At 64.9% G+C, this 57227-nt stretch carries 49 protein-coding genes and 1 tRNA gene (2 of these 50 cut by a window edge); 25 read left to right on the top strand and 25 right to left on the bottom strand.

The genetic code is table 11. The annotated features are described in order from the left end of the window. Positions 1 to 278, bottom strand: partial view of a PspA/IM30 family protein gene (locus tag FFS37_RS23730; protein WP_137933398.1) — the 5' end (the start) only. Its footprint begins 400 nt before the window's first position; only the first 278 of its 678 coding nucleotides appear in the window; the start codon lies at positions 276 to 278; its stop codon lies off the left edge, out of view. 182 nt (positions 279 to 460) lie between these two features. Here FFS37_RS23730 and FFS37_RS23725 point away from each other — a divergent pair, with 182 nt between their 5' ends. Further along, entirely contained in the window at positions 461 to 1102 is a 642-nt protein-coding gene (locus FFS37_RS23725) for a TetR/AcrR family transcriptional regulator (protein WP_137933397.1), read from the top strand. 53 nt (positions 1103 to 1155) lie between these two features. Then, positions 1156 to 1455, top strand: a complete 300-nt coding sequence (locus FFS37_RS23720; protein WP_137933396.1) for an HlyU family transcriptional regulator — start codon at positions 1156 to 1158, stop codon at positions 1453 to 1455. Positions 1456 to 1531: 76 nt separating this feature from the next. Here FFS37_RS23720 and FFS37_RS23715 read toward each other — a convergent pair whose 3' ends face one another. Further along, a complete protein-coding gene (locus tag FFS37_RS23715) occupies positions 1532 to 2566 on the bottom strand; it encodes a class I SAM-dependent methyltransferase (RefSeq protein WP_137933395.1) in 1035 nt (344 codons plus the stop codon). A gap of 317 nt (positions 2567 to 2883) precedes the next feature. On the opposite strand from FFS37_RS23715, the gene FFS37_RS23710 reads away from it, so the two are divergent. Beyond that, a complete protein-coding gene (locus FFS37_RS23710; RefSeq protein WP_137933394.1) occupies positions 2884 to 4851 on the top strand; it encodes a putative bifunctional diguanylate cyclase/phosphodiesterase in 1968 nt (655 codons plus the stop codon). 54 nt (positions 4852 to 4905) lie between these two features. Here the strand turns inward: FFS37_RS23710 and FFS37_RS23705 are convergent, their stop codons facing one another. From FFS37_RS23705 to FFS37_RS23695, 3 genes are all read right to left on the bottom strand, one after another. After that, positions 4906 to 6108 (bottom strand): MFS transporter, encoded by a 1203-nt coding sequence (locus FFS37_RS23705; protein ID WP_137933393.1) that lies wholly within the window; start codon positions 6106 to 6108, stop codon positions 4906 to 4908. 503 nt (positions 6109 to 6611) lie between these two features. Further along, positions 6612 to 7529 carry an alpha/beta hydrolase gene (locus FFS37_RS23700; protein WP_210240471.1) on the bottom strand — a complete coding sequence of 306 codons (918 nt, stop codon included), beginning with the start codon at positions 7527 to 7529 and terminating at the stop codon, positions 6612 to 6614. Between the two features lie 14 nt (positions 7530 to 7543). After that, the gene (locus tag FFS37_RS23695; RefSeq protein ID WP_137933392.1) at positions 7544 to 8062 is read right to left on the bottom strand and encodes a cupin domain-containing protein; all 519 of its coding nucleotides are present in this window, start codon (positions 8060 to 8062) and stop codon (positions 7544 to 7546) included. 128 nt (positions 8063 to 8190) lie between these two features. Between FFS37_RS23695 and FFS37_RS23690 the strand changes: the two genes are divergently transcribed. Continuing rightward, the gene (locus tag FFS37_RS23690) at positions 8191 to 9114 is read left to right on the top strand and encodes a LysR family transcriptional regulator (protein WP_137933391.1); all 924 of its coding nucleotides are present in this window, start codon (positions 8191 to 8193) and stop codon (positions 9112 to 9114) included. A gap of 17 nt (positions 9115 to 9131) precedes the next feature. On the opposite strand, the gene FFS37_RS23685 is transcribed toward FFS37_RS23690, so the two are convergent. Next, entirely contained in the window at positions 9132 to 9590 is a 459-nt protein-coding gene (locus FFS37_RS23685) for an Lrp/AsnC family transcriptional regulator (protein ID WP_137933390.1), read from the bottom strand. 170 nt (positions 9591 to 9760) lie between these two features. On the opposite strand from FFS37_RS23685, the gene FFS37_RS23680 reads away from it, so the two are divergent. Beyond that, complete coding sequence (locus FFS37_RS23680) at positions 9761 to 10498, top strand: AzlC family ABC transporter permease (RefSeq protein WP_137933389.1); 738 nt, start codon at positions 9761 to 9763, stop codon at positions 10496 to 10498. Further along, on the top strand, positions 10495 to 10794 hold the full coding sequence (locus tag FFS37_RS23675) for an AzlD family protein (RefSeq protein ID WP_137933388.1): 300 nt from the start codon (positions 10495 to 10497) through the stop codon (positions 10792 to 10794). The genes FFS37_RS23680 and FFS37_RS23675 overlap by 4 nt, the downstream gene beginning before the upstream one ends. Positions 10795 to 10848: 54 nt before the next feature. Here FFS37_RS23675 and FFS37_RS23670 read toward each other — a convergent pair whose 3' ends face one another. Beyond that, positions 10849 to 11484 (bottom strand): FMN-dependent NADH-azoreductase, encoded by a 636-nt coding sequence (locus FFS37_RS23670; RefSeq protein ID WP_137933387.1) that lies wholly within the window; start codon positions 11482 to 11484, stop codon positions 10849 to 10851. Positions 11485 to 11591: 107 nt separating this feature from the next. Between FFS37_RS23670 and FFS37_RS23665 the strand changes: the two genes are divergently transcribed. Further along, positions 11592 to 12548 (top strand): LysR family transcriptional regulator, encoded by a 957-nt coding sequence (locus FFS37_RS23665; RefSeq protein WP_137933386.1) that lies wholly within the window; start codon positions 11592 to 11594, stop codon positions 12546 to 12548. Here the strand turns inward: FFS37_RS23665 and FFS37_RS23660 are convergent. Beyond that, positions 12481 to 13107 (bottom strand): TetR/AcrR family transcriptional regulator, encoded by a 627-nt coding sequence (locus FFS37_RS23660; RefSeq protein ID WP_137933385.1) that lies wholly within the window; start codon positions 13105 to 13107, stop codon positions 12481 to 12483. The two genes, FFS37_RS23665 and FFS37_RS23660, sit on opposite strands and share 68 nt — an antisense overlap. A 66-nt stretch (positions 13108 to 13173) precedes the next feature. On the opposite strand from FFS37_RS23660, the gene FFS37_RS23655 reads away from it, so the two are divergent. After that, the gene (locus FFS37_RS23655; RefSeq protein ID WP_137933384.1) at positions 13174 to 13599 is read left to right on the top strand and encodes a VOC family protein; all 426 of its coding nucleotides are present in this window, start codon (positions 13174 to 13176) and stop codon (positions 13597 to 13599) included. Between the two features lie 232 nt (positions 13600 to 13831). Continuing rightward, on the top strand, positions 13832 to 16672 hold the full coding sequence (locus tag FFS37_RS23650; protein ID WP_137933383.1) for a patatin-like phospholipase family protein: 2841 nt from the start codon (positions 13832 to 13834) through the stop codon (positions 16670 to 16672). Between the two features lie 29 nt (positions 16673 to 16701). On the opposite strand, the gene FFS37_RS23645 is transcribed toward FFS37_RS23650, so the two are convergent. Continuing rightward, entirely contained in the window at positions 16702 to 17649 is a 948-nt protein-coding gene (locus FFS37_RS23645; RefSeq protein ID WP_137933382.1) for a S1C family serine protease, read from the bottom strand. A gap of 168 nt (positions 17650 to 17817) precedes the next feature. On the opposite strand from FFS37_RS23645, the gene FFS37_RS23640 reads away from it, so the two are divergent. The 3 genes from FFS37_RS23640 to FFS37_RS23630 all read left to right on the top strand — a co-directional run bounded on the left by FFS37_RS23640 (position 17818) and on the right by FFS37_RS23630 (position 20309). Continuing rightward, positions 17818 to 18690, top strand: coding sequence for a S1C family serine protease (locus FFS37_RS23640; protein ID WP_137933381.1), 873 nt, complete (start codon positions 17818 to 17820; stop codon positions 18688 to 18690). Between the two features lie 8 nt (positions 18691 to 18698). Then, entirely contained in the window at positions 18699 to 19325 is a 627-nt protein-coding gene (locus FFS37_RS23635) for a helix-turn-helix transcriptional regulator (RefSeq protein WP_137933380.1), read from the top strand. Positions 19326 to 19442: 117 nt separating this feature from the next. Continuing rightward, a complete protein-coding gene (locus tag FFS37_RS23630; protein WP_137933379.1) occupies positions 19443 to 20309 on the top strand; it encodes an SDR family oxidoreductase in 867 nt (288 codons plus the stop codon). A gap of 67 nt (positions 20310 to 20376) precedes the next feature. Here FFS37_RS23630 and FFS37_RS23625 read toward each other — a convergent pair whose 3' ends face one another. Continuing rightward, complete coding sequence (locus FFS37_RS23625; RefSeq protein WP_137933378.1) at positions 20377 to 20895, bottom strand: TIGR00645 family protein; 519 nt, start codon at positions 20893 to 20895, stop codon at positions 20377 to 20379. A 323-nt stretch (positions 20896 to 21218) separates the two neighbouring features. After that, a complete protein-coding gene (locus tag FFS37_RS23620) occupies positions 21219 to 23525 on the bottom strand; it encodes an OmpA family protein (RefSeq protein ID WP_137933377.1) in 2307 nt (768 codons plus the stop codon). Positions 23526 to 23722: 197 nt separating this feature from the next. Between FFS37_RS23620 and FFS37_RS23615 the strand changes: the two genes are divergently transcribed. Together FFS37_RS23615 and FFS37_RS23610 are read left to right on the top strand one after the other, a co-directional pair. Next, positions 23723 to 24169, top strand: coding sequence for a YcgN family cysteine cluster protein (locus FFS37_RS23615; protein ID WP_137933444.1), 447 nt, complete (start codon positions 23723 to 23725; stop codon positions 24167 to 24169). A 205-nt stretch (positions 24170 to 24374) separates the two neighbouring features. Beyond that, positions 24375 to 24737, top strand: a complete 363-nt coding sequence (locus FFS37_RS23610; protein WP_137933376.1) for a hypothetical protein — start codon at positions 24375 to 24377, stop codon at positions 24735 to 24737. A 250-nt stretch (positions 24738 to 24987) separates the two neighbouring features. On the opposite strand, the gene FFS37_RS23605 is transcribed toward FFS37_RS23610, so the two are convergent. Beyond that, on the bottom strand, positions 24988 to 25701 hold the full coding sequence (locus FFS37_RS23605; protein ID WP_137933375.1) for an SIMPL domain-containing protein: 714 nt from the start codon (positions 25699 to 25701) through the stop codon (positions 24988 to 24990). Between the two features lie 135 nt (positions 25702 to 25836). Here FFS37_RS23605 and FFS37_RS23600 point away from each other — a divergent pair. Further along, positions 25837 to 25912, top strand: a tRNA-Ile gene (locus FFS37_RS23600). A gap of 122 nt (positions 25913 to 26034) precedes the next feature. On the opposite strand, the gene FFS37_RS23595 is transcribed toward FFS37_RS23600, so the two are convergent. Genes FFS37_RS23595 through FFS37_RS23575 form a run of 5 tightly spaced genes read right to left on the bottom strand, consistent with a single transcriptional unit; the run spans position 26035 to position 32509 of the window. After that, on the bottom strand, positions 26035 to 27258 hold the full coding sequence (locus FFS37_RS23595; protein WP_171026382.1) for a M24 family metallopeptidase: 1224 nt from the start codon (positions 27256 to 27258) through the stop codon (positions 26035 to 26037). Beyond that, positions 27239 to 29080: an ABC transporter ATP-binding protein gene (locus tag FFS37_RS23590; RefSeq protein ID WP_137933373.1), complete on the bottom strand. Its 1842-nt coding sequence runs from the start codon at positions 29078 to 29080 to the stop codon at positions 27239 to 27241. The genes FFS37_RS23595 and FFS37_RS23590 overlap by 20 nt, the downstream gene beginning before the upstream one ends. Further along, positions 29077 to 29910: an ABC transporter permease gene (locus FFS37_RS23585; RefSeq protein ID WP_137933372.1), complete on the bottom strand. Its 834-nt coding sequence runs from the start codon at positions 29908 to 29910 to the stop codon at positions 29077 to 29079. The genes FFS37_RS23590 and FFS37_RS23585 overlap by 4 nt, the downstream gene beginning before the upstream one ends. A gap of 2 nt (positions 29911 to 29912) precedes the next feature. Further along, positions 29913 to 30896, bottom strand: coding sequence for an ABC transporter permease (locus tag FFS37_RS23580; protein ID WP_137933371.1), 984 nt, complete (start codon positions 30894 to 30896; stop codon positions 29913 to 29915). Positions 30897 to 30925: 29 nt separating this feature from the next. Further along, positions 30926 to 32509: an ABC transporter substrate-binding protein gene (locus FFS37_RS23575; protein ID WP_137933370.1), complete on the bottom strand. Its 1584-nt coding sequence runs from the start codon at positions 32507 to 32509 to the stop codon at positions 30926 to 30928. Between the two features lie 113 nt (positions 32510 to 32622). On the opposite strand from FFS37_RS23575, the gene FFS37_RS23570 reads away from it, so the two are divergent. Continuing rightward, positions 32623 to 33222 (top strand): TetR/AcrR family transcriptional regulator, encoded by a 600-nt coding sequence (locus tag FFS37_RS23570; protein ID WP_171026381.1) that lies wholly within the window; start codon positions 32623 to 32625, stop codon positions 33220 to 33222. A gap of 230 nt (positions 33223 to 33452) precedes the next feature. Here FFS37_RS23570 and FFS37_RS23565 read toward each other — a convergent pair whose 3' ends face one another. The 6 genes from FFS37_RS23565 to FFS37_RS23540 all read right to left on the bottom strand — a co-directional run bounded on the left by FFS37_RS23565 (position 33453) and on the right by FFS37_RS23540 (position 43747). Then, entirely contained in the window at positions 33453 to 34973 is a 1521-nt protein-coding gene (locus tag FFS37_RS23565) for an ABC transporter permease (RefSeq protein WP_137933368.1), read from the bottom strand. Further along, on the bottom strand, positions 34970 to 36073 hold the full coding sequence (locus tag FFS37_RS23560) for a quaternary amine ABC transporter ATP-binding protein (RefSeq protein ID WP_232375745.1): 1104 nt from the start codon (positions 36071 to 36073) through the stop codon (positions 34970 to 34972). Before FFS37_RS23560 ends, FFS37_RS23565 begins: the two co-directional genes overlap by 4 nt. A gap of 69 nt (positions 36074 to 36142) precedes the next feature. After that, entirely contained in the window at positions 36143 to 37108 is a 966-nt protein-coding gene (locus tag FFS37_RS23555; RefSeq protein ID WP_171026380.1) for an ABC transporter substrate-binding protein, read from the bottom strand. 155 nt (positions 37109 to 37263) lie between these two features. Further along, positions 37264 to 38823 carry a trimethylamine methyltransferase family protein gene (locus FFS37_RS23550; protein ID WP_137933366.1) on the bottom strand — a complete coding sequence of 520 codons (1560 nt, stop codon included), beginning with the start codon at positions 38821 to 38823 and terminating at the stop codon, positions 37264 to 37266. 14 nt (positions 38824 to 38837) lie between these two features. Then, positions 38838 to 41303, bottom strand: a complete 2466-nt coding sequence (locus FFS37_RS23545; RefSeq protein WP_137933365.1) for a GcvT family protein — start codon at positions 41301 to 41303, stop codon at positions 38838 to 38840. Continuing rightward, entirely contained in the window at positions 41300 to 43747 is a 2448-nt protein-coding gene (locus FFS37_RS23540) for a GcvT family protein (RefSeq protein WP_210240470.1), read from the bottom strand. The genes FFS37_RS23545 and FFS37_RS23540 overlap by 4 nt, the downstream gene beginning before the upstream one ends. Before the next feature lie 120 nt (positions 43748 to 43867). On the opposite strand from FFS37_RS23540, the gene FFS37_RS23535 reads away from it, so the two are divergent. Then, a complete protein-coding gene (locus FFS37_RS23535; protein WP_137933364.1) occupies positions 43868 to 44845 on the top strand; it encodes a LysR family transcriptional regulator in 978 nt (325 codons plus the stop codon). Between the two features lie 98 nt (positions 44846 to 44943). Next, positions 44944 to 46272, top strand: coding sequence for an aspartate aminotransferase family protein (locus FFS37_RS23530; protein WP_137933363.1), 1329 nt, complete (start codon positions 44944 to 44946; stop codon positions 46270 to 46272). A gap of 171 nt (positions 46273 to 46443) precedes the next feature. Here the strand turns inward: FFS37_RS23530 and FFS37_RS23525 are convergent, their stop codons facing one another. Then, positions 46444 to 47553, bottom strand: coding sequence for an agmatine deiminase family protein (locus FFS37_RS23525; RefSeq protein WP_137933362.1), 1110 nt, complete (start codon positions 47551 to 47553; stop codon positions 46444 to 46446). Between the two features lie 358 nt (positions 47554 to 47911). On the opposite strand from FFS37_RS23525, the gene FFS37_RS23520 reads away from it, so the two are divergent. The 7 genes from FFS37_RS23520 to FFS37_RS23490 are packed head-to-tail and all read left to right on the top strand — an operon-like array spanning position 47912 to position 56032. After that, complete coding sequence (locus FFS37_RS23520) at positions 47912 to 49921, top strand: CocE/NonD family hydrolase (protein ID WP_137933361.1); 2010 nt, start codon at positions 47912 to 47914, stop codon at positions 49919 to 49921. Between the two features lie 16 nt (positions 49922 to 49937). After that, the gene (locus FFS37_RS23515) at positions 49938 to 50888 is read left to right on the top strand and encodes an ABC transporter permease (protein ID WP_137933360.1); all 951 of its coding nucleotides are present in this window, start codon (positions 49938 to 49940) and stop codon (positions 50886 to 50888) included. Then, entirely contained in the window at positions 50881 to 51759 is an 879-nt protein-coding gene (locus FFS37_RS23510; protein WP_232375744.1) for an ABC transporter permease, read from the top strand. Before FFS37_RS23515 ends, FFS37_RS23510 begins: the two co-directional genes overlap by 8 nt. Then, positions 51756 to 52721: an ABC transporter ATP-binding protein gene (locus FFS37_RS23505; protein ID WP_137933358.1), complete on the top strand. Its 966-nt coding sequence runs from the start codon at positions 51756 to 51758 to the stop codon at positions 52719 to 52721. Before FFS37_RS23510 ends, FFS37_RS23505 begins: the two co-directional genes overlap by 4 nt. Further along, complete coding sequence (locus tag FFS37_RS23500) at positions 52718 to 53746, top strand: oligopeptide/dipeptide ABC transporter ATP-binding protein (RefSeq protein WP_137933357.1); 1029 nt, start codon at positions 52718 to 52720, stop codon at positions 53744 to 53746. Before FFS37_RS23505 ends, FFS37_RS23500 begins: the two co-directional genes overlap by 4 nt. Beyond that, positions 53743 to 55305: an ABC transporter substrate-binding protein gene (locus FFS37_RS23495; protein WP_137933356.1), complete on the top strand. Its 1563-nt coding sequence runs from the start codon at positions 53743 to 53745 to the stop codon at positions 55303 to 55305. The genes FFS37_RS23500 and FFS37_RS23495 overlap by 4 nt, the downstream gene beginning before the upstream one ends. 46 nt (positions 55306 to 55351) lie before the next feature. Then, positions 55352 to 56032, top strand: a complete 681-nt coding sequence (locus FFS37_RS23490; protein WP_137933355.1) for a TetR/AcrR family transcriptional regulator — start codon at positions 55352 to 55354, stop codon at positions 56030 to 56032. A gap of 192 nt (positions 56033 to 56224) precedes the next feature. Here the strand turns inward: FFS37_RS23490 and FFS37_RS23480 are convergent, their stop codons facing one another. Beyond that, positions 56225 to 57227, bottom strand: the 3' portion of a protein-coding gene (locus FFS37_RS23480; protein WP_137933354.1) for a trimethylamine methyltransferase family protein. 536 nt of this gene lie beyond the right edge of the window; only the last 1003 of its 1539 coding nucleotides appear in the window; its start codon lies beyond the right edge, outside the window; the stop codon is at positions 56225 to 56227.

Below are 57227 nucleotides of genomic sequence, written 5' to 3'. Positions count from 1 at the left end.
GCCGCCGCACCGCTCTCGGCAAGCGCGTTGTTGCCGGCGGCGAGCGCGCTCATCGTACGGCTTTCCAGATCGGCGTGACGGCGGTCGAGCTGGTCGAGGCCGGCCTGTTCGGCGCGCTGGCGCACGATGAGGCCGGCAAGCGTCTGCTTGGCGGCGGCAAGTCCGGCCTCGGCGTCGCGGATGCGCTGCGCCAGAAGGTCGATGGCAAAGCGATCCTTGAGGCCGTCCTCGGCCCGTGCGCTGGCGCCGTCGAGCAATGTTCTGATCAGGCTAAGCATGGTCTTCTCCCTTCGAACTTTTCCTGTGAACGATGTTCACGAAGTCAACATAGCAGGAAATGAACATTGTTCAATATGGTTTTTGAACGCTGTTCACGATTTCCCGAATATGGTAAAGAAGGTGAAATCCCGTGGTTGCCGAAGCATGCCGCGGACAGCGACAGGCATTCACGGGAACAGGCATGGCACTGGACAGGGAAGAGACGAGCGAGCGGGTGCTCGCCATCGCCGAGGCGCTCATCAACGAGGGCGGCATGGACAATCTGAAAGCCCGGACCATTGCCGAGCAGGCAGGGATCTCGGTCGGCTCGATCTACAATCTGTTCGCCGACCTCGACGGTGTGCACCGCGCCGTCAACATGCGGCTGCTCGACCGGCTGGGCGCGGCGGGCGCTGCCGCCATGGCCGACCTTGCCCGTCGCGACGTCACCGATGTGCGCCAGCGCCTGCTGGCGCTGGCCGGCGCCTATATCGGCTTCGTCGAAGCTCATCCCGGCAGTTGGCCGGCGCTGCTTGCCTTCAACCGCCGCCGCCCGGTGTTGAGCGAGCCGGATGCCTATGAAGCGCGGCTCGACCAGTTGTTCGAGATCATTGCCGCCGTGCTCGCCGAAGGCGACTTCGACATTGACGAGGACACGCGCCGGACCGCCGCGCGCACCCTATGGTCAAGCGTGCACGGCATCGTCACCAGTGGTTATGCGGCCCGCTCGCTGCGTCGCCAGGCCGACGAGATCGAGCGGCAGGTCGAACTGCTGGTCGCCGTCTTCATCAGGGGGCTGGAACGCGGCGGCACATTCGCGCATGCTGAGACGACAGCGCCGTGAATCGCGCGCATCAGGCAAGCCGCGATTTCAGGGCGAACAGGGAGATTTGAGCCATGTCTTTTTTGAAACGTCTTTTCGGCGGCGGCGCTGGCGGCGGTGAAACGGCCGAACCCAAGAGCGCGGCGCCCGCCAAGCAGGTCGAGCACAAGGGGTTCACCATCAGTGCCACGCCCTACAAGGCCGACGGCCAGTACCAGACCTGCGGCATCGTCTCCAAGGAGATCGACGGCGTGGTGAAGGAACACAAATTCATCCGCGCCGATCGCTTCGCCGGGCTGGACGATGCCGTCGACATCTCGATCAAGAAGGGCATCCAACTGGTGGATGAACAAGGAGAGCGGATTTTCGGGTAAGCCGTTTCCGGCGACACCGCGAGCGCTTGGCAGCATGATGCCGCAGGCGCTCGAGGCGGTTTGGCCCTGGCGGCCGCTATCCCCGTTTTTCGATGACGGCGTAGAGCACGTTGCGGTTTTCGCCGAAATACACCTGCGCTTCGACGGTGTTGCGGTCGACGCTGGCGTTGATGATGTTCCACATGTCGACTTCCGAGCGCAGCAGCAGCACCCAGTCCATGAAGGTCTCGCGGTAGCCGGCGTCGGGATTGCCCTCGGCATAGTTGGCGAACAGGAACGTCCCGTTCGGCTTCAGCATCTGCAGGCAGGTCTTGGTGAGCTTCACGGCGACATTGTGCTGGAGATAATCGTAGAGGCCTGAGGCGTAGATCAGGTCGAACTTGCCGAGCTTGTGGCCGCGCGTGAGCACGGTGCGCACCGAGCCGTCGACGGCTTCGACCGCGGTTCCCTGGAAGTCGCGCGCGATCAGGCCGACGCTTAGCGGATCCTGGTCAAGCGCGACCCAGCGCTTGAGGCGGCCTTCGGCCAGCGCGGCCGACCGGTTGGCCTCGCGCAGATGGCCGGCGGCGATCGCCAGCACTTCGGTCTCCGCTCCGGCCTTGTCGGCGGCCTCGTCGACATAGCGGGTCAGGAGATCGCGCCGTTCCCGCGCCGCCAAGCATGACGGGACGTTTTGGGTATAGCTGTACAGCGCCTTGCCGAGGGGAGAGGCGTTTTTCACGTCTTCGGCCACATGCGGGTCGCAGTAGATGTAGTCGAGCAACTGCGCGTCGCCGGAATAACCCCTGGGCTTGGTGAAGGACCAGCGTGTCAGCGGGTCTTCCAGAAAATACTTCATGATCGGATGGTTCTGCGCCACCGGGATCAATGCCTGCCAGACGTCAGGATGAAGCCTGGCATGCATGCCTTCCAGATGCGACATCAGCCGGCGAATGATCTCGGCGGGGTCCTTTGCCTGTTCGATCTGCTGCTGGGTGGTGAGGAGAACGAGCGCCAGTTCGGCGCGGGCGGTTTCGAACACCGCGCCATGACGCTCCACGCTGCCCCGGCGCAGACCGCCGGCGAGCATTTCAGCGGTGATCAGACTCTGGCCATCAAAGACAGTTTGCACACCAAGACTCCACAGTTAACAGGCAATTAACTTATTGCGTAGAATGCTTGATTTGCCAACGTCGGTTCGGTGGCATTTTAACAATATGATTAATTTCGCTGCAACCATCTTAATTCATTAGAAACCTTGCATGCTGAATTCCGGGTTCGAGTTAACCGAAACTTGTTTTGCTCGGTCGCATTTGTATGCCCGGCGTTGCAGTCGCCGTCGCGTTCAAGGAGTCGGCCCGCGTGGGGTCAGAAGCAGGAAATGGGTTTGGAGCGCAGGATGCCCTACAGCCGGGCTTCGTGGTGAACGCACGCGTGCCGCCCGCTGACATGACCGAGCCATACGAATCCCGCCAGGAGCCGGGGGCCGACGAACTGCGCGTCCTCTACCGTACCGAAGCCCAGGCGAAGCGAAGAAAAGAAGCCAGGCCAGGGCTTTGGATAGCCGTTGCCATCTATGTCCTGTTTTCCGTTAGCGATCTGCTGCTCATTCCTGACGTGGCGGCCTATACGATCGCGGCGCGCTTCGCGGTCGGCCTGACGGCGCTGCTGACGCTGGAGGTCCAGCTTCGCCGGGGCGCTGAAACCCGATGGCTCGACGTCACCTGTGCGGCGGCCATCATCTTCGGCTATGTCGGCTGGCTGCTGCCGGCCTCCATGGGCGCCGACAGGGAAAGCGTCGCTTACTATATGGTGTTCGGCACCATATTCATGATGAGCGCCAACCTCTTTTTCACGTTCAGCTTCAGAATATCCATCGTCACGTCAACTATAATTCTGTGCATCTTGTATGTCGTAAACTACTTCGTGCCCGCCACGCTGACGTACAAAATGGTCTTTGGAACGTTCTACGTCTCGTGCTTCACCTTCACATCGTATGTGAACTGGAAACTCAACGAGGAGCGCTACAACGTTTTCCTCAACGCGCTCGAAGCCAGGATCCAGCACAAGGAGGCCACCGAGCGCGGCAAGGCCCTGCTGCGGCTGTCGCGGACCGATCCGCTGACTGGCCTGGAAAACCGGCGCGCGATCGATGAGAAGCTGCGCGAACACTGGAATGACTGGCAGAAGCTCGGCGCCGGTTTCGTTGCGATCCTCATCGACGTGGATTTCTTCAAGAAGTTCAACGACTGCTACGGCCATCAGGAAGGCGACCGGTGCCTGATCCAGGTCGGCAACGCACTCAGTGATCTGATCAGGCAGTATGACGGCTCGATCGGCCGCTATGGCGGCGAGGAATTTATTGTCCTGGCGCGCCTCGACAAGAAGGAACAGGTTGCCGATCTCGCGGAAGCCATCTGCCGCGCCGTGGAAAGCCTGGCGATCGCCCACGAACTGCGCCGCGACGGCATCTCGATCGTCACGGCGAGCGTCGGCGCCGCCTTCACCAGGAAGCAGACCGGCGCCAAGCTGGAGAAGATCATCCACGAGGCCGACCGCGCGCTCTATCTGGCAAAGGCGGGCGGCCGCAATTGCGCCCGGCTGTTCGATCCGACGGACCCGCAAAGCAGCGACGAGAGCGAGAACCTCGCGGCCCTGCTCAAGATCGCGATCGGCCAGGATCTCGTTTCGCTCGTCTACCAGCCCATCCAGGATATCGGGTCGGGCAAGGTGGAGGCGGTCGAAGCGCTGATGCGCCTCAAAATGCTCGATGGCACGCTGGTTCCACCCAGCATCTTCATCCCGGTGGCGGAGCGGACCGGTGCCATCCTGGAGCTCGGCCGCTGGGCGGTAAGGACGGTGTGCAACGAGCTCCTGGTGGATGACCACATCCGCCTTGTCAGCGTCAATGTCTCGCCGATCCAGCTCAAGACACCGGGCTTTGCCGCGTCCGTCGCGACCATCCTGGGGGAGACCGGCGTGACCGGCAACCGGCTGGCCTTCGAAATCACCGAAGGGCTGGAGATGGAGATGCATTCGGACATTCTGCGCTGCATCAGCGACCTGAAGCTCCTGGGCATCAAGATCTGGCTCGATGATTTCGGCACCGGTTTTGCAGGCCTTTCGTGGCTTCGCCTGATCGATTTCGATACGGTCAAGATCGACCGCTCGTTCCTGCATGACTGTTCCACGCCGAACGGAAAGGCCATGCTCCAGGATATCATCGCGCTGGTGCGCAATCGCGGCCACAAGATCCTGGTGGAAGGCGTGGAGACCGACGAGCAGATGGCCCTCATGCGCGAATTCGGCATCGACAAGATCCAGGGCTTCCGCGTCGGCCGTCCCGTTCCCGCCGAGATCTTCCAGGCGAAGCGGCCCGTCCAGAAGCGGCCGTTCACCGTCCTCAAATCGGCCTGACGGCGCGGGCCATGGCCCGAGCCGCCTTGCCGTGGCGGGCTTTCCGGCTGCTCGTCAGGCCGCTTGCAATTGCCGGCGCGGCAAAGGCGGAAAGGCGATCGCTATGCCGGCCGCGCCAAGGCCGATAAGGGCCGAGCCGATGAACAGCCAGTTATAGCTGGCATAGGCGTCGAAGATCATGCCGCCGGCAAGCGGCCCCAGCGCCATGCCGAGGCTGGACAGCATGGTGGCGGCGCCGAACACGGTGCCGAGGATGCGCTGGCCGAAATATTCGCGCGCCAGCACCGCATAGAGCGGCATCACGCCGCCATAGGTGGCGCCGAAAATGACGGCCAGCATATAGAACTGATCGAGCTCCTTGATCGAGAGATAGGCGGCGATGACGACCGCCTGGATGGCGAGGCCCGCGACCAGCACCGGCTTGACGCCAAGCCGGTCGGCCAGCACGCCATAGAGGAGGCGTCCACCCAGGCCGGCGAGGCCCTCGACGCTGTAGATGGTGACCGCCGCCATGGGGGCGACGCCGCACAGCATGGCGTAGCTGACCATGTGGAAGATCGGGCCGGAATGGGCCGCGCAGCAGGCGAAGAAGGTCAGCCCAAGCACGATGAATTGCGGCGAGCGCAGCGCCTGGCCGACACTCATGCCGGCACCTTCGGCGACAGGCTCGGAAGCCGCATCCGCCATGGTGGGCTTGGGCGGCTCGCGCACCAGAAGCACCGCCGGCAACAATAGAACCCAGGCCATGATGCCGATGTCGAACATGGCGGTGCGCCATTCATAGGCCGAGATCAGCCAGCGGGCGAAGGGCGAGATGGTCATCGGCGCAACGCCCATGCCGGCCGAGACCAGCGAGACGGCCAGGCCGCGATGGGTCTCGAACCAGCCCGTGGTCAGCGCGATCATCGGCGCGAAGAAGGCGCTGGCGGCGAGGCCGACGAGCACGCCATAGGTGATCTGGAAGGTCAGCAGTGAGCCGGCGCGGCTGGCCAGCACCAGGGCGAGCCCGAGCAGCACCGCGCCGATCGCCACGACGATGCGGGCGCCGAAGCGGTCGGATATCGCACCCCAGGCGAAGCCGCCCAGGCCCATGACGAGGAAGTTCAGTGTCATGGCGCTCGAAATGCCGGCGCGCGACCACTGCGTGTCGAGTGCCATCGGCTCGAGGAAGATCGCCAGCGAGAACATCGTGCCGATGGCGACACAGGACATCAGCGCACCAGCCGCGACGATGACCCAACGATAGGAAAGCTGCATGTTTCTTCTCCCTGCCGGGAGCAGGATCGATCTTTCGACGCCTCCCGGCAATCCGGTTACGTCCGAAGGACGTCCGGGCCGGGAGCAAATCGACATTTGCGGATCGAATTTTTTCAATCAGGCGACTGCCGTGAGTGGCAGGGCAGGTTTCGCTCGGCACTTTTTCCGGGTGTCGGCGCCGCCCAATGGCGATCCAGGCGCCAAGCAACCGGTCCTTGGCAATAAGCGTGCATGGCAGCTTGGTGCATTTGTTGTCCTGCGCCGAGCCGGTCGACCCCCACTCCGTCGAGCTTCGCTCGACACCTCTCCCCCGATCGACGGGGGAGAGGAAAGGCGCCAGGCTTTTTTGCCGTCAACACTCATCCAGTAAGGCTCCCTTCCTTTCCCTCCGGAGGGGGGAAAGGTGGCGCTGCGAAGCAGCGACGGATTGGGGGAACCACCTGCCAATCAGGCATCGCCTCGATAGCCTCGGACCGGAGCGATTGCCGGGATCGCCCAACGCCTCAGAGATGCTGGCGGATGAAGGCGCCGACTATGTCGATGGCCTGGCGCGCCGCCTGCAACTGCGCAAGGTTGGAGGGAAAGACATGCGTCATGCCTTCCCAGATATGCAGCGCCGCCTGGCCGCCGGCGCTCGACGCCGCCTCGACGACGCGGCGCGAATCGTCGAGCAGGATTTCGTCATCGCCGACATGCACCAGCAGCGGCGGCAGGCCGCCCAGGGGCTGATAGAGTGGCGAGGCGCGCGGGTCGGTGGGATCGGCATCCCTGAGGTACAGGTCAGCCGCCTTTTTCAACTCGGCGCGTTTCACCAGCGGATCGGCTTGCGCCCTCGTCAGCATCGAGCCGCCGGCAAGCGCAAGGTCGGTCCATGGCGACATCAGCACCGCGCAGCGCGGCATGGCGCCGGCGCCCTTTCTCGCCGTGGCCGCCGCCAGCGCCAGCAAGGACAGCGCAAGGCCGCCGCCGGCCGAGTCGCCGGCAACCGCGATGGCCTCGTAACCCATCTTGCCAAGGCCGGTGAAGACATCCAAAGCGTCGTCGACCGCGGCCGGAAAGGCGTGCTCGGGCGCCAGGCGGTAGTCGGGAATGAAGGCCGGGGCGCCGGCACGCTGCACGATCTGGCTGACGAAGTTGCGATGACCGATGGCGGAGCCCAGCACATAGGCGCCGCCATGAAAATAGAGGATCACGGCGCGCGTCGCGCCAGCCTTTGGCCGGCACCACCAGCCCGGTATCGTGCCGACCGTGCCTGCCTCGATGCTGATGCCGTCGGCGGCGGGCGTCTGTTGCATCAGCTCTTCGAAGGCCGGCCTCGCCGCCGGAGCAAATTCCAGCGGCGGCAGCGTTGCCAGCAACTCGCGCATCGCTTGCATGATCGCCCGGTCGCGCTCGTCCTCGGGATGGATTTCGACGCTCATGGCGGCTGTCCGGATTAGGGTTTGAGAAGCTCGGTGCGGAATTGCGGCGCGAGGGCCGCGGCCTTGGCGAGGAAGGCGCCGAACTCCGCCGGGCTGAGTTTCGGCGCGGCCGCGGTGCGGCTCGCGACCGGTACGCCGACACTGGCGAAGAACTCCTCCTGTCCCGCCGGCGCGCACAGGCACAGCATGCGCGCGTCCGCGCCCGAGGCATTCCTGAAGGAATGCGGCGCGTTGGCGGGGATGTTCACCGTCATGCCTGGCCTGGCCACGCTCTTCTCACCGCGGAAGGTGAATTCGATCTCGCCTTCCAGGAGATGAAACGTCTCCTCGAAGTCGTGCCGGTGAGGCCCGGGGCCGCCGCCATCGGGAACCTTCATGTCGATGAGGCAGAAGCGCCCGGCCGTCTGCGCACCGGAGAGCAGGACCGTGTAGGTGTCGCCTACCATGGCCAGGTGCCGGAGCGACGGATCGTCGGGATCGACAATCGACAACTGGCGGTTGGGATCGTCGGCGGGAATTGTGAACTCAGGCATGTCTGATCTCCAGGGGTCGGCGAGGCTCCCAGCCTTCTGTCAGTGGTAGCTGCTGGCAGGCGCCGAAGCACCAAAAAGCTCGTTCGACCGGCTGGACTCACTGTCCCACGGATGGAACAGTCGCCGGCATGATCGACCTCAACGATTTGCGCGTCTTCGAGAAGGTGGCGGCGGCCAGCAGCTTCTCGGCTGCCGGCCGCGTGCTCGGCCTGCCGAAATCGACGGTCAGCCGCAACATCGCGCGCCTGGAGCAGCAACTGGGCGCACGGCTGTTCCAGCGCAGCACCCGCGCGGTGATCCTGACCGCCGCGGGGGAGGCGCTGCGGGCGCGTTGCATCGACCTGATGTCGCGGATCGACGACACGGTGACCTATGTCGAGAGCCTTGCCGGCGAGCCGCGCGGCCTGCTGCGGATCAGCGCCGGCATCGGCTTCGGCATCAACGTGCTGTCGCGGCATCTGCCGGCATTCCTCGCCCGCTTTCCCCATGTCGACGTGGCGCTCGACCTGACCAGCCGCGATCTCGACCTTGTCGCCGAGCGGGTCGACGTGGCGATCCGCATGGGACCGCTGCCGGATTCGGCGCTGGTGGCGACGCGCCTGGGCAGCGTGCGCCGCTGCCTTGCCGCCGCGCCAGACTATCTCTCCCGGCACGGTACGCCGCTGACGCCGGCCGCATTGTCAAAGCACGAGTGCATCGAAATGCCTCGTGGCGACGGGCGCACGAGGACCTGGCATTTTTACCGGGGTGGCGAGATGGCCACGGTCGATGTGCGCAACCGGGTCAGCGTCAACGATGCGCTGACCATCCATCAGTTGGTTCGCAACGGCGCCGGCCTTGGCGTGCTTTCGACCTATCTCTGCGTCGACGACTTCGCCGAAGGCCGTCTCGTCCGGCTGCTCGGCGATTGGGAGATCGCGCCGGTCGAGGTCAACCTTTTGTTTCCGAGCAAGCGCGAGCTATCGCAAACCGTGCGCGCCTTCGTGGATTTCATGCGCGAGGTCTCGGTTCCCAACGAGCATTGGCAAGGCGGAATCCCGGCGACGGATTGAGTTCTCGACGGCGACGCTCAGATCGGCAATTCCGAGGTATGTTTGATCGTCTGGCTGGGGACATCGGTCTTGACGTTCTGCACGCCCCTGATGCGGCTCAGATGCTCGGACTGGAAGCGGCGATAGTCGTCGATGCTGGCCGCCACGACGCGCACCATGGCGTCACAGTCGCCCAGCATCAGGTAGCATTCCATGACCTGCGGCAGTTTCGCCACTTCGGTGGCGAAGTGCCCGATCGTGTCCTCGTCCTGCGTCTTCAGCCAGATGCGGGTGAAGAAGGTCAGGCCCTTGCCGATGCTGGCCGGATTGAGCACGGCGACATAGCGGTCGATGACGCCGGCCTCCTCCAGCAGTTTCACGCGCCGCAGGCAAGGCGAGGGCGACAGGCCGACTTCCGCGGCCAGCTCGTTGTTGGCCATGCGGCCGTCGCGCTGCAGGGCGCGCAGGATACGTCTGTCGATGTCATCGAGCTTCATGGTGCTGAACTCCAGCCTTCGCCTGCTTTTCGGCATCCAATGCCAAAATCATCCAATACACAACAATCTTCGCAATCAAATTGCGGGGCAATGTGGGTATGTTTGCCACCGGAATCCTGAGAGTTGAACACAGGGAAGCGGCGGCCGCGAGGCTGGGCCGACGGCAAGCCATGAGCATTTTGCAGACAGTCGAGGCGACGGGCGAAAGGTCGGGAAGCGAATTCCGGCGCGGCGTGGCGTCCTGCGCGCCGGTGCTGCTCGGCACCATTCCCTATGCGCTGGTGCTGGGCGCGCAGGCCACGCAGAAGGGCCTCAGCGTCGTGGAACTGTCGCTGATGACCGGGTTGAATTTCGCCGGTGGTTCGGAATTCGCGGCGATCCAGCTGTGGACGTCGCCGCCCCACATCGTGCTGATCGTGGCCATCACCTTCCTGGTCAACAGCCGGCATCTGCTGATGGGAGCAGCACTCGCGCCGTTCCTGCGCCACCTGCCGCGGCGCAAGGTGTTTCCGGCGCTGTTCTTCATGTGCGACGAGAGCTGGGCGCTGGGCCTCGCCGACGCCAGGCAGCGCGCCGGGGCAGGCCTCATGCCGGCCTTCAGTCCGCGCTATTACATGGGCGCGGCCTTGGCGATGTATCTGACCTGGGTAAGCTTCACCACGGTCGGCGCCTTGCTCGGCCCGATGCTCGGCGATGTCGGAACCTACGGGTTCGACATGGCGTTTCCGGCGGTCTTTCTGGTGCTGATGCGCGGCATGTGGAAAGGGATGGCGCCGGCGCTGCCCTGGCTGGTCAGCCTCGTGGTCGCGGCGCTTGTCTATCTCCTCGTGCCCGGCGCTTGGTATGTCGCGGCGGGCGCGGTGTCGGGGCTGGCTTCGGCCTGGTTGCTGTGGAGGCAAGAGCCATGATCGATGCAATGACCCTTCTCACCATCGTGCTGATGGCCGGCGTCACCTATCTCAGCCGCATCGGCGGCTATGTCGTGCTGCGCAACCGCGTGCTCAGCGCACGCGCGACCGCCGTGATGGAGGCGGCGCCCGGCTGCGTGCTGATCTCGGTCATCGCGCCGGCCTTCGTGTCGCGCAATCCGGCCGATCTCGCAGCGCTGGCCGTGACATTCGTCGCCGCGACGCGGTTTTCGATGCTGCCGACGGTGCTGATCGGCGTCGGCGCGGCCGGGATACTGAGGCACTTGATCGGCTAAAACAGAAAAGGCAGGCCTGTGCCTGCCTTTCCCGGATTGCGTTGGGCCGCCGGCTTATGCCGCGGCGGCAACGTCACGGGCCTGCGCCACCACAGCGTCGACCTTGGCGGTGGCCTTGGCCAGAGCGGCGGTCACCGCGTCCGGCCCCATGCCGACACCCTCGATGCGGATGACGTCGACATCGGTCATGCCGATGAAGCCGAGCACCGAGCGCAGATAGGGGATGGCATGATCCATCTGCACGGCAGCACCCTCGGAATAGATGCCGCCGGAGGCCAGCACGATATAGACCTTCTTGCCGGTGACGAGGCCCTTCGGGCCATTCTCGCCATAGGCGAAGCTGCGGCCGGAGCGGGCGACATGGTCGACCCAGGACTTCAGCGTCGAGGAGATGTTGAAGTTGATGAAGCCAGTGGCCAGGATCACCGTGTCGGCGGCGAAGAGTTCGTCCAGCACGACGTCGGAAACGCCGACGACTTCAGCCTGGCGCGGGGTGCGCGCTTCGGCAGGGGTATAGATACCGGTTGCATAATCGGCGTCGATATGCGGCAGCGGGTTGGCGACGAGGTCGCGCACGACGAGCGTGTTCGACGGGTCGGCCGCGACAAGCTTCTGCGCGAATTCGGTAGCGATGCGGGTCGAGTGCGAGGCGGCGCCGCGCGGGCTCGAAGTGACAAGAAGAATGGACATAGCGGGTCTCTCCAGTGGAATGAATTGTCCCGCTGCATATGGGTCTATCGATCGATCGGATAAACTGGTATATTTTATATACGATCCATCAACAATTTGGATACGCCATGCAGCCCAATCCGACCCTCGACCAGCTTCAGATCCTTGTCGCCGTTGCCGATACGGGGAGTTTCTCCGCCGCCGGCCGCAAACTCAACCGGGCCCAGTCCGTCATCAGCTACGGCATCGCCAATCTCGAGGCGCAGCTTGGGCTGAAGCTCTTCGAGCGCGAGGGCACGCGCGAGCCGCAGCTGACCGAGATCGGCAGGGCCATGCTGGAGGACGCGCGGCGCATGGTCGGGGTGCTGCAACGCATGCGCTCACGCGTCGATGGCCATCATCACGGGCTGGAGGCCGAGGTGGCGATGTCGGTCGATATGACCCTTCCTTCGCCCGTGCTGGTGCGGGTGCTGAAGGCATTCGAAGCGCAGTTTCCGACCGTGATGCTGCGTCTGCATATCGGCACGCTCGGCCTGATCCCCGACCATGTTGTCGGCGGCCAGGCCGATCTGGGCATTGGCGGCCTGCTGGGCGAGGTCGACGTGCATCTCGTGCGCATCGGCTTCATGTCGATGGTGCCCGCCGCGGCGCCCGACCACCCGCTGGCGTTGCTGCCGAAGCCGGTGAAGATCGAGGATGTGCGCGAACACACGCAGCTCGTCGTCACCGACCAGTCCGAGCGCACCAAGGGGCGCGACTATGGCGTTTTCGCCTATCGCACCTGGCGGCTGACGGACATGCACACCAAGCGTATGCTGATGCGCGAGGGGCTGGGTTGGGGCGGGCTGCCGCGTTGGCTGATATCAGACGACCTGGCCACCGGCCGCCTGGTGGAGCTTGATCTCGAACCCTTCAGGGAAGTGAGTTCGCCACTGTTTGCCATGCACCGAAACGATCGCAGCCCGAAGCCGGCGGCGGCCTGGCTGATCGACCAGTTCAAGCGCCAGCTCAGCCGTTTCAACGAGTTCGAGCCGGGGAAGGTGCCGGAGGAGGAGCCGGCGACAGGCCATCGACCAGCGCCATGAGAACGGCGCGATAGTCTTCACCCGATCCGCCGGCCTCGATGGCAAGCGCTGCCCGGTCGAAGGCGGCGGCGAGCAGGGCGGTCAGCGCGTCCGCTGGCAATCTCGTCAGCGTGTTGGCCCGCATCGCCGCGACCAGGCCCTCGCGCAGCGAGCGGTTGCCGTGGCGGTTGTCGATGGCATCCATCGCGGCGCGGCCGAGCACGGCCGGCCCGTCGAGCAGCAGCAGGCGCGTGCGGCCGGGCGCGCGCATGGCGTCGAGATAGGCGTCGGAGCCGGCAATCAGCGCATCCCGGGCCTCGAGCGAGGGCGGGGAGGCGCGGTCGATTTCCTCGGCCACCAGTTGCGCCTCCTTTTCGACCACGGCGGCGAACAGCGCCTGCTTGTCGGCGAAGTGGTGGTAGAGCGCGCCGCGTGTCACGCCGGCGGCGGCGACGATCTCGGGCGTCCCGGTCTCGGCATAGGATTTTTCCGTGAACAGTTTTCGCGCCGCCGCCATCAGATCGGCGCGGGTCGCCTCGGTGCGGTCGCGGTTGGAACGGCGCGCGGATTCCTGTTGCATACATGCAGCCTGTATGTTAGTTCGATTTACATGCAGACTGTATGTTATCTGACAGGAGAAGAAAAGATGAAGACGACGAGCTATTATCCGGTGCTGATGACCGGCGATGTCGCCGGTACGGCGGCCTTCTATGTCGAACATTTCGGCTTTAGGCCGCTGTTCGAGAGCGACTGGTACGTGCACCTGCAATCGGCGGACAACAAACGCGTCAACCTCGGTATCGTCCAGGGCGACCATGAGACGATCCCGCCGGAGGGGCGGGGGCGCACGTCGGGGCTGCTGATCAATTTCGAGGTCCGCGACCCCGACGCGGTTTATAAGCGGATCACCGCCGCCGGCCTGCCCATCCTGCGCACGCTGCGCGACGAACCCTTCGGCCAGCGCCACTTCATCACCAGGGATCCCAACGGTGTGCTGATCGACGTCATCAAGCCGATCCCGCCCAGCGAGGAATTCCTGGCGCAATATGCCGAGGGCGCCGCGGGGGTTTGAGCGTGATCCCTGGCCGCTAATCGTCGATGGTGGACGGCGAAGCCATCGCGATCCCGCATGTTCAAGCAAGGTCGCCTCATGGCTCGCCTGGCATTTGCAAAGCAAAGAGACCGGTGCCATTTGAGCCATGGGCGGAATTTCCCGAGGTTCAACTTTCCAGTAGCAATAACCCTTGCGGAAGAACTTCTTTGGCTGTTGTATTGCTCCAATAATGGTCGAGTCGGGGGAGGCTATGGCCACGGACTTCAAGACCGTTCTGCGGTCGGAGTATCGCGCAGTCATCCACCGCCGCAAAAGGCTGGGCGTGAAGGTTTCGAGCGATGCCAGCGGCGGCAAGCCCGATTCCGTCCCCAGGCACGATCCGGCCTGGCTGTTCGGTGTGGCGCTTTCGGGCGGCGGGATAAGGTCGGCTTCGTTTTGTCTTGGCGCTTTGCAAGCCCTCGACCAGTACGCGCTCACGCCCCGCATCGACTATCTGTCGACGGTATCGGGCGGCGGCTATATCGGATCGGCGATGGTCGCCGACATGACGCGTCAGGAACGCAGGCAGGCGAGGAGGGGCAAGGACGGACAGCTCGTTTTCCCCTTCGCTTCGGACGACGATGTGCATGACAACAAGCTCGTCGGCCATATCCGCGACAACAGCCGTTTTCTTGCGCCACGCGGCTTTCGCGACATCACGCTGTCGATCGGCATCCTCATGCGCGGCTGGACGGTCAATTTCCTGTTGCTGCTAACGTTGCTCCTGCCGCTGGCGACGTTCATCATCCTCACGAACCCGACCACCGACCATCTCGGGCATAGCATCGTCCTTGACGTCTGCAACTGGCTACTGGGGGACAACTGGGGCAAGGCTGGCTGGGGCGCCAGCCTGCGATCGATGATCGCCAATCCGTTCGTACTATCCCGCTCGGCCCTGGCGGTCTTCGCCGTCTGGCTGGTTGGATGGGGGCTGCGGCGATCCTACTCCGACAGCTACGCCACCGCGCGCAAGGGCGAGCATCTGGAGCAGGACAGCCTCTGGGCCAAGGATGGGCGCACCTTGCTTCTGGTCACGGCCGGCCTGTTCCTGATCGAAGTTCAGCCCAAGATCATCCTGTGGTTGATCGAGGTGACCTCACCGAGATTCGGCCACCGGCAGACGACACTGGAAACGCTCAAGGCGCTGATCACCGCGGCGGCAGCCGTTGTCACGGCCACCGCGGCGTTCAGGGGGATATTGATTTCCTGGCTGCAGAAGGCCCTGAATTCACCAAAGATCGGTCACCAGATCCGCGGTTATCTGGCGCGCGCGGCATTCCTGGCACTGGGGCTTGCCTTGCCTCTGCTGATCTACGGTTTCTTCCTGCTGATCACGCTGTGGGGCATCAAATTGTCTCCGGTCACATTTCACGGCTTCGATGTGTCCTGGTTGCTTGGCCGTGCTACCGGCTATGCCTATGGCCCGGCCTGGCTGACTGCCAACAACCACCTGCTGTTCACCATCCTGATCCTATGCATGGCGCTGTTCCTGGCGGGGCGAACGTTTGCCGTCCGCTATCTGGCCGACGATCTGGCGCCCGGCCGGCTCACCAGCTTCTTTGCCGCGATGAAGCACGACTACAGCGGGTCGGTGGTGGCAAAGGTCTTGCTCGTTCTGGCGAGTTCGGCTGTTTTCGCCGTTGCCGCCAGGATGGCGGGAGGTGTCTGGCATCCGGACCAGTTCACGGTGCTGCTCAACTATCTGGCCATCACCGCCATCGTCATAACCGTCGCCTTTAACTTCACCGAGAATGCCAACGGCCTGCATCGTCTTTATCGGGATCGGCTGCGGTGGGCGTTTCGGCTCGGCGGCAGCGAAGGCATGGCCGACATCGCGTTGACGGAACTCGGCGCAAAAGCGCCCTATCTGCTGATAAACGGCACCTTGAATGTCCGCCGCGCCAAGCAAGTCGCCGATCCTCCTAGGAAATCCCTGATTGGGAGTGCGCTTGGCTGGGTGGCCAGAAAGATTGCCGCTGCCATCAGGCTGAGTGCGTGGTGGGGCGGGCCGGACATTGTTCTGCCCCGTCGCCGCCAGCCTCAGCCAAAGGTGGCAGTCGGGCAAGCCCTGGCCGATCCCAGCAAGCGGGGACGCAATGCCGAATTCTTCCTGTTTTCGAAACATTTCGTCGGCAGCGAATCAACCGGCTATGTGACCTCCGCCGCTATGGCCAAGGAGGAGGGGCAACTGGATCTCGCGGCGGCGGCGGCGATTTCGGGCGCCGCCATTTCTTCAAGCATGGGACGCATCAGTCTCGGCTTGCTCGGACCCACACTGGCGTTGCTCAATTTGCGGCTCGGGTTCTGGCTTCCCAATCCAAACCGGGTCGGGCTTGAGAACGACCCTGCCGCACCGGGCTCGATCGGCACCGAAGAGGATCCTCCCAGGCGCAGCTGGGAGGATATATTGCGGCTGTACCTGCTTGCGGAGGCGACGGGGCAGCTGAGGTCGGACAGTTCGCGCGTCTACATCACCGATGGCGGCCATATCGACAATATCGGCCTCTACCAACTGCTGAAGCGCAAGTGCAAGCTGATCATCGTTGTCGATGCCGAGGCCGATGCCGGCATGAATTTCGGCGCCTTCACCGATGTGCAGCGCTTCGCCAGGATTGATCTTGGCGCCCGCATCTCGCTCGACTGGCGCCCGGTCAGGGACGCGGCCCTGGCGCGCGACGTCGACCGCGCCAAGATCATCCCGGCGGGCTCGCCGCTGCATCTAAGGCATTTCGCCGTCGGCAAGATCCTCTACGAGAATGATCCAACGGAAGGCATCCTGCTTTACGTCAAGGCATCGGTCACCGGCGACGAGCCCGATTACGTCCTGGACTATGAGCGCCGCTACCCGCTCTTCCCCAACGAGCCGACCAGCGACCAGTTCTTCTCCGAGGAGCAGATGGAAGCCTATCGGGCGCTCGGGTTTCATGCCATGCGCGTGGCGCTTCGCGAGCAGCAACCAGGTACCGGCGTGAAAGGGCTCGACAGCATGCAGGCAAGCCTGGTGACCCTGCTGAAGATGCGGCTGGGCAATCAGGGGCAAGAAATCAACTAGGCAGGCCAGTGGGCCGGCGTCTCCAAGCGTCAATTCCTTGCCACCGGCGTCACCGCCACCTGGCTGACGCCGGTGCGGCGCACCACCGTGCACAGGGTCTCGCGGCCGATGCGTTCGGCGTCGAGCATGCGCACGAGGTCGTCGACGCCGGTGACCGGGCGCCCGTCTATGGCCGCGATGATGTCGCCCTCCTTGAGACCGGCCTTCGCCGCCGGGCCGTCCTTCTCGACGCTGCGCAGCCGAACAGCGGTGCTGGTCGACACCTGCGACAGGAGCGCCGCGCGGCGCGGCAGGTTTGTCGTGTCGGCGGAGACGCCGATGAAGGCGCGGCGCACGCGGCCGAAGCGGATGATCTCGGAAATGACGAAGCGGGCGGTGTTGGACGCGACCGCGAAGGCGATGCCTTGCGCGCCGTGGATCATGGCGGTGTTGACGCCGATGACCTCGCCCGCCGACGACACCAATGGCCCGCCCGAATTGCCGGGGTTGAGCGCGGCGTCGGTCTGGATGACGTCGTCGATCAGCCGGCCGGTGGAAGCGCGCATCGAGCGGCCGAGTGCCGATACGACACCCGACGTGACGGTCCATTCGAAGCCCAGCGGATTGCCGATGGCGATCGCGATCTGGCCGCGCCGCAGCCGCTTGGAATCACCCAGCGGCGCGACATCTGAAAAACTGCCGTCGGCGCGCACCAGGGCGATGTCGGTGTCGGGATCGCGGCCGAGCACGCGGCCTTCGCCGGAAGAGCCATCGGGCATCGAGACGCGCACCGTTTTGGTGTCGCCCACGACATGGAAGTTGGTGACCACCAGCCCATCCGGCGCGATGACGAAACCCGAACCATGACCGCCCTGGCCACCGATGCGCTCGATGCGGCACACGGCCGGACCGATGCGGTCGACGGCGTCGGCGACCGTCATGGAATAGGCGTCGAGCAAGGTGTCGTCGGGTTCGTATTTGGCGGCGGGAAGGGCCATGAAAGGGCTCCGTGTTTTCAAGCGCAGGGATAACTATATGTGCGGAGCGGCTGGAACCGCCGCGACCTGACCAGATGGCCAGTCAAACCGGCTACTAGCCGTCAGGCGAGTACCTCCAGGGGCGCTATCGGGCGATATCTGGGACATGACGAACCCCAGGAGACAGACATGAGCGATTTCAACCTGAGTGCCTATTCGGAGGCCATAGCCGATCTTGCCGCCAAGGCGGCTCCGGCGATGGCTGGCTTCGCCACCCATCATCACCGCACGGCAAGCGCCTTCCATTGGAGTGACGGCTATTTCGTCACCGCCGAGGAGGCGGTCGAGGCCGGCGAGGAGATCGAACTGACGCTAGCGTCCGGCGAGACGGTGAAAGCCGAACTGGTCGGCCGCGATCCTTCGACCGGAATTGCCCTGCTGAAGCCTGCAACTGCCGTCAATGCCGCGCCGTTGGCCAAGGCGGACGCTGTGCGGCCCGGCAACATCGTCATTGCGATCGGCAGCAGCCAGGGCTCGGCGCTGGCCGTATCGGGCTCGGTCGGCGAAGTTGGCCCGGCCTGGCGCTCGATGCGTGGCGGCACCATCGACCGGCGCATCAACCTGGCCGTCGGCGCCGGCGGACGCTTCGAGGGCGGAGCGGTGCTGGATGCCAAGGGCGCCCTGATCGGCATGTTGCTGTTCGGGCCGCGCGGCCGCGCGCTGGTCATGCCCTATGAGACGATCGAACGGGCGGTGGCGACCCTGCGCGAAAAAGGCCATGTGGCGCGCGGCTATCTCGGCGCCGGCCTGCATCCGGTGCGCGACCGCGACGCCAAGGGCGCGATGGTGATGAGCCTGGACGACGATGGCCCGGCCAAGGCCGCCGGCCTGTCGCTGGGCGACATCATCGTCGCCTGGAACGGCGAGGCCGTGCATGGTCCGCGCGAGCTGATCCGCAGGCTCGGCCCAGACAGCGCGGGCGCCTCCGTGACGCTCGGCGTGGTGCGCGGCGGTGAAAGGCGCGACGTGCAACTCACCGTCGGCGAGAAGCCGCTCTCCTGAGAGGAATGATGGACATATCGGCCAGCGATCGCATCATGAGTGACAGCACCACCGCGCGGCGGCTGGTGGTGCTGGTTGCGCTTGGGGATGCGGCGCGCGCCGAGCAGCTGGCAGCCTCGCTTGCCGCGAGCGAGGATCTGTTGCCGGTCGTGGCCGGTCCGGCCGATGTGGCCGTCGTCGACGACAGGAGCAGCAATGCCGTGCCGGCCTCGACGCCGCGGGTGCTGCTGTCGGGCCGCGCCGAGGGCGAGCGGCCAGCCGGCGAAGTCCTGGCCGTCATCACCGCCGGCACCGACGATCTGCTCATCGCATCGGCTGTGCGGCTGGCGGCGGCGGGTTATCGGATTTCCGCCGGCGTGCGCGCCAGCCCGCAGGATTTCCACGGCGGTGAAAGCGAGCCGCTGGAGGAGGAAGCTTCCGACGAGCATGCCGCTCACCCGGCGCTGTCGCCGCGCGAGGCGGAGGTGCTGGCGCTGCTGGCCGAAGGCGCGCCCAACAAGGTGATCGCTCGGAGGCTCAACATTTCCGTGCACACGGCGAAATTCCATGTCGCGGCGATTTTGATCAAGCTCGGCGCGGCGAACCGGACGGATGCCATCGCAATCGCCATGCGCCAAGGGCTTGTGCTGGTTTAGGAACCCAAGTTCTGTGAGACCCTCCGCAGCGTCACCATAGCTTCGCGCCAGAAGCTCTTGTATCCCGCTGCGGCGCGCGCAAGGATCGCGCAACGAGACAATGCAAGCGGAGGAAAGATGTCGCTCAAGGGAAAGACGCTGTTTATCTCCGGCGGGTCGCGCGGCATCGGGCTGGCGATCGCGCTGCGGGCGGCGCGCGACGGCGCCAATGTGACGATCGCCGCCAAGACCGCGGAGCCGCATCCCAAGCTGCCGGGCACGATCTACACCGCAGCCGAAGAGATCGAGCAGGCCGGCGGCAAGGCGCTGCCCATGCTGTGCGATATCCGCGAAGAGGCACAGGTCGCCGAGGCTGTCGCAAAGACCGTGGAAAAATTCGGCGGCATCGACATCTGCGTCAACAACGCCAGCGCCATTCAGCTCACCGGCACGCTGGAAACCGACATGAAGCGCTACGACCTGATGCACCAGATCAACACGCGCGGCACCTTCCTGGTGTCCAAAATGTGCATTCCGCATTTGAAGTTAGCCGGCAATCCTCACATCCTGAATCTGGCGCCGCCGCTCGACATGGAGGCCAAGTGGTTCAAGAACCATGTCGCCTACACCATGGCCAAGTTCGGCATGTCGATGTGCACGCTGGGCATGAGCGCGGAGTTCGCCAAGGACGGCATCGCGGTCAATTCGCTGTGGCCCATCTCGACCATCGACACGGCGGCCGTGCGCAACCTGCTGGGCGGCGCCACGGTCGCCGCGATGAGCCGGTCGCCCGACATCATGGCCGACGCCGCGCACGCCATCTTCCTGCGGCCATCGCGCGAGGCGACAGGCAATTTCTACATCGACGAGGAAGTGCTGCGCGCCGAGGGCGTCACGGATTTCTCGGTCTATGCGCCCGGCGCGACCGGGCCGCTGGCCGGCGACTTTTTCGTGCCGGACGCGGTTTTTGCGCGCACGGACAGCAAGATCAGGAGCATTTACTGACGCTGCGCCGGCGCTGCCACCGCCTGCTGGCGCCTTCTCCTCGTAAAACGGGGAGAAGGAAGCCGCTTCACGCCTCGTCCTTCTTGCCTTTGCTCAGGCCCATCAGCCGGTCGATATAGGCCAGCATCAGCGCCGAAACGACGAAGGCGAGGTGGATGATGGTGAGCCACATCAACTGGTCCGTCGAGTAGGACGACGAGTTGAGGAACACCTGCAGGAGGTGGATGGACGAGATGGCGACGATGGTCGAGGCCACCTTGACCTTGAGCGAGCCGACATCGATCGTGCCCAGCCAGTGGACGCTCTCGCCATCCTGGTCTTCGAAACGGCTGACGAAGTTCTCGTAGCCGGAGATGATGACCATGACCACAAGCGAAGCCACGAGAGCGGCATCGATCAGTCCCAGCATTTTAAGAATGGTATCGGTGTCGCCCAGCAGGAACACCGTGGTGATGAATTCATAGAGCTTCTTGCCGAAGGACAGGGCATAGACGGCCAGTGCCAGGCCCAACCCGATGTAGAACACGACCAGCAGCCAGCGCGAGGCCAGGATGATCGATTCGATGGCGAGTTCGAGGCGCTTCATGGGTGGTGCTCCGGGGGCTGTCAGATCGTATTTCGGTCACCCGGCCGCTGTTTGCAAGACAAAAGAGCAGGCAGCAAAAAACCCCGCCGGAGAGGGGCCGGCGGGGCTCAATGCGTCCCGCTGGAGTCGGGACGGGGCAGGGAACGCCCAGCCCTGAATCTGGGGTCCCGGACCCGGCGATTCAATGAGTGGCTCCTGACGTCAGGACAATTCTTGTTGAACCCGCGAAGGCGCCAGAAGCAAAAAAGCACCCCGGCATGCCGGGGTGCTTGCACTTTGCGAGGATGATTCCGGAAGCTGGCGTAAGCTTCCGGAAAACCACGTCATTTGTTGCTGGCGACGGGCGCCACCAGGGATGTGATGCGGCGTATGGCGACACGCCGGTTCTCGCGGTTGGGCGCCTGCGTGTTGATCTTCAGATACTCCTCGCCATAGCCCTGCGTCGTCAGGTTTTCCGGCGGTATGCCGAACGCATTGGTCAGGGCTTCCGCAACCGCCTCGGCGCGACGGTCCGACAGGGCAAGATTTGCCTCCGGCGTGCCGACGGCATCGGTGTGACCCTCGATCAGGAAGGTCTCGGCCGGGTTCTTCTTCAACAGCTTCTCCATCGCGTCGGCCACGCCCTCGAGCTTCTGCACCTCGGTGTCGGAGATCGAGGACGAGCCGAATTCGAAGTTCAGCGTGTCGAGGTCGACGCGCCGTGCGATGTCGCGCACGCGGGCCGAACGCTTCACCTCGTCGATGGAATAGAGGCGCTGGACCTTTTCCACCGGCGGCTGTTCGAGGAAGGTGTAGTAGTCATCGGGGCTTTCGACGTCCTCGGAATCGAGGATGTACTGCCGGCGCGGGATGGTGAGCCGCATCGGCGGCAGGTCATCGCCCGGATCGCGCCAGTCGCCGTCGTCCTGGTAGCTGCGCTCGTCGACATAGCTCAGCACGTATTCGCGGCCGTCCGGCGTGATGCGCGAACGCTGGATGACATCGCCATAGCGATTGCGGATGGTGACGATCTGGATGCCGTTGTCGCGTTCGACGGTTTCGCGCGTGCGGCCCTGCGGCAGGTCCTCGTAATAGACGTCCCTGGCGCCACGGTTCATGCGCGGGGCGTCATTGCTCTGCACGATCGTCTGGCCGCCGAGCTGGATGATGACGCGGTCGCCGATCTCCTTGAGCACGTCGACGCCCTTCGGGCGGCGGCGGTCGCGGATGTTCTCGTCGGGCGCACGATCGAGCCGCTTGCCCTTCTCCTGAGTCACGGGAACGATCTGCTCCGGCTTGATCTCCTGCTGGGCGGCCTTGTCGTTGGCCGGCGGCGGACCCTGATCGACAGGCGCGACCACCGGTTTGCCGCCCTGATCGCCACCTTGCTGGCCGTTCTGGCCGCCGCCTTGCTGCTCGCCGTTCTGCTGGCCGTTCTTGTCGCCATGCTTGCGGCCACCGCCTTGCCCCTTGTCTCCCCGGCGTTCGGCATCCTTCTGGCTGTCGAGGAGGGGAGCAGCGTTCTTGTCGGCTGGCGCCTCGCCCTGCACGGGATTTTCGCCCTGGGCCGGTGCGGCCTTGCCGCCATTGGCGGGCTGCTCGCCGGTTGCGGGCTTCTCGCCATTGGCCGGCTGTTCGCCATTGGCCGGCTTCTCTCCGGTCGTGGGCTGCTTGCCTGTCTGCGGCTGGGCGCCATTGGCGGGTTGCTCGCCCGTGGCCGGCTGCTCGCCATTGGCAGGCTGCTCACCCGCCGGCTTCTTGCCGTGCTTCTTCGTCTTGTCCTCGGGCTGCTCACCCTGGACCGCCGGCTGTTCGCCGGCAGGGGCGGGTTCGGCCTTGGGCGCCGTTGTCTGCCCGGCCGGTGCCTCCTTTGGCGCCGGAGCGGCCTCCGGCGTCACGGCCGGCGCCTGTTCGGCGGGCTTCTGCTGGTCCCGCTTGTGTTTCTTTTCAGGCTTGGCAGGCTGGTTGTCATTGGCGGGTTCGGCCTGGCCGGCAGGCGCCTGCTCCGTCTGCTGCTGCTGGTCACGCTTCTTCTTGCGCGGCTGCTGCTCGTCGGTGGCGGGCGCCGCCTCGCCGGCAGGGGCCTGCTCGGTCTGCTGCTGCTGGTCGCGCTTCTTCTTGCGCGGCTGCTGCTCGTCGGTGGCGGGCGCCGCCTCGCCGGCAGGAGCCTGCTCGGTCTGCTGTTGCTGCTGATCGCGCTTCTTCTTGCGTGGTTGCTGCTCCTCCGCCGGAGCGGGCTGCTCAGCGGCAGGGGCCTGCTCGGTCTGCTGCTGGTCGCGCTTCTTCTTGCGCGGCTGTTGCTCTTCGGCCGCCGGGGCCGGCTGCTCGGCGGCTGGCGCCTGCTCGGTCTGCTGCTGTTCACGCTTCTTCTTGCGCGGTTGCTGCTCCTCGGCCGCCGGAGCGGGCTGCTCGGCGGCTGGCGCCTGCTCGGTTTGCTGTTGCTGTTCGCGTTTCTTCTTGCGCGGCTGCTCCTCGCCGCCCTGCTGCCCCTCGTCGGTTGGCGTATCCTGCGCCAGGATGATCAGCGGGGTCGCGCCGCGTTGCATGGGGCCGAGCGCGGCACTTCCCTGAAGCGGGGATGCGCCCAACGGCGCGGATGCCATCAGCAGACCAAGTGCAGTGCCTGCCAGAATCCGTGGTTGGCGTTTCATCGAAATTCTCCTTGTGGGGTCCCATCCTTGCCGAAACCGCTTGTAACGAAATTGGTTCCGGCTGCCCACCGTTAGGAGCGGTCCGGGGCGATTGGCCGGCCATTTGAAGGCAACTTCGTGTCATTGCGCCGGGTTGCCGCCTCATTCGGGGTGTCACCGTGCTTGACCTTGACCGTCGCCGGGGCCACATCGGGGCGATGGAAACGCGGTTCTGGAAGACAAAGACGCTCGAAGCGATGACCCCGGCCGAGTGGGAATCGTTGTGCGACGGCTGCGGCAAGTGCTGCCTGTCGAAACTCGAGGACGAGGATACGGGCGAAATCTACTGGACCAGCGTCGGCTGCCGGCTGTTCGATGCCGAGACCTGCCGATGCGCCGACTACAGCAACCGGCTGGCGCGGGTGCCCGATTGCGTCGGCCTGACGCCGCGGAATGTGCGCACCATCAGCTGGCTGCCCTCGACCTGCGCCTACCGGCTGGTGGCGGAGGGGCGCGACCTCTACTGGTGGCATCGGCTGGTGTCGGGCAGCGCCGAGACCGTGCATGAGGCCGGCATCTCGATGCGCGGCCGGGTCAAGGCGAGCGAAACCGATCTGGCCGAGCCCGAGGATTATTTCGACTATATGCTCGACGACGAGCCTTGATCCCTGTGTCGACAAGGCATTTCGGAACCAGGAACCGGGACTGACGTTGGGCCGGATTGCTTGAAGAACCGGCGGAGATTTCCTTTTCCCGCCACATGAACCGCAGATGAACGGCCAGTTCGTAAATAGTTCAGACAGGCCAGTGCATTGTCCCATCATCGGTTTCACGAGGACGGGCGCAAGCCCGCAACAAGGAGAGAGAACCATGTACACCACGATCAAGACGGCTGCGCTTTCGGCCCTGGTCGGTCTCGGCACGCTGGCGGCCATTCCCGCCCATGCCGACAGCCTCTATCTCGGCTTCGGCAACAATCAGGATCCGCGTTTCGGCGTTTATGCCGGTGACGACGGTTACCGTCGCGACTATCGCCGTGACGACCGCCGTGACGACTGGCGCCGTGGCTGCTCGCCAGATCGCGCGCTCGACAAGGCCGAGCGCATGGGGCTGCGCCGCGCCCGCATCGTCGATGTCAACCGTCGGGTGGTGAAGGTCGTGGGCCGCCAGTACGGCGATCGCGTCGTCGTCGTGTTCGCCAATGAACGCGGCTGCCCGATCATCAATCGCTAGGGTTTGCGGCTCATCTTCTGCGAAGATGAGCCAGGGCTGATCTCTTTGAAGAGCAGCCTGGAGACGCGACCTTCTGCGAAGGCCGGTCTGTGCTAGCGGAGCCCCTGTCCCACCGGGCGGGTGCGGCTCGAAAAAACCCCGCGGGATCGCTTCCGCGGGGTTTTTGTTGTCTCGCACCGCCTGATCTTGCGGCGGCGGAAGGCTCATCCGCGGCCAGGCAGGGCGGGCCACGGATGAGCAGTCATTTCAGTCACTTCAGCTCGAAAGTGACAGTGACGTGGACATTGTAGGCGTTCTCGCCGGCCTGGGTCGGCACGGCCCCGCCAGCTGCTGCGTCGAAGGCCTTGGCGTTGATGGCCATCGGCGGCGGCGCGACGTTCTGGTCGGTTATTTCCACCACCCGACCGACAGTGACGCCGGCTGCCTCGGCCAGCGTCTTGGCCTTGGCCAAGGCGTTGGCGACCGCCTTCTTGCGGGCTTCGGTGATCGTGGCTTCGGGGTTGTCGTTGGTGAAGGAGATGCCGCCGCCCTGGTTGACGCCGAGCGATACCGCCTTGTCGAGAATCTCGCCGGTCTTGTCGATGTCGCGCACGCGCACCGCAAGCGTGTTGGTCACCTGGTAGGCGACGAGCTCGGCCTCCTGGCTGCCGTCCGGCTTGTTGGTGTAGTTGTAGCGCGGATTGATCTGGATGCCCGCGGTCTGCAGGTCGCGATCCTTGATGCCGGCCGCCTTCATCGCCGCGATGACCGCCGCCATGGCGTCGTTGTTGGCATCGAGTGCGGCGCGCGCGGTCTTGGCTTCGCGCATGACGCTGAGCGACAGCAGCGCCAGATCCGGAGGGGTGGTTGCTTCGCCTTCACCCGAAACGATGATGCGGGCGGGCGCAGGCGAATCGGCGGCTGCAGCCACTGCGGGGAAAGCGATTGCGGCGGCGAGCGCGATGGGCAAAAGGTGTCTGGTCATGAAAATCTCCTTGGTCTGCGATCTTGTCGCAGGAGGTCGCCTAGAGCGCGATTATGGGTTGATTTGGGCGATCCGCGAAAGCCTGTCGGGAAAGCCTTGTGCCGCGATGCGAAAAACATTAATCCAGCCGGCGTGGGGCCTGTAGCTCAATGGTTAGAGCCGGCGGCTCATAACCGCTTGGTTGGGGGTTCGAGTCCCTCCGGGCCCACCATTGTCGTTGTTATAAATACTTTGCAGGTTGGTTCGCCGCGAGGTTCGCCAACAGCTTTGCCTTGAGGCGACCCCGAGGAAAACGCTCGACATCTTCCCTTGGAATCGCCCCAGGACGTCAGATCACCACCAGATCATCGGGGTCTTGGTCAGCAATTCCTGACCGGTCTCGGTTATGATGAAGTTCTGCTCGAAAGCAGCCGAGCCCCCCTCCGGATCGCTCAGGAAGAACTCCGACGAGACCACCATGCCAGCCTCGTAGGGCGTATCGACCAGCTGGATTTCAGGATCGAGCGTTTCGGCCTCCTTGGCGAAGACCGGTACGGGAAATTGCCAGAAGGTTCCCGTGCCATGGCCGTAGATCGGCCATTGGCCCAGCCCCTGTTCGGAATCGAAGAAGCCGACTTTTTGCGCCAGCTTGTCACCGGCCTTGCCAATGTCTCGGGCGGTAAGGCCCGGTCTGTACATGCCCCGCACCTCTTCGACGACCATGGCACAATCCTCGATCACCCGCTTCTGCGCCGCGGTCGGCTTGTTGCCGCACACCGCCGTGCGGCCGGGATCTATCCAATAGCCGTGCATGATCGGGCCGTAGACCCAGCCGCGAACGATATCGCCCTTTTGCGGGCGGCTCTTCGAGAAGCTGTAGAACGGATCGCTCCACATCTGCGCGCGAGATCCGGGCCCATGGTTCATCGAAAGCCGGTGGAATCCGCCGCCGGCGCGCATGATGATACCGGCCGCGCGCGCCGCGGCCTCGGTTTCCATCTCACCAGAGATCAGTGCTTCCATCATCGCACCAAGCGCCTTGCCGGCGACTTCGCCGGCCTCGCGATAGGCGTCGAGTTCGGCCGGCGACTTGATGAGCTGCGGCCGGTACAGAAGATGGTCGCAGGGCGTCCATCTGATCTCGGGGGCGGCCGCGATCATCAACCGGTGGAAATCCGCCGGCAAAGTGTCGTCACCGACGTAGCAGATGTTGTCGATGAGGCCGAGTTCGCGGACCCGTTGGGCAACTCCGGCGGCAAGATTTCCATGCTGGTGCTTCTCGCCGCAGGCAACCGTCCCGTCGAGAATGCCGGCGAGCGATTCGATCGTGTGCAGTTCCGGCTCGTAGCCTGGCCGCATCAGGACCGCGGCAAACGACGACCCTACGTTCCAGCCGAAGCTCGGCTCCTGGCCAGAGGCGTGCGTGGCATAGTCGGTGAGCCAGAGTACATTGCCGGCGCGGTCATACCCGCCGCCGCTGCGCGACCAGATGACGGCGGCCTCGAAGCCGAGCCGCTTCATCTCGGCATGGACCTTTTCCCAACGGGCCTCGTATTCGTCACGGGTGAAGCGTGTCATGTGTTTTTTCTGTCCTCTGAGACGTTGCATGGAAAACTGTGCTGCCCGCGGCCGTGTCCGGGCGCGACGCGATCAGGCGTTTGGCAAGATCGCTTTTGGGTGAGGCAAGCAGGACCGGGGTGGGCGCGTGCTCGACGATCAGGCCCTGGTCGAGCACGTAGATACGGTCGGAGATGCTGCCGACGACGCCCAGATCGTGGGAAATGACGAGCAACGATACACCTTCGTCTTCGGTGAGATCACGCAACAGCTCGATGACCACGGCCTGGACCGATACATCGAGCGCCGAGGTAGCCTCGTCGCAGATGATCAGATCGGGGGCGCAGGCCAGCGCCTGTGCGATCGCGGCGCGTTGCAGTTCGCCACCGGACAGCTGCGCGGGATAGGCGTCGGCCGCCTCGGCCGGCAGACGCACGCGTTCCAGCAGGTGAAGGAGTCGGGGCCGGTCGGGCTGCGCGGCCCGGCCGGGATCGCAGAGCATGCGCATGGTGCGCCGTAGCGTCGCGCCGATGGTGAATTGCGGATTGAACGATACATAGGGGTTCTGCAGCACCATCTGCACCGCCCGAAGCTGGTCGCGTGGGCGCCGCGCGACCCGTGGCGAAAGCGGGGTGCCGTTCAGGCGGATATCGCCCGCTTCACGGTCGACAAGGCCCGCGACACAACGTCCGAGCGTTGTCTTGCCGCTTCCGGACTGTCCCAGAAGTGCAACACGCTCGCCGCGCTGGATCGTCAGCGAAACGTTTTTCAGCACCCTCTGGCCACGATAGGCCACCGTAAGGTCGCGGATATCGAGCACCGGTATTTCGCAGGTGTCGCGCTTCCTCTCGCCAATCGGCGCCGCTTCGACGATCGTCTTCTCGACATGATAGGGGCAGCTCACCCAGTGTTCGGGGCCGGCCTTTTGCGGCGCCGGGTTCACTTCGCGGCAATCGTCATGGGCTTGCGGACAGCGTGGCGAGAAAAGGCAGCCACCCTTGCGGCGGTTGGGCGGAGGGGCGCTGCCGTACATGCCGCGCGGCCTGACGCCCGGCCGTGCCACGGCCCCGATCAATCCGCGTGTGTAGGGATGCGCGGGTACTTTCAGCAGCGCGCGCGTCGGCCCTTGCTCCACCACCCGCCCGGCATAGAGCACGAGCGTGGCGTCGCAGAGTTCCTCGACAACCTCCAGATCATGGCTGATCACCACCACCGCCACGCCGGTGCGGGCTCGCAGGCGGCCGACCTCATCGAGAATGCGCTTCTGGGTGATCATGTCGAGCCCGGTCGTGGGCTCGTCCAGCACCAGAACCCGAGGTTCGGCGGCCATGGCGGCCGCGATGGCAAGGCGCTGCTGCTGGCCGCCTGACAACTGGTGCGGATAGCGCTTGAGGAACGCGGAGTCCGAGGGCAGATCGACGAGATCCATGGCCTTCGCAATGCTGTCGGAGCCGTAGCGTTCGGGCGCATGGATGCGCAGCATCTCGGCCACGATGTCGCCCGCGCGCATCGACGGGTTGAGCGCGCTCGGGGCATCCTGCGGCACATAGGCGATCTGTCGCCCGCGCAGCGCGGCCACCTCTTTCGGGCCGGCGGCAAGGATGTCGCGGCCCGCGATCTCGACCCGGCCGCTGGCGATCCTGATGCCCGGGCCGGTATGGCCGACAAGGGCCATCGCCAGCGTCGTCTTGCCGCTGCCGGACTCGCCCACGATGCCGAGAGAGCCGCCGGGCGGCAGCGCGAACCCCACATTCTCGACAATCGGAGCCGCGCTGACAAGGCTGATCGACAGATCGTGGACCGCCAATGCCGTGCCGCGCCGGGCGTGATCCAGCGCCTTCATGCCACATTCTCCGTCAATTCGGCACTGTGGCGACGCCCGGAGGTCTTGGGCCACGCGTCGAACATCAGATTCACGCCGACCGTCAGCAGGGCAATCATCGCCGCCGGCGCGAGCACTGCCCAGGGCTGCAGCGCCAGCCCGTTGCGGTTCTCGGCCGCCATCAGGCCCCAGTCGGCCGTCGGCGGGCGCAGCCCCACGCCGAGAAAGCTGGCGCTGGTGATGAGCAGGATCGAGACCGTGATCCGCAGGCCCAGGTCAGCCAGCATCGTGGCGCGGATATTGGGCAGCAATTCGCGCCACATGATCGACCAGGTGCTTTCACCGCGCAGGCGGGCCGCATCGACATAGCCGCTGGTCGCCACTTCGCTTGCCGCGGCGCGCACGAGGCGCGTCACCCAGGGGACCTGGCTCGCCGCCACCGCGATCACCGCCGCGGTGACGCCGCCAGCGGTCGAGGCCGCCAGGAGTAGAACCAGCAGCAGCGGCGGAAAGGCCAGCAGACAGTCGAAGAGCCAGAGAGCCGAGGCGCTCAGCGCCCGGCTGTGCAATGCCGTGAACAGCCCGACGGGTATACCCACGGCATAGACAAGCGCCGTGGTGGCCGTGACCAGAAGCAGGATGGTCAGTCCACCATTCATCAGTCGGGTCAGCACGTCGCGGCCATAGCCGTCGAGCCCCAGTGGATGCCCCGGTGTCGGCATCATGAACGGCCGCCCGACGATCTCGGTCGAGCCGCTGAAGAAAATGGGTCCGAACAGTGCGATCGCGACGACGCCGAGCACGATGCCTGTTCCGACGATGCCGCTTGGGCTCAATTCCCTCAGATGCATTCTCAGAACCTCAAAGTTCGCAGCTTGGGCGTGACCAGGATGATCAACGTGTCGGTCAGCAGCATCACCAGCGCGTAGATCACGGTGATCGTGGCAACGAGGCCAAGCACGACATTCAGGTCACGCTGCTGGGTGGCTTCGACCGCGAGCGTCCCGATGCCGGGGAACTGGAACACGTTCTCGACCACGATGATGCCGCCCAGGAGGTAAAGCAGGGTGAGCGAGATGACCTGGATGCCCGGCGCGAGACAGTTGCGCAGTGCGTATTTCCAGACGATACGGCGCTCGGGAATTCCGTTGAGCCGCGCGGTCAGAACCACGCGCCCGCTCATCGCCTCGGCCACATTGGCGCGGATGATCCGGGCCGGATAGCCCAGATTGGTGATGACCAGTGTGAGGCATGGCAGGACGAGAACCGCAGGGTTGCTCCATGGACCTTGCGCCGCATCGAAGAGCGCTATGGGCGGGAAGAGATGCCATTTGACGCCAAGCCAATAGGCCAGCAGCGTCCCCAGGAAGAACTCCGGCATCGACAGCAAGACCAGCGAGATGACCGACAGGCCGCGGTCCATGCTTCCGCCGGCCAGCGCGCCGGCAAGGGCGCCGGTCGCCACGGCGAGCGGCACCAGCAACGCCGCCGCGATGCTGGCGAGGATCAGGCTGTTTCGCAGCCGAGGCGCGATGATCTCGGAAACCTGTCTCGGCGAAGTGAGCGCGGGGCCCAGATCGCCCTGGACCGCTCGCAGCCCCCAGCGAAAGAAGCGCTCGGCGACGGGGTCGTTGAGGTTAAGGCGTTCGCGCACCTCGGCCAGCCTCTCCGGGCTGGCCGAGCGCCCGGAGACGAAGTTGGCGGCGTCGCCCGGCAACAGGGTGACGGCAACGAAGGTCGCCAGGCAGACCACGAGGACGAGGCCTGCGCCGGAAACGGTCCGCATCAAGAGGAACCGGCTCATGGTGTTGGCGCCAAAGATCGATTTCAGGCTCATCTTGCAATCCGTCCCGCTTGCAATGGCGATCAGTGCTTGATCCAGAGATTGCCAATGCCGGACGGCAGGAAGCCGACTTCGGCGCCGGCCAGCCCTTCATAACCCCCGACACGGTCGCTGAACGCCGTGACAGGGGTCTGGATGCCCCAGACGATGTATCCGCCGTCGTCCCAGAGCGAGCGTTGCAGGGCCGCGAACTGCGCGTTGCGGGCCGCGGGGTCGAGCGCCGCCTCGGCCTTGGCGAAGGCGGCATCGAATGCCGGGTTCTTGTTCGCCGTCTCGTTGGCGAAAGAGCTCTGCAGCAACCCGGTGCGGGCCATCTCCTGGAAGGAGACGCCCTTCCATTCCGTCGTGCCGAACGGCACCTGGAGATAGACCGACTGGGTGTTGTAAAGATCGGCGGGGCTGATTTGCCGGATGGAGATTTCGATCCCCGCCTTCTTGGCGCTTTCCTTGAACACCGTCGCGCATTCCAGCATGCCCACCACCGGGGCGGTTACAAGCTCCACCTGGAGTTCGCCGATCCCGGCCTTGTCGAGCAGCTTGCGAGCGGCTTCCGGATCGTATTCCCGCTGCGGGATGTCACGGGCGTAGGAGGGGTGGGAAGGGCCGAAGAGGTCGTTCCCCACGGTCCCCCGACCATCGAGCGCCACTTCGACACATTTCTTGCGATCGATGGCAAGCCGCAACGCCTGGCGCACTTCGGCCTTGTCGAAGGGTGGCTTGTCCTGGCGCATGTAAAAGGCCGGGGCCGTGGAGCCGCTGCCATAGGCGACGGAGTATCCGGGCGCCCCCTCCAGCTGCGACGCGAAATAGGGCGGAACGTTCACGGCCAGATCGATCTGGCCCGATAAAAGCGCGTTGATGCGGGCGTTGTCGTCGTCGATCTCGATCATGTCGAGCTTGTCCAGCGCCACCGGATTGCCCCAGTACGCCTCGTTTCGGGTCAGTTCCGTGCGCACGCCCGGCACCCAGTTGACGATCTTGTAAGGGCCGGTGCCGATTGCCGTCGTTGAGAAATCGGTGGTCCCGTCCTTGATGATCGACGCACTTGCATCCGAAACGACGCGGTCGAACTCGGCATTGGGAGCATTCAGGACGAATTCGATCGTCAGGTCGTCCACCATCCGGCTTTTCTGGAGGTCGATCATCGAAAAGTTGGTGGCGGCGAAATAGCCGCGCCCGATCGCGGATTTGAACGAATAGAGCACGTCTCTGGCGGTCAGGGGGGAGCCGTCGTGGAACTTCACCCCAGGGCGCAGCTTCACCGTCCAGACGCTCGCATCCGCGTTCGGCGTCATCGCTTGCGCCAGCATCAACTCCGGCTTGCCGTTTTCGTTGATCTTCGTCAGGCGGTCGAACACGGCCGAAATCCGGGCCAGCTCCAGAATGGTCAGCCAGGTGGTGGGGTCGAGCTTGTCCGCCGCGCCGCCGCCCACCCATGCCGCGCGCAACGTGCCTCCGACCTGTGGCGTCTCGGCAAGCGCCGCCCACGGTCCAGCGATCATCAGACCGGCACCGAGACAGGCCGCAAGAGCAGGCGTCCGGGCCCGGTTCTCACGAAACCGCGCGAATATGCGGTCCGACAGGCGGACCCTGTTTGTCTTTGTCATCACATCGTGCTCCCCTGCTGCGCTTTTGCACAGTCGTTAAATTAACACTTGTTACCCTTACAATCGTTAGGTTATATGTCAAGCGTCAAAAACCCGACCGGGGGGAAGATCACGTGGGACGACCGCCAGACCCGAAAAACCGCGCTGCCTTGTTGCAGAGGATCGTCGACAATCTCGCTCAAACGGGATTGGGCAACCTCTCTCTGCGTTCGCTTGCGAAAGACCTTGGCGTCACGCCGCCAACGCTGTTGCACCATTTCGGCTCGAAAGAGGGGCTGATCAGCGAGGTGCTCGACGCGTTGGCACGCGAGCAGATGGAGCCGGTTGAAATCCTGGACCAGGACGGAGCCACGCTGGAGGACTTCGTCCTGCGCCTTTGGGAGATTCAGTCGAGGGAGGCGGAGCTCGCCAAGGTGCGGCTTCAGCTGGAGGCGATCGCCATTGGAGCTACCCATGTCGGCCTGCCCGGGCCGGTCCGCGCGAAAATCATCGAGGCCTGGGTCAATTACATCGCCCGCAGTCTCGAAAGGCAGGGCTACGACCGCAAGGAAGCCCTGGACCAAGCCACGCTGATCCATTCAGCGATCACCGGGCTGCTACTCGACCTGATTGCCACCGGAGATAAGGAACGGACGGGCTCGGCCGCGATCGAACTCGGCAAGCTGGCGCGATCCCTGGATCGTGGAGGCAAGGCAGCCCGCCCGAAGGCGTGAGCTGCGTTACGCGGGGATCGTCGTGCCACAGGCACGAGGGTCCCTTTTCGTCATGCTTGTGCGCAGGCGAGGGGAGACGGAAGAATTGTCCCCACGCACCATCGCTGATGGCATCAGATGAACATAATCATTGTTTGCCAATGGGTTATGACGCAGTTCGCCAAAGTCGATCCAAGACGCTGATCCGACGAACAGACGATCGCCATCCGCGAAGCCAAAGATGGGCATGGCTATTGATTGCGACCCTGGACGATACGGTCGATCACCATGGCGCAGAGCAGGATGGCGAAGCCCGCGAGCAGGCCTTGGCCGACGGCGGCATATTGCAGGGCGTTGAGGACATCCTCACCCAGCCCCTTGGCGCCGATCAGCGATGCGATCACCACCATCGACAGGCACATGAGGATGGTCTGGTTGATTCCGGCCATGATAGACGGCATGGCGAGCGGCAGGTCGACCCGCGTCAGCAGGAACCACCGCGTGGCGCCATAGGCTTGCGCTGCCTCCCGAATCGCCGGCGGCACCCCTTGCAGGCCAAGTGCGGTGAGCCGCACCACGGGCGGCGTGCCGAAGATCAGCGTGGCGATGACGCCGGGCGGCTTGCCGATGCCGAACAGCGCGATCACCGGGATGAGGTAGACGAAGGCCGGCATGGTCTGCATGAAATCGAGCACCGGCCGCAGCGCCGCGTAGACGCGCGGCCTGCGACCGCACCAGATGCCGAGCGGGATGCCGATCACCAGGCAGAGCACCGCCGAAGTCCCAAGCAGCGCAATGGTTTCGAGGCTCTTTTCCCAGAAGCCGAGCAAGGCCAGGTAAGCGAGCGCCGCGGCGGTGAAGATGGTGACCCGCGGCCCGGCCAATTGCCAGGCAAGGATCAGGATCACCGCCATGGTCACCGGCCATGGCATGCCGGTCAGTGCGTAGGAAAGCCCGTCGAGCGCCAGCGATATGCCGCCGGTGATGGCGCCGAAGAAACCCTCGCCCGCATGCGAAACCGTTTCCATCAGCCCGTCCAGCGCCGACGACAGGGCAAATTGCCAATCGCGGTTGGAGGGTGCGGTCATGATCCAGGCGGCCGGACTTGACCAGGCAAAGCGATAGACGGAAAGCCCGTAGGCCACGATGCAGAAGGCCAGCGCGCACAGTGCCAACGGAGCGTTCAGGCCATGCCGCAAAGCCGGATTCGACCGCCAGCGGGCGAACCGCCGCTCGAGTAGCCTGTTGCCGAGAAATCCGCCCGCTAGCCGCGCTACAAGCAGGGTCAGCAGGCCGGCGCCAATGAGCAGGGGCGCCTTCTCCCTGGCCGTCTCAGCCTGCGCCTTTGCCGCGTCCGCGGCTCTCTGCAATGCCGCCGCCGACGATTTCAGACCTTCCGCATTGTCCGCGCCTGAAGCCTTCGCGGCGTTTGCCTGTTCAGCCCGCGCTTCGGCTTGTTTGGTCAGCCGCTCGGCGCGCGCCTGCTCGGCCGCGCCGAGATTGCCGACGGCGCCAATGCCGATCTGGACGACGGCGAGCATTTCCAGGAAGAAGACGATCCAGAACAGCACCGCGATGCCGCGCGCCGCCGCCCAGACCGGACCCAGCAGTGCAGCCGCGACATTGAACGACCAGATTCCATGGCGCGCCTGCCTGATGCGGGCAAAGCGATCGACATAGTAATCTTGGTTCTGGACGACGAATTCCTTGACCAGGCGGTCTTCCCCCGACGGCCCAAGGCGCTGTGCGGCTTGCGGATCATGAGCGTTCATGATTGTCCGCCCTTTCGCAGTCCCTCCAGGAGAAGCTGTCTGTCGACGATCCCGACGACCGTTCCACCGCCATCGGTCACCGCCAGCGGCGCCTCGTCCTGAGCCGCCAATTCCACGAGCTCGCCAAGCGGCTGCTGCGAGCCCACCTGACGGAGCGACGTCAGGTCTGCCTGTGGGTGGCGCGCCGCGAAACTGCCGACAGGCTCCATGATGCGGCCGGCGGTGATCACCTTCAGCCGCGAAATATCGGCGACGAACTTCGCCACGTAGTCATGCCTGGGCGCGGTGACGATGTCTTCCGGCGTATCGATCTGGATGATCACCCCGTCCTTCATGATGGCGATGCGGTCGCCAATGCGGATCGCTTCGTCGAGGTCGTGGGTAATGAAGACCACCGTCTTGCCCATCGAACGCGACAACGTCAGGAACTCGTCCTGAAGCTGGCGCCGGATCAGGGGATCGAGCGCGCTGAAGGGTTCGTCCATCAACAGGATCGCCGAATCCGCCGCCAGGGCGCGAGCCAGGCCAACGCGCTGCTGCATGCCGCCGGAAAGCTCATGGCAATAGCGATCGCCCCATCCGGAAAGATTGACCTTGGCAAGAGCTGCCTCGGCGACATCGAAGCGCTGCTGCTTGCTTGCCGCCTGGATTTCCAGCGGCAGCGCGACATTGTCGCGCACCGTGCGGTGCGGCAGCAGGCCGAAGCTCTGGAACACCATGCTGACCTTGCGCGACCGAAGCGTCCTCAGCTCCGCCGCTGTCTTGGTCATGATGTTTTCGCCGTCGACGAGAATCTCGCCGGCGGAGGGTTCGAGCAGCCGGTTGATATGGCGGATCAATGTCGATTTGCCGCTGCCCGAAAGGCCCATCACGCAGAAGATCTCGCCGGGCGCGACCGAGATGCTGACATCGGCGACGCCGACGACGCAGCCGAAGCGCCTGGTCACTTCCTCCTTGTCCAGCCGGTCGCGCAGGATCGAGGCCATGGCCTCCGGCGCACGGGGGCCAAAGACCTTCCAGACGTTGTTCATGACAATGGCCGCCGGCGCAGCGACGTCGCCTTGCCCGGATCCCGAGACGTTGGTCGACATGGTGTCCATGTCTACTGCTTCCGCCCGCTCATCGGCAACTCGGCCCGCGAAGGCCGAGCCTGCCGCGCGGTGCGCCGCTCAGTGGCCGAACCACTTCGCCACGTCTTCCGGATGCGCCTTGATCCACTCCTTGGCCACGTCGTCGGCGGCCTTCTTGTCGACGATGATCGCATAGGCCCATTTCGAGATGTCGTCCGGCTTGAGGCTGATGCGCTCCAGCGCCGCCGCCAGTTCCGGCTGGCGTTGCGCGAGCGAGGCGGCGTAGGCCACGTGTACGGTGGTGTCGGCATAGGCCGACGAGACCTTCGATTTTTCGAACCACTGCGGATCGTCATTGGGCTGCACGACGACGAATTTCGCCGGATCGTTCTTCGGCTCGGTCAGGAAGGCGAGCTTGTAGCGGGCGAAATTCTGGTGCGGGCTGTAGCAATAGCCGACCCACGGCTTGTCGGCCTTCGCCGCGCGGTCGAGCGAAGCCGCTGCCACCGCCTCGTCGGTCACCTGCAGGTCGAAGAAATCGGCAAAGCCGTAATCGCGCGCCCTGACCTTCTCGATGTTGGTCGACTGCCAGCCCGACGCGCCGATCCAGATCTCGCCCTTGCCGTCGCCATTGGTGTCGAACAGCTTGGCATTGTCCGGATTGGCGAGGTCGGAGACGTCCTTGATGTGGTATTTGTCGACGGTGACCTGCGTCACGCAATAGCCTTGCTTGGCCTCGTAGCCGTTCTGCGCGAGCTTCACCGTGCCTGCGCCCTTGACGTATTTGTCGACCAGGCCCTGCTGGTTCGGCAGCCAGACATCCGGCCAGATATCGACCTCGCCCTTGTTGCGGCCCATCGCCTCCCAGATCACCGGAACGGCGGTGGTGGTCACCGTCGAGATATCAAGTCCCAGCTCCTGCTCGGCCGCGTTCTTGATGACGTTCATGACCGCCGTCGCGGTGGCATAGTTCGGGTCGGGCATCGTCACGTCGGCGGCGAGCGCCGAGGCGGCAGGCATCAGCAACAGGGCGCTGAACATGGTCTGGAAAAGGTAGCGTTTCATGATGTTCCCCAACGGAGTTGCGCTGATTTCATTCAGTCTATCCATCAGGTTAGCGGAACGCGCAGGCAATCCATCCCAAATTTCACCGCATAAGGAAAAACGATGGAGCGCATAAGATCACCGTTTCACGGCCACGTGCTCCAATGCCGTCGGATCTAGAAATAGGCCTGGTCCGGCTCGCTTGCCTTGCGCTTGGCGATGAAGGCCTGGAGCGCCTCGTCGATCGCCGGGTCGAGACCCGGATCCTGATAGTCGTCGAGCAGCCTCTTCCATTGCCGGTTGGCGCGCTGCGCGGCGTCGAGCCGGCCGTCCTCGTTCCACTGTTCGAAGGAATTGTTGTCGCTGCTGGTCGAGCGGTAGAAGGCGGACAGGAAATTGGACTGGGTGTGCGCGCTGCCAAGGAAATGCGATCCCGGGCCAACCGCTTCGATCGCCTCCATCGCCTGAGCGTTCAGCGACAGATCGATGCCCTCGAACAGGCTGGCGACCTTGCCGCAGAGATCGGCGTCGATGACCGTTTTCTCGAAGCCGGTGACCAGCCCGCCTTCCAGCCAGCCGGTGGCATGGTTGATCACATTGGCGCCGGCAAACATCGACATCAATATGCCCCATGTCGCTTCCTGCTCGGCCTGTGCGTCGGGAAGTTTCGAGGCCGACAGCGAGCCGACCGTGTGGAACGGCACGCCCACGCGCCGTGCCAGTTGCCCGCAAGCCAGCACCATCTTGCCCGCCTCCGGCGTGCCGAAGGTCGGCGCCCCGCTCTGCATCGAGATCGTGCTGGCGAAGCTGCCCATCAGGCAGGGCGCGCCGGGGTTGATCAATTGCACGAGGCTCAGACAGGCGAGCGCCTCGGCCAGCACCTGCGCCAGCGTGCCGGCGACGGTGCAAGGGCTCATTGCGCCGGCGAGCGTCCATGGCGTGCAGGCGACGGGCTGGTTGTTGCGGGCGCAGACCTTCAGCGAACCCGACATGTTGGCGTCGAGCACCAGCGGCGCATTGGTGTTGGAGACGTTGTAGAGCACGGCGTTGTTGGCGACGAACTCTTCGCCGAAGACGATCTTGGCCATGTCGACCGCATCCTGCGCCCGTCGCGACCCGATGAACGCACCCATGAAGGCGCGGTCCGAATGGCGGATATGGGTGTAGAGCATGTCGAGATGGCGCTTGTTGGCCGGCAGGTCGACTGGCTCGCAGACCACGCCGCCCGAATGGTGCAGATGCGGGATCATCTGGTGGATCTTCACCAGGTCGCGGAAATCCGCGATCGTGGCATAGCGCCGGCCGCGATCGAGATCATGCACGAAGGGCGGCCCCCAGGACGGGCAGAGCACGGTGTTGTCGCCGCCGATCATCACCGTGTTCGCCGGGTTGCGGGCGTGCTGCTTGAATTGTGAAGGCGCGGTGGCGCGGATGATCCTGCGGCACATGCCGGGCTCGAAGCGAACGCGCGTGCCCTGTACGTCGGCGCCTGCGTCGCGAAAGATGTCGAGGATCTCGGGATCGTCATGGAACTCCATGCCGACTTCCTTGAGCAGCTTGTCGGCGTTCGCCTCGATCAGACTCAAACCCTCCTCGTCGAGGATGTTGAACGTGCCGATCCGGCGGCTGATATAGGGCCGCCGCGGCGCCTGCTGGGCGAGGCGCTGGCCCTGCCTTCCGGCACGGCCGCCGCTGCGTGGCGCCGGAGCGTCGGTCGTCGTCGCGTCCTTGTCCATTTTCGTCTCCGTGATCAGGCAGGCATGAAGGCAACCGGCGCGTCGGCGTGAAGGCCGCGCAGCCGCAGATTGTCGGGATCGTAAGGCGCTTTCTTCAGCTCCCGCGCCGCCAGGTCCTTGCCGAGGATCGATACGGTCAGGCCCTCAGCCGCAACGCCGGGCCGCAGATAGGCGAGCGCAATGGTCTTGCCGGCGCGGAAGCCATAGGCGCCGGAGGTGACGATGCCGACCGGTCGCCCGGCCTGCGTCACCGCGTGGGCGTAGAATGGCAGCCGCTCGCCGTCGTCGTCGATCTCGAGCAGCACCATGGTCCATGCGCTTTCGCCGACGCGCGCCAGCATCGCCTCGCGGCCGACGAACGTCCGCCCGTCGGCCTTGATCAGAGCGCTCAATCCGGCCTCCAGCGGCGTGCGCTCGGTGGTCAGGTCCGCGCCCCAGCCACGATAGCCCTTTTCCAGCCGCATCGCGTTCAGCGCGTAGATTCCGAACGGCCGCAGATCGAACTGTGCGCCGGCCTTGGCAACAGCCTCGTAGAGCTTGCCGAACTGCGCGAGCTGAACATGCAGTTCCCAGCCAAGCTCACCGGCATAAGAGACCCTGAGCGCGGCCGCCCTGATGCCGGCGACGCGGATGATCTGCGCCGAAAGCCAGGGGAAGGCGGCGTTGGACAGATCGGCTTCGCAGATCTTTTGCAGCAGGTCGCGGGCGCGCGGCCCCATCACGCCGAGCACGCCGCGCTTTTCGGTGACGTTATCGATCGTCACCCCCGGAAAGGCCGCTGCGCGTGAGCGCAGCAGGTCCTCGTCATGCCTCTCGGCAAGTGCAGCACTGGTCAGGTAGAACCCGTCGTCGCCAAAGCGCGTCACGGTGAATTCCGATGCAACGCCGCCCTTTGCCGTGAGAACGTGGATGAGTCCGATGCGGCCATGGCGCTCCGGCGGCCGGTTGGCGCCGAGCGAGGCCATGAAGGCGCTGGCGCCGGGACCGCCGATCTCGAACTTGGAGAAGGCCGAAAGGTCGATGGCGCCGACGCTGTCGCGAACGCCGATGCACTCGCCGCGCACGGCGTCGAACCACCCAGGTCTGCGGAAGGTCAGCGGCGGATCACGGTCAGCGCCCTTGAGGGCGAACCAGTTCGGCCGCTCCCAGCCATAGGCGGCGCCGAGCACCGCGCCCTGGCTTTTCTGCAGCTCGAGCGCCGGGGTCGTGCGCCGAGGCCGGCCTGCTTCACGCTCCTCGTTGGGATAGTGGATGCCGAATTGCAGGCCGAAACCTTCGACCGCCTTGTCGATGCGATAGTCGCGGTCCGCGTAGTTGCCAAAGCGGCGTGGATCGATGGCCAAGGCGTCGCTCGGCGGTGATCCGTCGACGATCCAGTCGGCGAGGAAACGGCCGGCGCCGCCGCCTTCCATAACGCCCATGCTGGAGCCGGTGAGCAGCCAGGCATTGCCGAGGCCGAAAGCCGGGCCGACCAGCGGGTTGGCGTCCGGCGTGAAGGTGATCGGGCCGTTGACCACCGTCTTGATACCGGCATTGGCGAGTGCCGGCACGCGCTCCATCGCCAGCGCGATAATGTGCTCGACCCGATCGAGGTCGGGCGGCAGCAGTTCCATGCCGAATTCGGGCGGCACGCCGTCGATCGCCCAGGGATGGGCCGACTTCTCATAAGGGCCGACGATATAGCCATCGCGCTCCTGGCGCAGATACCAGCTTTCCTCCGGATCGCGGATGATCGGCAGTTCCTTGGCGCCGGCTGCGATACGCCCGGCAATCTCGGGCACGGTGTCGGTCACGACATACTGGTGCAGCATCGGCACGACGGGCAGGTCGACGCCCATCATCGCGCCGATCTCGCGGCACCATGTGCCGGCGGCGTTCACGACATGCTCGGCGACGATGTCGCCCTGTTCAGTGCGCACCAGCCATTCACCCGATGCCTTTCGCTCGATCGAAAGCACCGGATTGTGGCGCACGATTTCGGCGCCGCGCGAACGCGCGCCGGCGGCCATGGCGTTGGTCGCCAGCGTCGGGTCGACATGGCCGTCATTGGGCTCATAGATCGCGCCGATGATCTCGTCGGTGTGGCAGAGCGGATAGATTTCCTTGAGCTCGCTCGGGCTGAGAATGTGGAAGTCGTGGCCGACAAAGCGGCCCAGCCCCTGCACATGGCGGAATTCATCCATGCGCTCCCGCGAGCGTGTGATGCGCAGCGCGCCGCTTGGATGAAAGCCGGTCGGCAGTCCCGTCTCGGCGGTCAGGATTTCACGATAGAGCCGCACCGAATGGGCTCGCATTTCCATGATCGTCGCATTGTGGGCGAAATGCGTGCAGAGCCCGGCGGCATGCCAGGTGGAGCCCGCGGTCAGCTCCTGTCTCTCGACCAGCATGACATCGCTCCAGCCACGTTTGGCGAGGTGATAGAGCAGCGACACGCCCATGGCGCCACCGCCGATAACGACCACGCGGGCCTGCTGTCTCATGAATTTTCCTCCGCGCTTGCGCGCATGCGCATTCCTGTTGGGTCGTAAGGTGGCTTGTCGAGCGGCTGGAGCCGGTAGCGGGTACCGGCGACCGCGATCGCATAGTCGGAAGCAAGCAACTGCGCTTTCGCCTCGCCTGGATCGCAAGCCACATAGCCGAGACAAAGGCTGAGGCCCGTGCGGGCGCCGAGGCCACCTGACGTCGTCAATCCGGCAAGTCTGCCGTCGCGGTAGATCGGCTCGTCATGCAGAAGGAGTGGATTGGCGCCCTCGACCGCGAAATGCATCAGCCGGCGCCGCACGCCTTCGGCCTTCTGCTTCAGCAGTGCCTCGCGGCCGACGAAATCATCCTTCTTCCACGAAACCGCGAAGGAGAGGCCCGTCTCCAGCGGCGTGTCCTTCGGCCCGATGTCGTGGCCCCAATGGCGATAGCCCTTTTCCAGCCGGCAACCGTCCAGCGCGTAGTGACCGCAGAAGGCCAGGCCATCAACGCTGCCCGCCGATACGATGGTGGCCAGCAGGCTCTCGGCCTGTTCGACCGGCACGTAGAGCTCGAAGCCGAGTTCACCGACAAAGCTGACGCGCGTGGCCCGGACATTGGTGGTGCCGATGTCGATGCTGCGCGAGGTCGAGAACGGAAATGCCGCGTCGGAAAGATCGGCGTCGGTCAGGCTTTGCAGCAGGTCGCGCGAGCGCGGCCCCATGACGCCGAGCACGGCTTCGGCCGACGTGGCGTCGAAGACCGAGACGTCGAGGCCGAGATCGTCGGCATGGCGGCTGATCCAGGCGAAATCCTTCTGCCTTGTCGCGGCACCCGAGATGACACGGAACGCGTCTTTGCCGTCGCGCGTCACGGTCACGTCGGCCTCGATGCCGCCGCGCGCGTTGAGCATCTGCGTATAGACGGCGCGGCCTTCGAGTGTGTCGACATCGGCCGCGCATAGCCGTTGCATCAGCGTGACCGCATCTTGTCCGCGCACATCGATCTTGGTGAAGGGCGAAAGCTCGAACAGGCCGACACCTCGAGCCATCCGTTCGGCTTCGGCTTTGGCCGCGCTCCACCATTTCTGCTCGCCGACGGAGTAGCCGCGCGTCTCCTCGCCGCCAAACCACAGCGGCCGCTCCCAGCCCGTCGGCGCGCCGAAGACCGCACCTGCCTCGGCGAAAGTACGATGGAAGGCAGAGCGCCTGACATCGCGTCCGGCAGTCGCCTGCTTGTAGGGCCAATGCATGCGGAAAAGATCGGCGACTGCCTCTTCCATCCTGGCGCCGACGAAGGAACGCGCCGCCGCGGAACGGTCGAAGCGGGCGATGTCGAGCGCCCAGAGATCGAGGCCGGGTTCGCCGTCGACGATCCATTCGGCCATGGCCTTGCCGGCGCCGGCCGACGACATCATGCCTGTCGAGTTGAAGCCGGCGGCGACATGGAAGCCGCGCAGATAGGGTGACTCGCCCATCAGCGGCCGCGTGTCGGGCGTAAAACTCTCCGGCCCGTTCATGAAATGCCGGATCCCGGTTTCAGACAGCGCCGGCAAAAGCTTCAGCCCGGCCGCCATGAAGGGCTCGAACTGCTCCCAATCCTCGGGCAGCTCGACGAACGGCCGGTCGCCGGCCGCTCCGCGAACGTCGAAGAGCTTGGCGTTCGGCTCGAACCCGCCCAGCACCAGCTTGCCGGAATCGCCCTTGACGTAGACGCCTTCGTCGAGGTCGCGCAGGATGGGAAACGGATCCTGCAGACCGGCGATCGGCTCGGTTACCACGTACATGTGCTCGACGGCCTGCAACGGCACCGGGACGCCGGCCAGCGCCCCGACGTCGCGCGCCCAGGCGCCGGCGCAATTGACGACGATCTCGCAATCGATGGTGATGCCGGAAGCCAAGGTAACGCCCGCGACGCGGCCGTTGCGCGTCACGAAGCCCGAGCAGGCGGCGCCTTCCAGAATGCGGATGCCGGCCGCGCGGGCGCGCCTGGCGTAGGCGGCGCAGATGTCGACCGGATTGGCCTGGCCGTCCTCCTCGACCCACAGCGCGCCTTCGACGCCGTCGCAAACGATGCCGCTTACGCGCTCGGCAACGCCGGCCCGGTCGACGATCCCGACCGTCAGGCCGCAGACGTCGCCCATGTGCGCGATGCGCTTCAGCTCGTCCATGCGCTCGGCGCGCCGCGCCAGCCACAGACCGCCGGTGCGCTTGTATCCGGATGCCTGGCCCGTCAACTCTTCCAGGCGCGGAAACAGCTCGGTGGCATATTGCGCCAGTCTTGTCAGATTGAGGCTGGCGCGCAGCGGGCCGACAATCCCGGCGGCATGCCAGGACGTGCCGCTGGTCAGTTGATGACGTTCCAGAAGAACGACATCGCTCACGCCCATTTCGGCAAGGTGATAGGCTATGCCCAGCCCAATGACGCCGCCGCCAATGATCACGATGCGTGCGCTGTCATTCACCTTACCGGGTACCCTTCGCTGGATCGAAACGGCGCGATCTTTTCCCGCTAAGCCTCTTGCGCTCAACCCAAATTTCGCAACATTAGGAAAACTTATGAAGCTTTGCTGGCGGAGTTGCGGGTGAAGAGCGGCAGTTTCGATTTCAATCTTTTCCGGTCGATCGAGGTTTTCGTCGCCATCGTGGAGACCAGGCACGTCACCCAGGCGGCACAGATGCTGGGCATGACGCAATCGGCCGCTTCACAGCATCTGAAGAACCTGGAAACGGCGCTCGGCGTCAGCCTGATCGACCGCAATCTACGGCCGATCGAACTCACCAAGGCCGGCATCGCGCTGCATCGCCGCGCCGTCGCCATACTGGCCGAGGTCGAGGGCCTGCGCACCGACGCGCGCCGCGTCAACGCCGCTCCGCTGCCTTTGTTGCGCATCGCGCTTCTGGCCTCGATCGCGACCACGCTGGCGCCGGCACTTTCGGTGCTTGCCCGCAAGGGCTTCGGCATTCCCGAGCTCAGCCTGTTCGCGGGGCTGGCGACCGACCATGTCGCCTTGCTGCGCGCCCGCCGCGCCGACCTCGCCGTCACTTCCGGCGAGCTGTTCGAGATCGAAGGGCTGACGCGCTATCCGGTGATGACCGAGAAATTCCTGCTGGTGACGCCGAAGGGTTTTGCCGGCGATGTCGGCGACATCGTCAAGCTCTCGAAGAAGCTCGCCTTCGTGCGCTTCTCGCGCGAGACGCCGGTCGGCCTGCGCGTCGACCAGCATCTGAGCCGCCTGCGCATCGAGATCCCGCGCGCCATGGAAGGCGACCGCTCCAGCGTGGTGATGGCGCCGGTCGCGGCAGGCATGGGCTTTGCCATCCTGACGCCGACCTTGCTCATCGACGGGCTGGCGGAAGGCATGGAGATCGACGTCCATCCGTTGCCGTTCACCGGCCTGTCGCGCAACATCCTGCTGGTCGCCCGCGAGCGGGAGCTCGGAAACCTGCCGGAGGCGTTTGCCGCACGAACGGCCGAAGTACTGACCCACGCGATCAGCACACGCCTGCCTGGCCTTCCGGCCGACTGCTACGTCGTCGACCGCCCTTCATCTCATGACTAATCGGCTCCATCAGTTATCCTGATGAGAAGCTTTGACTGTGTGCGCGCCGCGCATTCCGTGTTTTCAATCTCCGGAATTTGCAACACTGGAGGCACGGCATGAACGCTCCGCACATCCATTCCAATCTGGAGATCGACTGGTCGACCGAGGCCATCGTCGATCGGCGGAACCGCTTCTATTCGGCCTCGCAGCGCAAGTTCGTGCCCTACAAGGACCCCCTGATCCTGAAGCGCGGCAGAGGCCAGTATGTCTGGGACGAGAAGGACCGCAAATATACCGACCTGCTCGGCATGAACCTCTGCATCTCGGTTGGCCACGCCCACCCGCAGGTCGTGAAGGCCGCGACCGAGCAGGTGAGCGAACTGACGCATTGCACGACGATGTTCTACCATCCGGTTCCCGCCCAATATGCCGAGGAACTGGCGGCAACGATGCCGTCAGGACATGACTGGGTCGTGCATTTCACCAACAGCGGCGCCGAGGCGATTGATCTGGCGCTTCTGATGGCGCGCTCGCACACCGGCAACATCGACATGCTGGCGCTTGCCTCGAGCTATCACGGCGCCACATTCGGCGCCCAGTCGGTAACCGGCATAGCGGGTTTCCGCCATCAGGTGCCGCAGCTTGGCGGCGTGACGTTCGTGGCCGAGCCCAACCAGTATCGTGGCATTCACGGCGAAGGGGTACAGCCCTATCTCGACGAGGTCGAGCGCGCGATATCAAGCTCGACCAGTGGCCGGCTGGCCGGCATGGTCATCGAGCCGGTGCAGGGTTATGGCGGCATCGTGCCGATGCCCGCGGGCTACATCGCCGGCGCCTTCGAGCGCGTGCGGGCAGCAGGCGGCGTCTGCATCATCGATGAGGTGCAGTCCGGCGTCGGGCGCACCGGCGACGCTTTCTGGGCGTTCGAATCGCACGGCGTCATTCCCGACATCGTCGTTGTCGCCAAGGGCGTCGGCAATGGCATCCCGCTCGGCGCCGTCATCGCCAAGCGCGCCGTCGCCGAATCCATGGCCGACAAATTCCTGTTCCATACCTATGGCGCCAATCCTGTCGCCTGCGCCGCCGGACGCGCGGTGCTCAAGGTGATGCGCGAAGAGCGGTTGCAGGAGAATGCCGCCATGGTCGGCGGCGCTCTGAAAGAAAGGCTGCAGCATCTCAAGAAGGATTTCCCGCTGATCGGCGACATCCGGGGACAGGGTCTGATGCTCGCCATCGAGCTGGTGAAGGACCATGTAACGAAGGAACCGGCGCCGGAAGCAACCTTGCAGGTCTTCGAGGAGACCCGGCGCCACGGCCTCGTCGCCAGCCGTTCCGGTCCATATCGCAACGTCATCAGGATGTGCCCGCCACTTTGCTTGTCGATGGCCGATCTCGACAATGTGGTGGACAGCTTCGTCCGCAGCTTTCGGACCGTATTATCCTGAACGGTCCTGGTGCGAGGGGCAGGGTGCGTTCCTGTTCGAACAGCTCGTCGAAACGCGTTGCGAACAACGTCCAACCGCATGGAGTTCGACAAGATCGCCGGCGAGGACGGAGACCGCTGTACGGTCGCGCCTGAAGCGGCCGGTGCGCCTATAGCGCCATCCCGATCCTTCTCAAGCGGGTTGCTGCTGCGTGGTGCAATGAATGCCGCCGCCTCCAGCGGCAATGCCGTCGATATTCAACTGAATGACTTCTCGATCGGGAAACAAATCGCGGAGCGCGTCGCGTGCGTTGCCGTCGGCCTGCCTGTCGCCGAACTCGGGGGCGATGACGGCGCCGTTGCAGACGTAGAAATTGATATAGCCGGCCGCAAACTGGTCGTTTTCGTATTTGCCGCGCACGCTGGATGGGCCTTGCAGCACCACCACCTTCAATTTGCGTCCGTCGGAGTCGGTGGATTGCCGCAGGATTTCCAGATGCCGCGTGGTCACGGCGTGGTCATACGATGCAGGGTCCGGATCCAGTCCGGCAACGACGACACCCGGGCTGGCAAATCGCGCATAGAAATCGGTGTGGCCGTCGGTGATATCCTTGCCGGCGATGCCGGGCAGCCAGATGATCTTGCGGACACCGAGCAGGCGCGACAGCTCCTTCTCGCATTCCGCCTTGCCGACCCCGGGATTTCGGTTGGGGTTGAGCACGCAGCTTTCGGTGATGATCGCCGTGCCTTCGCCGTCGACCTCGATGCCGCCGCCCTCCAGCACCAGATCCGTCTCGATGAATTTTGCCGCGACCTCGCCGGCAACGAAGCCGGCGACCTTTGCGTCGTCGCCATGCTCCTGCTTGTTGCCCCAGCCGTTGAAGTTGAAGCCGACCGCGCCGGCCTGGCCTGTCTGGTCCTTGACGAACACCGGGCCGGTATCGCGCATCCACAGGTCGTCGATCGGCTGGGTCACCAGGATTACATCGGGGCCGCAGAGTTCCGCGGCGATGTCATGATCGTCCGCGCGCACCAGCATCTTTACCGGTTCGTGCGCGGCGATCGCCCTGGCTATGCCGGCGAGGTTCCGTCTCGCCACGCCAAGCAGTTTCTTGCCCCATATGTCTTCGCTCGGACCAAAGGCCATCCACGTGGCGGCGTGCGCGGCCCTTTCATCGGGCATGTGCCAGCCATCCGACTGTGCCCGTGTGGCCGCATTGGAGCCGTCCGCAAGCGTTCCGGCCGCAAGCGCCGCTCCGGAAACAAACAGCCCTTGTTTCAGAAAGCTTCGGCGTGTCGGCATTGCTGTCGTCTCCGATGGCAGATGCCTGGTGATGCCTCTGCCTGTGGATAGACGATAGAGGACTTTGGTCGCGCTGGTCATATGAAAAGTGAAAGCCGAGATATCATAAAGGCAATGTCCCGTTATTCGCCCTTGCCGAAAGGATGTCGCGCGGGTCCGGCCATGACTGATGGCGGCAGGTGCCGAGGAGGGCCGCATTCGAACGTCTCGGTAAGCTGTTGGGGTGATCTGCATTCCGATTGACGTGCCGTGCGGCCACGCCTGTCGCTTGGCCACGCGTTAAAAAAGCAAAGCGGGATTGCGTCGCAAATGCTCTTGTTGTACGAACGTTCAACAAGAGCATTTGCGGGTACCTGCCGTGGTACGAACCGAGTTCCCCTTCGCCGTCGAAACCGTCGATCCGTTGTGGATCACGCTGGCCGACGGCACCCGCATCGCCGCCACGCTGTGGCGTCCCCAGACCGAGGGCAAGGTGCCCGTCGTCGTCGAGATGGTGCCTTACCGGCGGCGTGACGGCACCGTGGCGCGCGACATCGATATCCATCCCTGGCTTGCCGGGCACGGCATTGCCTGCGTCCGCGTCGATATCAGGGGCTCGGGCGATTCCGGCGGCGATCTCGCCGACGAATATCTGCCGCGCGAACAGTTGGACGCCTGCGAGATCATCGCGCATCTGGCGGCCCAGCCCTGGTGCAACGGCAATGTCGGCATGACCGGCATTTCCTGGGGCGGTTTCAACGCGCTGCAAGTCGCGGCGCGGCGGCCGCCGGCGCTGAAGGCGATTATCGCCAACTGTGCCACCGACGACCGCTATGCAGACGACATCCACTACATGGGCGGCGCGCTGCTGACCGAGCAGGAGATGTGGTCGAACTTCATGCTGGTGAAGAAGGCGATGGCGCCCGACCCGCAGATCGTCGGCGATGCCTGGCGCGACATGTGGCTGGACCGGCTGGCGGCGACAAACTCGCTCTCGGAAATCTGGCTCGCGCACCAGCGCCGCGACGATTACTGGCGGCAGGGCTCCGTCTGCGAGGATTTTTTCGCGATCGAATGCGCTGTGATGGCCGTCTGCGGCTGGGAGGACAGCTATTCCAACTTCGTGCCGCGCCTGCTCGAACATCTGCCGGGTCCAAAACTCGGCATTGTCGGGCCGTGGTCGCATGCCTATCCCTGCCGTGGCGCGCCGGGGCCGCTGATCGGCTATCTGCAGGAGGCGCTGCGCTGGTGGCGCCACTGGCTCGCCGGTAAAGACACCGGCATCATGAAAGAGCCGCTCTACCGCGTCTGGATCACCGGCGAGGAGCGGCCGCAACCATTCTATCTGCCTGATCATGCCGGCGGATGGGCCGCCGAGGACCAGTGGCCATCGCCGCGCATCGAGCGCCGCACACTGCACCTGAACGCCGCCGGGCTTGGCAGCCGGCCGGCGCCCGGCGTCACGCTGTCCGTGTGCTCGCCGGCGACCGCCGGACGCGATTGCGGCCGCTGGGGCGGCTATGGCGGTTCGTGTCCCGACATGCCCATCGACCAGCGCCGCGAGGACGGGCTGGCGCTGTGCTTCGACACGCCTGCACTGGATGACGATCTGACCTTGCTCGGCGCGCCGGAACTGGACCTGCTGGTCACCGTCGACCAGCCGCATGTCAATCTCGCCGCGCGTCTTTGCGACGTCTACCCCGACGGCACCTCGGCGCTGATGACCTATGGCGTGCTCAACCTCAGCCATCGCGACGACCATGAGCATCCGACGCCTTGTCCGGTTGGAACGCCGTTTCGCGTCAAGCTGAAGCTCAACGACTTCGCCCGCACCGTGCCCAGGGGCCACCGCATCCGGCTGGCGCTGGCCAACCAGCACTGGCCGATCCTGTGGCCGCAACCCAGATTATCGACGCTGTCGGTATCGTGCGGCGACAGCACGGTGATGCTCCCGGTGCGGCCGCGGTCGCCGCGTGATCGCGACGTCCGCTTCGAGCCGGCCGAAACCGCGCCGCCGGTTCCGACCACGACCCTGGACGAGGGCTTCGATCGCCGCATCGTCACCGACGATATCGGCTCGGGCGTGCAGACCATCGCGCTGACCTCCGACCATGGACGCCGGCGCTATGACGACCGCGCCATCACCGTCGCCTCGGCCAACAGCGACACGATGAGCATCCGTGCCTGCGATCCGCTGTCGGCGAAACTCGTCACCGAATATCGCTGGGCGATCGCCAGCGGCGAGGCCGACACCGAGGCGATCGCCGTGACCGAACTGACGGCGGATGAAACCCATTTCAACCTGAGTTGGCGGCTCGAGGCGCGAGAACGGGGCACACTCGTTCACAGCGCCTCCGCAACCCGGCGCATCAGACGCGATTTCGCCTGAGAGAGGGGAGGAGACCATGCTCACATACGCAGTCAAGCGCATCGGTCTCGGCCTCCTGATCCTCATCCTCGTCATGATCGCGATGTATGCGGCCGTCTTTCTCGTGCCGGGCGATCCGGCCACCGTGGCGCTCGGTCCGCGCGCCACGCCGGAGCTGAAGCGGCTGCTGATCGAGCGCATGGGGCTCGACCAGCCGGTCTGGTGGCAGATCATCGAATTCTTCCGCAACGCGCTGACCGGCAATCTCGGCTACGACGTCTGGTCGAACCGGCCTGTCTCGACGCTGGTGCTGGAGGCCTTGCCGAACACGATGGTGCTTGGCCTGACCGCGCTGGCGATAGCACTTCTCATCGGCGTGCCGCTTGGCTGCCTCTCGGTGATGCGGCGCGGAACGGCGGCCGATGCCGTCATCGGCGTGCTCTCGGTGGGCGTCATCGCCGTGCCGTCCTTTGTCGTCGCCATCTATTCGCTGCTGGTCTTTGCCGTGACGCTGCGCTGGCTGCCGGCGATCGGCGCCGGCGAGGCAGGCGATTTCGCCAGCCAGGCCAAGGCGCTGGTGATGCCGGCCGCGGCAATTGCGCTCGGCTGGATCGGCTACATCGCGCGCATGGTGCGCGCGTCGATGATGGAGGTGATGGGCGAGCCGCATATCCGCACCGCGCGCTCGTTCGGATTGCCGGAGTGGAAGATCGTCTCCAAATACGCGCTGCGCATCGCCATCATCCCGACCATCTCGCTGGTCGCCGTCGGCCTCGGCTCGATCCTGTCCAGCGCCGTCTTCGTCGAGGCCGTGTTCGCCAGGCCCGGCATCGGCAAGCTGATCACCGACGCGGTCAACACCCGCAACTATCCGGTCGTGATGGGTACGGTGCTGATCATGACCGCCATCTACGTTTCCATCACCATTGCCGCCGATCTTCTGATCGCGCGGCTCGATCCGAGGGTACGCGATGTCTTCCGTGGCTGAGGCCTCTGCATCCACGCCCGATCGACAACGGTTCGTCCTGCTGCGCGCGCTGCTTGCCGATCCCTTCACCTTCGTGGCGGTGATCCTGGTCGCCGGCTTCCTCCTCACCGCGATCTTCGCGCCCTGGCTGGCGCCCTATTCGCCGGTCAAGATCGACGTGCTGCACAAGCTGCAGCCGCCATCGGCCGAACACTGGTTCGGCACCGATCACCTTGGCCGGGATCTGCTGTCGCGCGTCATCTACGGCGCGCGCACGGCGCTGACGATCGCCATGGTGTCGGTGGCCATCGCCGGCGCCATCGGCCTTGTGCTCGGCCTGATCGCCGGCTACGGCCCGCGTTGGCTGGATGCCATCCTCGTGCTGACTTTCGACAGCCTGAACTCGCTGCCGATGATCATGTTCGCGCTCGCCATCATCACCGTGCTCGGCGCCGGCACGGGCACGCTGATCATCGTCATCGCGGCGACCTCGTTCCCGAGCTATGCCAGGCTGATCCGGGCGCAGACGCTGGCGCTGAAGAACAGCGACTATATCCTCGCCGAACGGCTGATCGACGCAAGCGCGGCGCGCATCATCTTCATCCACCTGCTGCCCAACGTCGTCGGCCCGCTGATCATCCTGCTGTCTATGGACATTCCGGTCGTCATCATGGTCGAGGCGGGCCTGAGTTTCCTCGGGCTTGGCGTGCGGCCGCCGACGCCTTCCTGGGGCTCGATCCTCTATGACGGATACACCTCGATCCGCTCCGCGCCGTTCATGGTGATCTTCGGCGGGCTGCCACTCGTGCTCGCCACGCTCGGCTTCACCTTCCTCGGGGAGGGGCTGCGCGACTATCTCGATCCACGCCTGCAGGCGCGGAGGCCGTCATGAGCGGCTCGCTGTCGGCAACCGGCCTCAGCGTACGCTACGAGACGCCGCATGGCGCCGTGCACGCGCTGCGCCATGTCGACATCGAGGCGCATCCGGGCGAGGTGATCGGCATTGTCGGCGAAAGCGGTTGCGGCAAGTCCACGCTGGTCACGGCGCTGGCCAACCTGTTGCCGGCGAATGCCCGCGTCGAAGGGTCGATCCGCTACAAGGGCGTCGACCTGGCGAAGCTCGACGCGCATCGCCAGCGGCTGTTGCGCGGCGACGAGATCGCGCTGGTCAGCCAGGACCCGATGACGGCCTTCAACCCGGTTCTGACGATCGGCGACCAGCTCCTCGACTTCCAGCATCATCGCAAGGATCTCGGCCGGGGTGAGAAGCGCGCGCGCATCGCCGCCATGCTCGGCCGCGTCGGCATTGCGGACGCCGAGCGGCGCATGCACAGCTATCCGCACGAACTCTCCGGCGGCATGCGCCAGCGCGTCGCCATCGCTGCCGCCCTGCTGACCGATCCCGGACTGCTCATCGCCGACGAGCCGACGACGGCGCTCGACGTCACCATGGAAGCGCAGATCATCCACCTGCTGCGCGAACTCAGACGTGACTACAACGGCATCATCATCGTCGTCTCGCACCATCTGGGCGTCATCGCCGAGCTCTGCGACCGCGTCTATGTCATGTATGCCGGTGAGGTGGTGGAGGGTGGCGAGGTCGACGCGATCTTCCACGATGCGCGCCATCCCTACACGCAGGCTCTGCTTGCCTGCGATCCCGCCCGTTTCCACGAGCGGCTGGACCGGCTGCCGACCATTCCCGGCTCGCTGCCCAGCCTGACCCAGCCGCCGTTGGGATGCGTCTACGCTCCGCGCTGCGACCGCGTATTCGCGCCATGCGCTTCCATTGCGCCGCCTCTGGTGAACCTCGCCGCCGCCCATGTCGCGCGCTGTCATGCGGTGACGCCATGAGCCCGCTGCTCGCCGTCGAGGACCTGTCCGTGAGTTTCGTTCGCGGCGGCCTGCTCAACCGGCTGATCAATCCATTCCCGCTGCCCGGCTTCAACGTCATCGATGGCGTGACGCTGTCGCTGATGCCGGGCGAGACGCTGGGCCTCGTCGGCGAATCCGGTTCCGGCAAGACGACGCTGGCGCGCACCATCCTGGGCCTGGTCAAGGCAGCGGCCGGCCGCATCGTCTTCGAGGGCAGCGATATCGCGACGCCGGCCGACTTCCGCGCCATGCGCCGGCGCTCGGCGATGATGTTCCAGGATCCGGTGGCCTCGCTCAGCCCGCGCCTGCGCATCGGCACGCTGCTCACCGAACCGCAGGTGATCCAGCGCGTGCCGATGCCGGACCGCCGCGCGGCGGCGAAGGCGCTGCTGGCGCTGGTCGGCCTGCCGGCCTCCTTCGTCGACCGCTTTCCGCATGAATTGTCGGGCGGCCAGGCGCGGCGCGTCGGCGTTGCGCGCGCGCTGGCGATGAAGCCGCGCCTGCTGCTGGCCGACGAGCCGACCGCCGGCCTCGATGTTTCGGTGCAGGGCGACGTGCTGAACCTGATCGGCGAGCTCAAGCGCGAACTCGGCTTCGCCGCCATGATCGTCACCCATAACCTCGCCATGATCCGCCATGTCAGCGACCGGCTGGCCATCATGTATCTCGGCCGGCTGGTCGAGACCGGCCCGACGCAAGCCGTGTTTTCAGCACCGCTGCATCCCTACACCGCAACACTCATCCAGTCCGAGCCGATCCCCGATCCGCGCCGGCGCAGCCACAATCCGGCTGTCACCGGCGAGATACCGAGCGTGTTCCGGCGGCCGCAAGGCTGCGAGTTCCACACGCGCTGCCCGGTGGCGCAGGGGCGTTGCAGAACCGAGGCGCCGGCCTACCGGCCTATGGGCGCCGGCCGGATGGTGCGCTGCCATTTCCCGCTTGAGACAGGCGGGCAAGAAGGGGAGCTCACGCGCTTCCATAAATCAAAGGGGAAATTGACATGACTGAATGGTCCATCAACAGACGTGCATTCCTGAAAGCGGCCGGCGCACTGGGCGCCAGCGTGGCGATGAAGCCGGGCTTTGCATGGTCGGCCACCGGCGACACGTTGCGCATCCGCATGGAGGGCGACTTGCAGTGCCTCGATCCCGCCTTCATGAATGGCGGCATCGAGGATGTCATGATGCGCGGCATCTATGTCTCGCTGAACCATTTCGGCGACATAAGGAAAGGCTCGCCCTGGTCGCTGTGGGGTGCGGAAAAGCTCGAACAGAAAGACCCCAAAACCATCGCCTTCACCCTGATCGACGGGCTGAAATGGACCGGCGGCTTCGGCGCGGTGACGGCAGATGACGTCAAGTTCTCCTTCGAGCGCATCGCCGACAAGGCCCTGTCGTCGCCATGGGCCTACCAGTTCGAGAAGCTCGACCGCGTCGAAGTGGTGGACGCCCGGTCGGGCATCATCCACCTGAAGGAGCCCTACCAGCCGATCTTCGTGACCAGCCTGCCTTATTATGGCGGCCACGTCATCAGCCGCGCCGGGACCGAAAAGGCGGGCGGCAAGTTCACCACCCAACCGCCGGCGACATGCGGGCCTTATCTCTTCAGTGACTGGCAGCAGAAGCAGAAGGTGACGCTGACCGCCAACCCTGACTGGCCGGGCCCGAAGCCGGATTTCCCGAAGGTCGAGATCTATGTCGTCACCGACGACCAGGCGGCCCAGCTTGCCTATGAGGCCGACGCCTTCGACTACACCAAGATCGCCATTTCGGCGACCAAGGCGGTCAAGGAGAAGCCGCCGGCGGACACCACGCTGATCGAGGCGCAGTCGACCCGCTATGTCTGGCTGACCATCAACATGCTCAGCCCGCGCCTGAAGGACCTGAAGGTGCGCCAGGCAGTGCAGTATGGCATCGATGTCGGGCAGATCCTGACGGGGGTCTATGACGACCTGACCAAGCGCTCGACCGGCGTCGTCCAGCCCGGCACAAAGTTCGCGCGCGCCAGCAACCTGATCGCGGCGCCCGATTATGAGAAGTCAGCCGCACTGCTCAAAGAGGCAGGCGTTGGCGACCTGTCGCTGACGCTTACGGTGATGAACGATTCCATCCGCACCGCGACCGCGCAGATCATCCAGGCGAGCCTCGAACAGGCCGGCATCAAGGTCGAGATCCAGCCCTATGACGAGGCCGCCTTCTGGGGCGTCGGCGACAAGACGCAAGGCGATGGCTACAAGAACATCGACCTGGCGCTGATGGATTTCGCCGGCGGCATCGACCCTTCCGAAAACCTCGTCTGGTTCCGTCCAGACCAGATCGGCGCCTACAACTGGTCGGGCTTCGACAGTCCGGAATTCGAGACGAGCTACCAGCAACTGGTTGCCGAAAGCGATGAAGCCAAGCGTGTCACCCTGTCCAACCGCATGGAGGACCTGATGGAGCAGTCCGGCGGCTTTGTCTTCATCTGCCACCAGCCGCTGGTGGCAATCCACAAGACCGCTTTCGAGCCGGTGATCTATCCGGACGGCCACCCCAATCCGGTGCTGTTCAAGAAGAAGGCCTGAACGCGCTTTCGTGGACAGGAAGGGCATAATCGATTAGCTGGAGTCCATGACGGAAGCCCAACCGGAAGATGCAAGAAAGAAGCGCGGCGCCAAGAAAGCTCCGCCGCGCTTCAGCCGAGAGCAAGCCGATGTGCGCCGCTCCATGCTGATCGAGGCGGCGACGCGCTGCCTGTCGGTCGGCGGCATCGGCGCCTTCACCATCGATCGCATCTGCAAGCAGGCCGGCGTGTCGCGCGGCCTCATCAACCATCATTTCGAAAGCCTCGATGGATTGCTGGTCGAGGTCTACAAATCCTCGCTCTATGCCTCGGTCAACAACCAGATCGCCGAAGCCAAGCGTCGGCGTGCGGAAACTTCCGATTGGTCGCCGCAGGCGGCCCTTGCCGCCTTGGTGCATTCCAATTTTTCGCCTGAATATTTCAGCCGTGAGAACCTTTTGATCTGGCTGTCGCTGTGGGGCGAGATCGCCGTCAATCCGCGTCTCAAGGCGGCGCACCGCGAACTCTACGATGCCTACCGGGCCGAGCTCGCCGAGGACATTGCGGCGGTCGCCTTGCCGCGCGGCCGGCAAGTCGATGCGCCGGCGCTGGCGCGCAATTTCATCGCTTTGGTCGACGGGCTGTGGCTGGAGTGGTGCCTCGATGAGAGCGTGGTGACGCCGCAGGCGGCGGAAGCTGCCGGGTTCGAGATGCTGGAGGCACAGGTGGGGGCTTTGCGGGAGGGGTAACGATTGGACGTCGGCGCGAGGCACCCCTCTCTGGCCTGCCGGCCATCTCCCCCGCAAGGGGGGAGATCAGATGTCGCCTTCGCCAATTGTCGACGTTGAAGGAGAAGCGCCTCCAATGGATCTGCTGATCTCCCCCCTTGCGGGGGAGATGTCCGGCAGGACAGAGAGGGGTGCCTCGCGCTACCTTCCCCCTCAATTCAGCGGCGAACCACCCTCGCGTTTCCGCCGCTCCATGTAGTCGCGAAGCGCCTCGTCGATGCCGGGGTCGATCGGCGGCTGCTCGTATTCGGCGACCATGCGCTTCCACACGACATTGGCCCTTTCGCGCGCCGTGACCTGGCCGCGTTCGAGCCAGGTGTCGTAATTGTCCCAGTTGGACACCAGCGGCGAATAGAAGGCGCGCTCGTAGCGCTGCATGGTGTGGGCGGCGCCGAAGAAATGCCCGGCCGGCCCGACCTCGCGCACGGCATCAAGCGCCAGCGTGTCGATATCGACCACGGGCGGGTCGAAATAGGCCGACATCATCTGCAGCATCTCGGCGTCGATGACAAGCTTCTCGAAGGAGGCGGTGAGGCCGCCGCCCAGCCAGCCGGCCGCGTGCAGCACCAGATTGGCGCCACCCATCAGGCAACCCCACAGCGACATGGCGCTCTCATAGGCGGCCTGCGCGTCGACCGCATTGGCGGCGGTGACATTGCTGGAGCGGAACGGCACGCCGATCAGCCGGCAGAGCTGCCCGGTGATCTGCGCGGCCTGCGTGTATTCAGGCGTGCCGAAGGCGGGCGCGCCGGTCTTCATGTCGACGTTCGAGGTAAAGCCGCCATACATCACCGGGACGCCCGGGCGCACGATCTGCGTCAGCACGATGCCGGCCAGCGCCTCGGCATGCTGCTGCGACAGCGCGCCGGCCAATGTCACCGGGCTCATGGCGCCGGCCAGCGTGAACGGCGTGATGACATTGACCTGGCCGTGCTCGGCCAACTCGATCAGGCCTTCGGCCATCGGCTCGTCGAGCTGCAGCGGCGAATTGGTGTTGATGATGCCGGTGAAGACGGGCATTTCCTGCGCCAGTCTTTCACGCGTCGTGCCGAGCGAGATCGCCACCATTTCCAGGGCGTCGATGGCGCGCCCGCGGCCCAGCGCCTGTGGCTGCCAGTTCTTGTCGAGCAGCGTGATCTCGGCATAGTAGAGGTCG

The sequence above is a fragment of the Mesorhizobium comanense genome (assembly GCF_005503535.1).
GTDB classification, from domain to species: domain Bacteria; phylum Pseudomonadota; class Alphaproteobacteria; order Rhizobiales; family Rhizobiaceae; genus Mesorhizobium; species Mesorhizobium comanense.
This window is presented reverse-complemented; position numbering and strand designations above follow the sequence as displayed.

What these genes read in the sequence shown, in the direction of transcription:
- FFS37_RS23725 (WP_137933397.1), top strand. Translation starts at nt 461, where the DNA reads ATGGCACTGGACAGGGAAGAGACGAGCGAGCGGGTGCTCGCCATCGCC.
- FFS37_RS23720 (WP_137933396.1), top strand. Translation starts at nt 1,156, where the DNA reads ATGTCTTTTTTGAAACGTCTTTTCGGCGGCGGCGCTGGCGGCGGTGAA.
- FFS37_RS23710 (WP_137933394.1), top strand. Translation starts at nt 2,884, where the DNA reads ATGACCGAGCCATACGAATCCCGCCAGGAGCCGGGGGCCGACGAACTG.
- FFS37_RS23705 (WP_137933393.1), bottom strand. Translation starts at nt 6,108, where the DNA reads ATGCAGCTTTCCTATCGTTGGGTCATCGTCGCGGCTGGTGCGCTGATG.
- FFS37_RS23700 (WP_210240471.1), bottom strand. Translation starts at nt 7,529, where the DNA reads ATGAGCGTCGAAATCCATCCCGAGGACGAGCGCGACCGGGCGATCATG.
- FFS37_RS23695 (WP_137933392.1), bottom strand. Translation starts at nt 8,062, where the DNA reads ATGCCTGAGTTCACAATTCCCGCCGACGATCCCAACCGCCAGTTGTCG.
- FFS37_RS23690 (WP_137933391.1), top strand. Translation starts at nt 8,191, where the DNA reads ATGATCGACCTCAACGATTTGCGCGTCTTCGAGAAGGTGGCGGCGGCC.
- FFS37_RS23685 (WP_137933390.1), bottom strand. Translation starts at nt 9,590, where the DNA reads ATGAAGCTCGATGACATCGACAGACGTATCCTGCGCGCCCTGCAGCGC.
- FFS37_RS23680 (WP_137933389.1), top strand. Translation starts at nt 9,761, where the DNA reads ATGAGCATTTTGCAGACAGTCGAGGCGACGGGCGAAAGGTCGGGAAGC.
- FFS37_RS23675 (WP_137933388.1), top strand. Translation starts at nt 10,495, where the DNA reads ATGATCGATGCAATGACCCTTCTCACCATCGTGCTGATGGCCGGCGTC.
- FFS37_RS23670 (WP_137933387.1), bottom strand. Translation starts at nt 11,484, where the DNA reads ATGTCCATTCTTCTTGTCACTTCGAGCCCGCGCGGCGCCGCCTCGCAC.
- FFS37_RS23665 (WP_137933386.1), top strand. Translation starts at nt 11,592, where the DNA reads ATGCAGCCCAATCCGACCCTCGACCAGCTTCAGATCCTTGTCGCCGTT.
- FFS37_RS23660 (WP_137933385.1), bottom strand. Translation starts at nt 13,107, where the DNA reads ATGCAACAGGAATCCGCGCGCCGTTCCAACCGCGACCGCACCGAGGCG.
- FFS37_RS23655 (WP_137933384.1), top strand. Translation starts at nt 13,174, where the DNA reads ATGAAGACGACGAGCTATTATCCGGTGCTGATGACCGGCGATGTCGCC.
- FFS37_RS23650 (WP_137933383.1), top strand. Translation starts at nt 13,832, where the DNA reads ATGGCCACGGACTTCAAGACCGTTCTGCGGTCGGAGTATCGCGCAGTC.
- FFS37_RS23645 (WP_137933382.1), bottom strand. Translation starts at nt 17,649, where the DNA reads ATGGCCCTTCCCGCCGCCAAATACGAACCCGACGACACCTTGCTCGAC.
- FFS37_RS23640 (WP_137933381.1), top strand. Translation starts at nt 17,818, where the DNA reads ATGAGCGATTTCAACCTGAGTGCCTATTCGGAGGCCATAGCCGATCTT.
- FFS37_RS23635 (WP_137933380.1), top strand. Translation starts at nt 18,699, where the DNA reads ATGGACATATCGGCCAGCGATCGCATCATGAGTGACAGCACCACCGCG.
- FFS37_RS23630 (WP_137933379.1), top strand. Translation starts at nt 19,443, where the DNA reads ATGTCGCTCAAGGGAAAGACGCTGTTTATCTCCGGCGGGTCGCGCGGC.
- FFS37_RS23625 (WP_137933378.1), bottom strand. Translation starts at nt 20,895, where the DNA reads ATGAAGCGCCTCGAACTCGCCATCGAATCGATCATCCTGGCCTCGCGC.
- FFS37_RS23620 (WP_137933377.1), bottom strand. Translation starts at nt 23,525, where the DNA reads ATGAAACGCCAACCACGGATTCTGGCAGGCACTGCACTTGGTCTGCTG.
- FFS37_RS23615 (WP_137933444.1), top strand. Translation starts at nt 23,723, where the DNA reads ATGGAAACGCGGTTCTGGAAGACAAAGACGCTCGAAGCGATGACCCCG.
- FFS37_RS23610 (WP_137933376.1), top strand. Translation starts at nt 24,375, where the DNA reads ATGTACACCACGATCAAGACGGCTGCGCTTTCGGCCCTGGTCGGTCTC.
- FFS37_RS23605 (WP_137933375.1), bottom strand. Translation starts at nt 25,701, where the DNA reads ATGACCAGACACCTTTTGCCCATCGCGCTCGCCGCCGCAATCGCTTTC.
- FFS37_RS23595 (WP_171026382.1), bottom strand. Translation starts at nt 27,258, where the DNA reads ATGACACGCTTCACCCGTGACGAATACGAGGCCCGTTGGGAAAAGGTC.
- FFS37_RS23590 (WP_137933373.1), bottom strand. Translation starts at nt 29,080, where the DNA reads ATGAAGGCGCTGGATCACGCCCGGCGCGGCACGGCATTGGCGGTCCAC.
- FFS37_RS23585 (WP_137933372.1), bottom strand. Translation starts at nt 29,910, where the DNA reads ATGCATCTGAGGGAATTGAGCCCAAGCGGCATCGTCGGAACAGGCATC.
- FFS37_RS23580 (WP_137933371.1), bottom strand. Translation starts at nt 30,896, where the DNA reads ATGAGCCTGAAATCGATCTTTGGCGCCAACACCATGAGCCGGTTCCTC.
- FFS37_RS23575 (WP_137933370.1), bottom strand. Translation starts at nt 32,509, where the DNA reads ATGACAAAGACAAACAGGGTCCGCCTGTCGGACCGCATATTCGCGCGG.
- FFS37_RS23565 (WP_137933368.1), bottom strand. Translation starts at nt 34,973, where the DNA reads ATGAACGCTCATGATCCGCAAGCCGCACAGCGCCTTGGGCCGTCGGGG.
- FFS37_RS23560 (WP_232375745.1), bottom strand. Translation starts at nt 36,073, where the DNA reads ATGGACACCATGTCGACCAACGTCTCGGGATCCGGGCAAGGCGACGTC.
- FFS37_RS23555 (WP_171026380.1), bottom strand. Translation starts at nt 37,108, where the DNA reads ATGAAACGCTACCTTTTCCAGACCATGTTCAGCGCCCTGTTGCTGATG.
- FFS37_RS23550 (WP_137933366.1), bottom strand. Translation starts at nt 38,823, where the DNA reads ATGGACAAGGACGCGACGACGACCGACGCTCCGGCGCCACGCAGCGGC.
- FFS37_RS23545 (WP_137933365.1), bottom strand. Translation starts at nt 41,303, where the DNA reads ATGAGACAGCAGGCCCGCGTGGTCGTTATCGGCGGTGGCGCCATGGGC.
- FFS37_RS23530 (WP_137933363.1), top strand. Translation starts at nt 44,944, where the DNA reads ATGAACGCTCCGCACATCCATTCCAATCTGGAGATCGACTGGTCGACC.
- FFS37_RS23525 (WP_137933362.1), bottom strand. Translation starts at nt 47,553, where the DNA reads ATGCCGACACGCCGAAGCTTTCTGAAACAAGGGCTGTTTGTTTCCGGA.
- FFS37_RS23515 (WP_137933360.1), top strand. Translation starts at nt 49,938, where the DNA reads ATGCTCACATACGCAGTCAAGCGCATCGGTCTCGGCCTCCTGATCCTC.
- FFS37_RS23505 (WP_137933358.1), top strand. Translation starts at nt 51,756, where the DNA reads ATGAGCGGCTCGCTGTCGGCAACCGGCCTCAGCGTACGCTACGAGACG.
- FFS37_RS23500 (WP_137933357.1), top strand. Translation starts at nt 52,718, where the DNA reads ATGAGCCCGCTGCTCGCCGTCGAGGACCTGTCCGTGAGTTTCGTTCGC.
- FFS37_RS23495 (WP_137933356.1), top strand. Translation starts at nt 53,743, where the DNA reads ATGACTGAATGGTCCATCAACAGACGTGCATTCCTGAAAGCGGCCGGC.
- FFS37_RS23490 (WP_137933355.1), top strand. Translation starts at nt 55,352, where the DNA reads ATGACGGAAGCCCAACCGGAAGATGCAAGAAAGAAGCGCGGCGCCAAG.